Below are 57,671 nucleotides of genomic sequence, written 5' to 3'. Positions count from 1 at the left end.
TAGAGCACATCGACCATGAAATTCACGGCGACGAACAGCAGCGTGGCCAGCAGCACATAGGCAACCACCACAGGGCGGTCGAGCTGGTAGATACTGTCAATCAGCAGTTTGCCCATGCCGGGCCATGAGAACACGGTTTCGGTAATGGTGGAGAAAGCAACAAGACTGCCGAATTCAATGCCGACAACAGTCACAACCGGTATCAGAATATTGCGCAGCACATGACGATTGACGATGCGCTTGCGGCGTACACCTTTAGCGCGGGCGAATTTCACATAATCCTGCGTCATCGCTTCCGTGGTGCCGGTCGCTACAAGGCGGATCATCAGCGCCATATTCGGAATAGCAAGATTAAGTGCAGGCAGGATCAGATGGCGCAGACCATTGGTGGTGAACAGACTGGTCTGAATGCCCAGCACCGAGACTGTTTCGCCCCGCCCTGCGGTCGGCAGCCAGCCAAGTGCCACGCTGAACAGCAGCACCAGCATCATGCCTTTCCAGAAACTTGGCAGTGAAAAGCCGATGACTGTTCCCGCCATAATGAAACGCGACGGGCGGCTGTCAGGATTGAGACCAGCCAACAGTCCGAGCGGAATACCGATAACGGCGGCAACTGTCATCGACAGCAGTACCAGTTCAAATGTTGCTGGCAGGCGGGCAAGAATAAGCGAGACCACCGGCACACCGTGAACGAAAGATGTGCCGAGGTCGCCTTTCAGGGCATTGCCCAGAAATGTGAAATATTGCTGCCATACCGGCAGATCGAGCCCCAGCCGCTTAATCAGAGCCAGCCGTTCGGCGGCACTCACCTGCGGGGGTACAAGAAGTTCAATCGGATCACCAATGCCATATACGGCAAAGAAAACAGCAACCGACACGGCAAGCAGCACCAAGGCGCTCTGAATAAGTCGCTGCAAAATATAAGCTGTCATGACATGCTTCTCGGACTATCATTCTGTCAGGATGGCTGAAGCATGGCGCAGTGAAATGAACTGATTAAACTGCGCCATACGGCCACGAAAGAATCCGGAGCGGTCTCAATATTCCAGCCGGAATGTAAACCGCTCTGGCTTAGCCTTGCGTTACTTGGCCGGCTTGGCAGACATCGCCATCGTGAACTGATCTGAACGACCGGTATAAGTGACATTGGCCTTATGCGCCCAGATACCGCTTTCGAAATGCAGCGGAATGAAAGCATAGTCTTTCATCACTTCGGTCTGTGCCTGCTGGAGCAATTCCGAACGCTTATTATCGTCCATTGTTGCAACAGCTTCATAGATCAGCTTGTCGAAAGCAGGGTTGGAATAGCCGCCATAATTGGAGCCGCCCAAAGTGCCTTCTTCATTCGGTTTTGCCGGCCACTGACGCAGGAAGGATGAAGCCTCACCGCTGGTGGAACCCCAGCCGCCGATTGCCACACTCAGTTCCTTCTTGGAACGGCGCGGGAAATAGATGGCGCGGGTCATCGCATCCACATCCGACTTAATGCCGATCTGCGTCAAATATTGTGCCACGGCCTGCGTGATCTGGCTGTCATTGATATAGCGGTCATTGGTGGTGGAAAGTGTCAGCTGGAAACCGTCCGGATATCCGGCTTCAGCCAGAAGTTTCTTGGCTTCAGCAGGATCATAACGTAGTTCCGGCGGGTTTGGCAGCGTACCGAACATGCCCGTAGGCAGGAACTGATAGGCAGGTTCCGCCGCACCGTCCATCAGACGGGAAACAATAGCATTACGGTCAATCGCCAGCGACATAGCCTGACGGACACGCACATCTTTCAGCGGGTTTTTGCCGTCAGCAGCTTTAACATAAGGACTTTCATCACGCGCCACATCAAGCTGGTAATAAATCACGCGTGTTGAAGGCGTGATCGTATAGCCGAAACGCTTGTCATCCTTGATACGGGACAGATCACGCGCAGCCGGATTTTCAATAATATCATAGTCACCGGCGAGAAGACCGGCGAGACGCGGACCGGCATTCGGAACCGGCAGGAAACGTACAGCTTCCCATGGCTCGGCTTCGCCCCAATATTTATCATTACGTTCCAGCTCGATAGCAGAACCGCGCACATAGCTTTTCAGCTTGTAAGGGCCGGTGCCGATTGCAAGTTTGCCATCATTGAAATCACCAACCACCGGCCATGCACCGGTCACACCGCAATTCTGCTCCGGTGCGAAGCTGATCTTGTCATGTTTGACGATTGAGGAACTCAGAATACCAACAGTGCCGATAAAGGACGGAAGCAGCGGCTCAGGCGCTTTGGTCTTAATCACCAGTGTCTGCGCATCAGGTGCTTCAACAGACTCAAAATTCGCGGTAATGTCCGCAAAGGAACCGGCAATCGCTGTTTCGTTTTTCAGCGTGCGGCAGAAAGTAAAGATCACATCATCGGCAGTAAAAGGTGAACCATCAGAGAAAGTCACGCCTTCCCGCAATTTGAATGTCCAGGTATTCTTGCCGTCATTCTCCCATGAACTTGCAAGAGACGGATGTACATTCTGCTTTTCATCCTGACGGGTCAGTCCGTCAAATATATGGACTGCCAAAGCATTATTCGGTGTCAGATCATGATAATGCGGATCAATTGCAGTCGGTTCTGATCCGAGCGCAATGCGCAGTGTTTCAGCCGATGCCGCACCGCTCATCAAAGCAGAGCTCAGCAGAGTTGTTCCCAGCAGACTCGCCACGAGCATTTTTTTATACATAAAAGTCTCCGTTCCCCAACGAATGTCATTTTTGATATGATTGTCATTATATTTGACATGGTTATTTTCAAAAATAGAGTATATGAAAATTTTATGCCGTCAACACCGGAAACCATCATGTCGCAAACTTTGAATCCCAAGTCCGATTTTGCCAACCGCATGTCTGCGGCATATCCTTCTTTCAGCAAATCCTATCGCCGGATTGCCGATTTTGTTCTGGCAAAACCGCTGGATGTCGTTGCCATGTCGATTGAAGGTCTGGCTCATGCCAGTGGCAGTTCGACCGCCACAATCACCCGTTTTGTGCGTGCGGCTGGCTATAGCGGCTATGGTGAGTTTCGTGAAAAAATTGTCTCGGATTTTCAGTTTTCACCGTCAGCAAACAGATTAAACAGCGCTGAAAACACCCAATCGGGCCAGCAAAGTGCCTATTTGCATACTGTTCTGGCCGATTGTTCCGACAATATCAAAGACACGATGGCCAATATTGATACGCCTTCATCGGAGGCATTTATTGAAGCCATTATCAATGCCAGACGCATCATCATTCTCGGCACCGGCGCCAGCCATTATGCGGCGACACTGCTGGAGGAAGGACTGGCTCTCTATACGGAGAAAAACGTATCCAATATTCTATCGCGCGGCGCATCCCAATATTCCAACAATTTTGTGCGCTCGGTGGATGAAGGTGATGTGGTTATCGCTATTTCCATGCCGCGTTATTCCAACAATACCGTGCAGCTTTCCAAAGCTGCCAAGCAAAAAGGGGCAGTGATTCTGGCAATCACCGACAGCCCGACATCACCGCTCGTTCAGGTTGCTGATACGATCTTTTTCGCACCGGCGCGGAACCGTTTGCTGCCGAATTCTCCGGCAGCAATCTTTGCGCTGGCAGATGCCATTGTGACAGCGGTCGCGGCACGCCGCCCCGACATAGTCGCCTCCACAATCGGAAGCCCACCGGAAGATCTGTTTTTATAAATAAAACAACATCATCCGGCAGATTATTGAATCAAAATCAGATCTTTACCCGCTCGGATTTCGGGTCATAAGGGCTGCGCAAATACATCTGCGCGCGATAGCGCTGACCGGCAACATCAACCTCGAAATCCCCCTGCTCCAGCCAGTCTTTACTAGCGCCCTCCGCATGACTGAGCAACCCCAGTGCAACAGCACAGCCCAATGTATGACCATGGGCGGCAGAGCGGATTTCACCGGCAGGCACGCCATTGCGCAGGATCAGTTCCCCGCCCCACAAAACGGCATCTGCATCATCAAGCGTCAGCTGCACAATGCGCCGCTTCAGAAGATTATCAGCCTTGAACTTCACCAGCGCATCCCACCCGATAAAACCACCGGCCTTGTCCATCGCCACGGTAAATCCCAGTCCGGCCTCATAGGGATTAATATCCGGCGTCAGTTCACGGCTCCATGCACGATAACCTTTCTCAAGACGCAGCGCTTCCAGTGCATAATATCCGGCATCACGCAGGCCGAATTCCTGCCCCGCTTCCTGCAGCGCTTCATAAACACCAACGGCAAATTCCACAGGGACAATCAGCTCCCAGCCAAGCCCCCCCACATAAGTCATGCGGTTGGCAAAAGCGGTTGCATAGCCCACGCCGATTTCACGCACCTGACCAAACGGAAATGCCGCATTGCTGAAATCCGTATCACTCAGTTTTTGCAACAGGCTGCGCGACTGCGGCCCCATCAGTGCCAGCACTGCATAGGCGGAGGAAACATCGGTGACCGTTACATAATCTTCGTCGTTGATATGCCGGTTAATCCAATCCGCATCGTGAACTGCCTGCGCGGAGCCGGTAATAATCAGAAACTTCTCCGCACCAAGCCGCAATACAGTCAGATCTGTTTCATAACCGCCGCGCTCATTGAGCATGCCCGTATAAACCGACGACCCCACCGGCACATCAATATCAGCGACACAGAGATGATTGAGAACCCGACAGGCATCACGCCCCTGTATCAGCAGCTTGGCGAAGGAGCTCTGGTCAAAGAGAGCAACACGCTCGCGCACAGCCTGCATTTCACGCCCGACATTCTCATGCCAGTTCTGCCGCCCGAAACTATAGACAGTCTCCGGCTTCTGCCCCTTATCCGCAAACCAGTTCGCGCGCTCCCACCCCATTTTCGAACCGAAACAAGCTCCCTTCGCCTCCAGAAGATGATAAAGCGGCGACCGGCGGAACGGCCGTGCCGTATCCAGCTCGCGGTTCGGCCAGGGCATTGCATAATGCAGGCCAAGCGTTTCTTTAACGCGGTCATGTAGCCAGCGCTGATTATTGTTGAAACCGGCAAAACGGCGAATATCCACCGGCCATAAATCCATCGTCGGAGCACCATTGATAATCCACTCTGCAAGCGCACGTCCCGCACCGCCGGCACTGGCGATGCCCATAGAGTTAAAGCCCGCACCGACAAAGAAATTCTTCAGTTCCGGTGCCTCACCGAGAATAAAATTATTATCAGGGGTGAAGCTTTCCGGTCCGTTGTAAAACTTCTTTACCTCAGCTTCCGCCAGTTGCGGCACACGGATCAGAGCATTTTCCATCAACGGCTCAAACTGATCCCAGTCATCTTCCAGCAAAGCAAATTCAAATTTTTCGGGGATACCCTGCATACCCCATGGTTTGGCCTGCGGCTCAAAACCACCCATGACCAGACCACCAACCTCTTCTTTGAAATAAATATAACCGTCCGGATCACGCATAACCGGTAAATCCGGATGCACGCCCTCAATCTTTCCGGTGACGATATACATATGTTCTGCCGAATGCAGAGGCACCGTTACGCCGCACATCTGTCCGACTTTACGTGCCCATTGCCCCGCGCAATTGACCACAATTTCTGCAGTAATATTCCCGCGATCCGTTTCAACACCGCAAGCACGGCCATTTTTCACGGTAATACCGGTCACCTGAACCCGTTCCAATATTCTGGCACCGCGCATTCGTGCGCCGCGCGCCAAAGATTGTGTTAGGTCACTGGGATTGGCCTTGCCATCATCCGGCAGCCAGACAGCCCCCTGTAAGTCATCCGTCGCCATAACCGGCCAGAGATCGCCTGCCTCACGGGCTGAAATAACCTCGACATTGACACCCTGCGCACGGGCGGAGGCAGCAGTGCGTTGCAAAACAGTCATGCGATCTTTGCTGCGGGCAACAGACAGGGAGCCGCATTTTTTCCATCCGGTCGCTAAGCCGGTTTCTGCCTCAAGTTCGCTGTAAAGCTGAGTAGAATAGCGGATCAGGCCGGTCATATTGGCATGGCTGCGCAACTGCCCCACCAGTCCTGCCGCATGCCATGTTGTGCCGCAACTCAAGCCTCCCTGCTCCAGCAACACAACATCTGTCCATCCCGCTTTGGTCAGATGATAGGCAACGGAACAGCCGATAATGCCCCCGCCAATAATCACCACCCGCGCCTGAGACGGAAAGCTGTCTGCTTTGTCTTTATGATCTGCATTATGCTCTGTCATGACCTCACTCCCTCCGGTTGAGATCACTATAAAAACAAAGCAACAAAAAACAACATTAAATGCAACAAAAAATCACATTCATGAAATATGTAACCGGAGGCCCTTCTCAGCCAGTGCCGTCACAAACTGCGGCTCCGGTCTGTGATCTGTAATAATGCCTGCGGCTTGCTCATAATGTGCAACACGAAGCGGCGTCATGCGTCCGAATTTCTCTGCGCTGGCCAGAAACCATGCTTCACCGGCAACAACGGCAAGCCGCGAGCGCAGTTCCGCACCATTACGGGTAAAGTCCGTAATCTCACCCTCGGCAGTAATGCCGCCCGTGCCAAGAAATGCCAGATCAAACCGGAAATGCTCCAGCGCCTGCAGCACATCAATGCCGCCGCTGGCCTCTTCTTCAGGACTGATCTCACCGCCTAAAATATGCACGCGTATGGTCGGCACATGGCAAAGCTGCAATGCAATTCGCAGGCTTGTGGTGCAGATTGTCAGGTTTTCCGGTGCTTTATCCTGTTGTGTTAAAGCCTGAGCAAGAGCCAAAGTCGTTGTGCCGGAGTCCAGAAAAACTACCATGCCGGAACGGATCAAGGCACAGGCGGCCTGACCTATTGCGGCTTTACCTCCGCTATTTTCCTGACTGCGCAGTCCGAAGGCTGGTTCATGAAGCTGGATTTTTGTCGCCCCGCCATGAACCAGCGCCAGTAATCCCCGCTGCGCCAGCAGTTTCAGATCACGGCGGATTGTCTCCCGTGAGACGTCAAAAAACGCCGCAATCTCACTGATCCCCGCCACGCCATCTTCATTCAACCTGCGCAGAATTTCATCATGACGCTGCGATGCCAGAATGCGTTGCCCAGTCGGGTTTTGAGCATCAACCGGATTTTGAGGATCAGATTGCGATGAGGTTTCTGCCACAGACAACTCCAGATACAGAAATGTTGCATCTTGTGACTTTTAGCAAGAACCAGCCACGCAATGCAACATATTCTAAATCTTCAGATAGCCTTCAGCAACCTTAACCGCACTGCCGCCGATACGCGCACCGGTCAGCTTCTTCGCAGCCACATCCAGCTCCAGCCGGATGCGCGATGGTCTGCCCATCTGAATACCCTGCTCAATCCATAGCTGCGTAAGCCCGTCTACAGGCTGGTCAAATTCGTTGATTGCACCGGCAAAGGCGGCAACCGCAGAACCGGTGGCCGGATCTTCATAGACATGCTTGCCGGATGTGAACATCCGCGCATGATAATTGCTCTCAAAGAGCCGTGTCTCGCGGGTATAGATGTAGAAAGGTATCGCACGACCTTCAAAAGCCTGCATATGATCTTCCACAAAAACCGGATCAACCACAACTTTGGCTGCGGCAATCATATTCTTCACCGGCACCAGCACAAACGGCTTACCGCCGCTCCAGACCGAGGGCACGTGATTTTCAAAGCCGATTTCATGTGTATTGAGGCGCAAGGCAGCGGCGGCCTGCTCCTTCTCTACGGTGATATTCACGCGCTCAGGCAGGCGTGGCAGGTCAAATTCGGCGAAAGCTGCCGACTGTCCTTCCGTGTCACCGGAGCCTGCGCAATGAACCGCAACACGCACCGGCCCGACTTTTTCCTCAAGCGTCATGATCAGATCAGTCTGAGGTTTTTGTCCGTTACAATTCTTATAGGCCAGCGCAACCGCCGTACCCACAGTCGGATGACCGGCAAAATTCAGCTCATAATCCGGCGTAAAAATCCGTATCGAAGCTGTGTGTAGCGGATTGGCTGCAGGAGCAACAAACACAGTCTCCGAGAGATTGAACTCGCGGGCAATGGCCAGCATTGTGGCATCATCCAGCCCTTCAGAATCATGAACAATAGCAAGCGGATTACCGCTTAGAGCTTTCTCGGTGAAAACATCATAGATCTCGTAGAAACGCCCCTGTACAGCCATGCCGTTCATATTCCCTGCCCTTTAAGATGATCCATGTCCGCCCCGCTCCGGAACTTTCAAAAGTACCGTATCTGATTCAACACATTTGCATTGCCGGTTAAAACATTCAAATGATTCATGAAGTGCATAATATGCAATTCAAATCTCAGCCGCCCGCATCATATGCCGTTACTATTGCGCAAAATACCAGTCGGTGAAAGTGCGAATATAATCGGGACTGCGTTCATCCAATATGCCGCCCTGCCCGATCATCAGCACCCGCGATAATTCCGGCTGCTTTTGCGCTACGATAAATTCCTCCGCCTGCCTCTGCAATTCATCCGCCGTGCGGTCGAAATAATAACAACGGAACAGCGCCAGACTGCGATCACACATAACCAGACTGTAGCCGCCGGTGCGCACTGCATGATTCAGATCAATTCCTGTTTCCTCCAGCACTTCACGTCTGGCATTTCCGTCAAGATCAACCGCACCGTCAACAATATCCTGATCATCATTGGAGCCCGCCGGAAAATAAATCCGGCCGCCGACAACGTTGTGTGAGGCCATTTGTCCGAGCAGCAGCTGATTATCGGAGGAGACGATGACGCCACTGCCGAAAATATGAAACGGCTTATCCGCAGTTTTGTCTTTGCGCCAGTAAAGCAGACTGCGAAAACTGGTACGCTGATAGGGCGCACGCAAAATACCGTCCGCTAAAACGGCCTCTGCTGCCAGATAAATTTCGCCGTCATAGAGTGTCGGATTGCTTGCTACTTCCTGCTGCCAGTTTTCATCAATAGCCTTCTGATTCCGGACAACATAATCAGGAACACCGCCAACAACCTGTATCCTGACGTCACGGACAGGATAAACCCTGTTCTGGTCTCTGCTTTGCATTCGTCTGCTCCGTTAGACTGAGCCTGTCATTAAAGCTCAAGTGTGACGGCAACAGGACAATGGTCGCTCGCTTTTGGTCTGTCCCAGCCGATACGCGGGAAACGCGCCACATCCTGCCCTTCAGGAAATAAGGTGCGGTAAGGTTGCCCATTGCGGATAATTTCCGGCACAGCCTGTGCATTGCGCTGCGCCAGAGCCGGTGATGCCCAGATATAATCCAGCTGGCACAGGTGGCGCTCCTGCGGGCCACGTGTGTGATACAATGTCCAGCGATCGAGCTCCGGCCGCCGCTCTACCAGATTGACCGCAAAACCGTCATTCAGAAACACATTCAGGCAATTATCCGGCTCCTGAACCGGCGTAAAATCATAGCCGCCCCACTGGTCGCCGCTTATCGCAAGCTTCTCGTAATAATCATTGAAATCACCGCAGATCACCCATGAAGCATCCGCAGCACCGTCACGGCCGAATTTTTTCTCGATAATCATACGAACCGCCTGCGCCTCGGCCAGTCGTACCGGCAGTGTTGTCAGCTTGGGATCCTGACCATAGCGTACACCGCCCATGGATTTGAAATGCGTAACAAAGACCGTCAGCGGCTTGCCGCCGATGCGCAGATCCAGCATCAGACAATCGCGTTTAAACACCCGCTCATGGGCTTCAATTCCCACGGAGGACAGTACAGGATCATAAATACCCAGATCCTGATAGGTCAGATGTGCATTGCTCTCCAGCTTCACCAGCTCAATCGTGTGGCCGCTGCGCGTTACGTCACGCATCATCACACTGACATCAATACCGCGACTGTCATTGCCGTCGATCAGATATTTATGTTTGTAGCCCTGCCCCACCATCTTGAACAAATAGCCATATTCAAAAGCGTTCAGCGCAGCGAGATCATCAACTTCCTGCAGGCAGAGAATATCCGCCCGTGTCTGCGCAATCGACAGAGCAGATAATTGCCGTGTATCATCCGTATGCGCCACCATCCGCGCCTGTTCGAGCTGTCGGTATTGTGTTTCATTATCAATCGCAAAGAGCTGCAATGAGCGATCCTGACGCAACTCATTGCGATAACCGGTAAAATCAAACCGGCGCATCAGGTTTTCAATATTGAATGTCGCTAAGGTGAATAATACCGGCCCTTCTGGCTGAACATTATCCATAACCGGTGTTGACTGCGCAGAAACCGTCTCAGACATTAAGCTACTCATCATTGCGTTCACATCAGGCTTACAGGATAAACCGGCACCCACTTTTCCGCAGCATGCGATAACTCAACCTAAACACCATATGTTGAATTGCAATCAGTGATATTGCCTGCAACTGATTTTCTTCGGAAAGCCTGCCTCTTAAATTGGCAGCATTTTTATACTATATTAGCCCTAAGCTATATAAATTCACGAACGGATATCCCTATGTCCAGATTCATTCTGAAAACCGCATTCACAATGGGCATTGCCCTGCTCTCCGGCGCATCAGCCTATGCAGGCGGCAACCAGATCAGCGGCGGCATTCCATCTCTGAACCCAACCGGCCTTCTGATTGTCGGCGGCATTACCGGCAGCAATCGCGCAGACCCTGCCAGCCGGAACTGTTACGGCTCCACACTCTGCAAAGAAAGCGGTGCCTATTATACGGAAGACGGCGTGCTGCATTATAAAAACGGCGATCCGCTGGTGCAGCGCGGCGCTACAAAACGCATCGGCTCGGCAAAATCAGCCAATGCAGGTGATAATGTCAACCATATGCAGTGGTGCAGCAATCAGTACCGCTCATATCGTGCGTCCGATAATACATACCAGCCTTTTGCCGGCAGCCGCACCACCTGCAATTCGCCGTTCTGAAATTTGCGTCTCAAATAATTATGCCCCTTCAGCCATTGATCGCGGAAGGGGCATAAAATGTTTACAGCAGGGGCTGAAATTTAGTCTTTGCTGACTTCGGTAATATAGTTGGCATCAGCCACCATATTGAAGTTCTTGACATTCTTGGCAGCAACAGCCGTTTCGATCTGCTGATAGAGCATCACGAACGGGCTTGTCTCCTGAAAATCCTTCTGGATTTTGTGGTACATCTGCTCGCGTTTTGCAGTGTCTGTTTCTTTTGCCGCATCCATGGTTTCCTTGGACATTTCTGGAATGTCCCATGAACTGCGCCATGCTGTCGTTTTCATTGACACTTCATCGCCATTATCCGGATTATAGGAGAAGGTCGATGCATTGGTATGCGGATCCCAGTAATCAGGGCCCCAGATACCCAGCGAAAGCTGATGCTTGCGCGCACGTACTTTTGTCGTCGTCAGCTTGCCGTCACCCTGCAACAGCTCAACCTTGATACCGGCTTTGGCAAAAGTCTGCTGAATGCTTTCTGCAATACCAACGCCTGGCTGTGTATTACGCACATCGAGCGTCACACTGAAACCGTCTTGCAAACCGGCATCGGCCAGAAGCTGCTTCGCCTTATCAACATCCAGTTTGAACGGCTTGTCATCAATCGCTCCGAACATACCAAGTGGCAGGAAGGACTGATGTGTGCGGCCGATACCCTTAATCAGCGTATTTTCAATCGCATCATAATCAACGAGATATTTCATCGCCTGACGCACTTCCAGCTTGGCAAGATTTGGCACATTCTGGTTGGCTGTCAGATAATAGGTACGCCCCTTCGGAGCACTGAGAATATTGAAATCGCTGTTCTTGGCAAATTCTGCAATATCACCCGGCTCAAGGTTACGGGCGACATCAATATCACCGGCCTGCAACAGCAGACGCTGCGACACACTTTCCTTCACATGACGGTAAATAGCGCGTTTTACAGCCGGTTTTGGGCCGCTGTAATTCTCATTGCGCTCCAGCAGGATCACTTCATTCGAGCGCCACTCTTTCAGGCTGTAAACGCCGGAACCTGCATAATTACGCTTGAGCCAGTCATAGCCGAAATCTGTATCAAACGGCTTGGCTTCTGTTTTCTCGGTTTTAACCGCATGTTCTTCAACCAGCTTGCTGTCAACAACAGAAGCCACACTGGAAGACAGCCCATTGAGCACGAAGCTCGGCGCGAAAGTTTCTTCCGTGGAGAACACGACCGTATAATCATCCGGCGCAGTCACCAGCTTTTCCACATTGTCTTTGTTCAGACCAAACTGGCTGATGATGAATGCAGGGCTGAGATCAAGCTTGATCGCGCGGTGCAGGGAATAAACAACATCCTGCGCCGTCAGCGGATTGCCCGAAGCAAATTTCTGCCCCTGCTTAACCTTGAAAGTAATGGTCTTGCCATCTTCCGAGACCACCCAGCTTTCCGCAATCTGCGGAATGATCTTGGTCGGATCTTTCGGATCTGTGGTCACCAGACGCTCATAGGTATTGGTCAGAATTTCCGACGTGGTGATCTCGAAAATTTCTGCCGGATCGAGAGAAATCACATCATCAATGGCCATTGCCACAACCAGCGTATCCGCCGGCGTTGCCGCCTGTGCAGCAACCGCTGACAGACCAAGCACCGACGCACAGGCCAGAGCCAGCGTGTATTTTTTAATTATAGTCATGAGTTTCCCCTCAATCTCTCCGCCTGAATCCTGTCGCTGTATAAGGACTCAGATTTATAAAATTATAACAAGGTCAGGCTACAGGATTGCCGGACAAAGCCAAGCATCTTTTTGCAAAGAAAGCCGTAAATTCAGCAGGTTAAGCACCAAAGCATATCGCAATTAAATACATCCATTTAACGGTGATATACTTCAGCTGAAACTCCGGCCGTGAAGATATAAAAAAGCCGGAGCAGCGGGCTCCGGCTTTTTTTCATTCAGTGAGATTGCTTATTCTCAATTTTTCTCATGGGCACGGATCAGATTGCCAAGGCGCTTGATGCCCTCATCAATCATCTCGTCATTGGCACAGGAATAAGCGAGACGCAGCGTATTGGCACCGGTGCCATCCGCATGGAATGCTTTACCCGGAACAAAAGCCACTTTCTCTGTTTCAATCGCAGCGGCCAGAAGATCAGCACCATTCATATAATCCGGAAGATTGACCCAGACGAACATACCGCCCTCAGGCTTTGTCCATGTAGCCGATTTCGGCATATATTTATCCAGCGCTTCCAGCATTTTATTGCGGCGATGTGAATAGACAGAGCGGATTTTAGCAATCTGTGCATCAAAACCATTGGCAGCAACATGATGCACAGCCAGCTGATTGATGGTTGAGGAATGCAGATCAGCAGCCTGTTTCATCAGCACCAGTTTGCGGATCACGGTAGCATTGGCAACGACATAACCAACACGCAAGCCCGGTGCCAGCGTCTTGGAGAAGCTGCCGGAATAGATGGTGCGGGTATTTTCAATCGAGCCTTTGCGCTCAATTTCCAGCGCCAGAACCGGCGGGATCGGCGTGCCGTCAAAACGCAGATACTGATAGGCAGCATCTTCGATCAGCGCGATATCCATTTCATCGCCCAGATCGATCAGCTTTTCACGGCCTTCACGATCAATGGTTTCACCGGTCGGATTGCTGAAATCTGCTGAGAAATAGGCAAATTTCACCTTGCCGCCAGCCTTCTCAGCAGCTTCTTCATAGGAAGCCGGAGTGCGGTTGCCGTTTGGCTGCAATGTATCATAGGTCGGCTCATAGGCATTGAAAGCCTGCAGCGCACCGAGATAGGTCGGGCGCACAACCAGCGCCGTATCATTCGGCGACAGGAACAGCTTGCCGAGATAATCCAGCGCCTGCTGCGAACCGGAAGTGATGAAGATATTTTCGGCAGTGCAAGGCACGCCGATTTTTGCCATTTCACCCTGCAGCCATTCGCGCAGCGGCTTATAGCCTTCACTTACCGAATATTGCAGCGCGGCATCGGATTTGCCCGTGGCGAAAATATCGGCATAGGCTTCTTTGAATTCTTCTGCCGGAAACAGTTTCGGATCAGGAATACCACCCGCGAAAGAAATAATATCCGGACGCTCAAGCAGTTTCAACAATTCACGAATTTCCGACGCTTTCATACGCGATGAACGTGTTGCGAATATTTTTTCCCAATCCAGCATGGGGGTTCCTCATAAAGTCAAAAGAGATGCCGTGAAATAGACCATAAAACTTAACTAAAAGCTGTGTGCCTTTGGTTATCACCTTATGCGTATTTCACAACAAAACAAGCAAAATATGTCAGCAATACTGACCTTTATTCATTTTATTGCGATTTGACGGATAATTTCGTTACATTCGAACAAAATCAGCTGCACAAAACTAACAATCATGCATTTTCAGCAACTGACCGCAGCATCATCACCTCATCAAACATTTCTCCGTTGAGAGAAATCCAGTTCGGTCTGCGGCCGAATTCTGTATATCCTTCGCGCAGGTAAAGCTGCCATGCCGTTTTATTCTCAGCCAGCACACTCAGCTCAAGCTGGGTAAAGCCATTGTCGCGCGCATAGGCTTCAACAACCTGCATTAATTTCTGCGCAATGCCCTGCCCGCGCATCTCGCTTTTCACATAGACCATCACAACAATGGCGCGGTGAGCAGTTCGCGCACCAGCCTGCGGCCACAAACCAATGAGCCCGACAGCTTTATCGCCGTCGAAAGCAGCAAAAACCGGTGCATTTAACTTTGCACGCCAGTCAGCTTCAGAGAATTTCACCCAGTCCTCATAGGCCGAACTATAGGCTTCCGGATGCAGTTGCAGAGCTTCCAGCCTGATCTCGCGCATGATTGCAAAATCATCAGGCACCAGCTGCCGGATTGTTATTCCTGTCATTTTTCCGTCCTCCCGCTAAAGCGGTTCCTGTTAATATTGAATCAGCAGAACCGCTCTATCTTTTTATTTTTACACGTATCTTATCCGATCGTAGCGGGATTCAAAAATCAGTCCAGTGGACTGATTTTCCCGCGAAGGCGGTTCCCGCTTTTCAGGATACGCTCTAGCAGTACTGCCAGAAACAATCAGGCCCGCACAAACAAATCTTTGTGCGGGCCTGATATTCAGCGATTAGGCAATGCCAAATTAGTTACGAGCCTTATCAACCAGCTTGTTTTTCGAAATCCAAGGCATCATGCCGCGCAGCTTGGCACCAACTTCTTCGATCTGGTGATCGTCGTTCATACGACGGATACCCTTGAAGCGTGCAGCACCGGCACGGTATTCCTGCATCCAGTCGGATGTGAATTTACCGGTCTGAATGTCGTGCAGAACGCGCTTCATTTCAGCTTTGGTTTCTGCAGTGATGATGCGCGGACCGGTTACATATTCGCCCCATTCAGCAGTGTTGGAGATCGAGTAGTTCATGTTGGCGATACCGCCTTCATAGATCAGGTCAACGATCAGCTTCACTTCGTGCAAGCACTCGAAATATGCCATTTCAGGTGCGTAACCGCCTTCAACCAGCGTTTCAAAGCCGGCGCGGATCAGTTCAACCAGACCGCCGCAGAGAACTGCCTGCTCACCGAACAGATCGGTTTCGCACTCTTCCTTGAATGTGGTTTCGATAACGCCGGAACGACCGCCGCCAACGCCCGAAGCGTAAGACAGAGCCAGATCATGGGCATTGCCGGAAGCATCCTGATGGATAGCGATCAGGCAAGGTACGCCGCCGCCCTTCTGGTATTCGCCGCGCACGGTATGACCTGGGCCTTTTGGCGCGATCATTACAACGTCAACAGTCTTTTTGGTTTCGATCAGACCGAAATGAACGTTCAGACCATGAGCAAAAGCAATGGCAGCACCGTCGCGCAGATTGTCATGGATGTGTTCTTTATAGATGTCAGCCTGCAATTCGTCAGGGGTTGCCATCATCATCAGGTCTGCCCATTTGGCAGCATCTGCAACGCTGAGAACTTCAAAACCGTCAGCTTCAGCTTTTTTAACAGTGGCAGAATCCATGCGCAGCGCGATGCGGACATGCTTGGCACCGGAATCTTTCAGGTTCAGCGCATGGGCGCGACCCTGGCTACCGTAACCAACGATAACAACATTTTTGCCTTTAATCAGATTTACGTCTGCATCACTGTCATAATAAACGCGCATAGGATATTCCCTTCCTTCTATGCTATTAGTCTGTGCCGTTTTTCCTCAAAACCGGCACTATTCCACACCGGCAAAATCAGGCGCCGGCTTTATTTCCGTAAAGTGCAAAAAACTGTCGTGTTGCCGTTCTGGCATCGCGGATAATTTCTGCATCACTGACCTCATGACGGTCGCCGAGCAGCAGACGAATCTGCATATCGCGCACCACAAGGCCGAAGAACGAGGCAAAAGCCTCATTAATATCATCAAAGTCCAGCAGGCCTGCATCGCGTCCGGTTTCAAGCACCGGCTTGAGACGACGCGCCATAGCGATCGGACCATTATTCAGCACGATCTCACCGAGATCCGACTTACCGGAACCCGCATGGCTGACCGCTAAACGGTTCAGTGCGATGGATGTGCTTCCGGACAGAACCAGCAACCAGTCGCGGGCAAAATGCTCCAGACTGGTAAAGAGCGATTCTTCATCCAGTCCTTCCCGCGCCACCGGCACAACACGCACTTTAGACGCCTGCCATTGCACGGTTGCAGTCAGCAAACCGTCACGGTCGGTGAACCATTTATACAGCGTTTCCTTGGAGCAGCTTGCACGTCGTGCAACACCCGCCATCGTAAGACTGTCACCACCCTCAACGAGGAGTTCCAGCGCGGCATTCAGCACATCCTTCTGACGATCTGTCAGCTCTGTGCCGGTTCCGACATTGCTCACGACATTCTCAGGTTGCTGCAACTGCACGCTTCCACGCTCCTTGATTCTTGTCTGAACAGCAGCCTGACGAGATTCTCATCATGCGTACCGTACGTTACGGTTCGGACTATGCCGCCAGTTTACCAACAATGCAAGAGGGATTTTATGCCGAAACAAATTTTATAGGCTATTTCCCCTGCCCGCTACAGACAGAGGAAATAATACAGCATTCTCAACACCGCAAAGGCCGGTTCATGCCCGAGGCCAATATCGCTGTTTGCAACCATGTCCGGTGTCTTTTTGGCCAGACACTCAGAGATTAACCTGTGTGCCAATCTCCACCACACGACCGGTCGGAATCTGGAAATATTCCGTGGCATCAGATGCACTGCGGGCAAGCGTAATAAACAATTTCGCCTGCCAAAGCGGCATTGGTGAACGCGGAGAAATACGCAAGACGCGTCGCGACAGGAAGAATGACGTGGTCATAATGTCATATTTCCAGCCAAGCTTGCGACAAATCCCCAGCGCACGCGGAATATTAGGCGACTGCATATAACCGAAAGTCAGCGTCACCTGCATAAACCGGTCGCTATATTGCGAGACGCGAGCACGGTCATCCTCATCCACCCAAGGGCGTGGTGCTGTCACCACGGTCAGGATCACATTGTTCTCGTGCAGAACCTTATAATGTTTGAGACTATGCATCAGAGCCGTCGGCACACTGGACGGATCACCGGTCAGGAACACCGCCGTGCCGGGCACAATAACCGGCTCCTTACGCGCCATCTGGCTGACAATAATATCCAGCGGCACTTCTGTTTTGCGGGTTTTCTGGAACAGATGACGGCTGCCGCGCACCCATGTCCACATCACCAGCAGCACCAACGCGGCCACCACAATTGACGCCCAGCCGCCCTGATGCACTTTGACCAGATTAGCACTGAAGAACATCAGATCAACAATAGCGAAACCGGCAATTGTCAGCACCACAACCGGCAGGCTCCATTTCCAGAGACGGCGCATGACAAAAAACAGCAGAGTTGTTGTCACCAGCATATTGCCGGTCACCGCAATACCATAGGCAGCCGCCAGATTTGTCGATTTCTGGAAGGTTACCACCAGCAGAACAACGGCAATACCAAGCAGCATATTAATGCGAGGCATATAAATCTGGCCGTGCAATGTTTCCGATGTATGCAGCACTTCAAGCCTTGGCAGAATATTCAGCTGCACCGCCTGCCGCGCCAGCGAATAAGTACCGGTCAGAACCGCCTGACTGGCAATAACCGTGGCAACAGTTGCCAGCAGCACCATCGGCAGCAGCGCCCAATGCGGCATCATCTGGAAAAACGGATTGCGCACTTCCTCGCCGCCCGCAGCGCTATGGGTCAGGATGAAAGCGCCCTGCCCGAAATAATTCAGGATCAGGCTCGGAAACACAACCCACAGCCATGCCCGCACAATCGGCTTGCGGCCGAAATGACCGAGATCGGCATAAAGCGCCTCGGCACCGGTAACCGCCAGAAAGATTGCACCGATCGTGGCAAAGGACGTGGCCGGATTACCGCCAAGAAATGCAAAGGCGTAATAAGGATTAAGCCCCGCCAGAATACCCGGATCATCAAAAATATGGATAAAGCCTGTGAGACCAAGTGCCAGAAACCAGATCAGCATCACCGGCCCGAAAATACTCGCCATACGTCCTGTGCCGTGCTTCTGGACAAAAAACAGCACAACCAGAATAGTGATCGTAATCGGCACCACATAGGGCGTCATATCCGGCGCAACAATTTCCAGCCCCTCCACTGCGGAAAGTACAGAAATTGCCGGTGTAATCACCGCATCACCGAAGAACAGCGACGCACCGACAATACCGATGCCGAGAATAATATCCGGACGATTGGCAAAACTGGAGCGCACCAGCGCCATCAGCGAGAGAATACCACCCTCGCCGTTATTGTCCGCACGCAGCACAAACAACACATATTTCACGGTCACAATCAGCGCCAGCGACCAGACGATCAGAGAGATCACGCCAAGAATTTCAGTGCGCAGCAAATTGCCGTCGGTGATAGAAGCGTGCAGTGCTTCACGAAATGCATAAATCGGGCTGGTGCCGATATCGCCATAGACGACGCCAAGCGCGCCCATCATTAAAAGCTTCAGATTTCCCTTATGATTATGAGGATCAAGAGTTTCCTCATCTGCGCTGACCGGCGCATCCTGATTGGCAATATCTTCACGCTGCGCCTGATTCATAAAATACCTTTTAAATACCTTTTGATGCAGAATGAGCACAGATAGCCGGATATGAAGACAAGAAAACAGGCTGATCCGGTGCTCAGTATAACCATGTTCCGGACATAAAGAAAACTGCCGGAAAGGCCGTATATAAATGCTCAATTTTACACAAAAACAATGTGCATCAATGCATAACTGCCCTGATGAGGCATCACAAATACGGATAGCTCATCAGGGCAGAAATCAAACAAAATCAAAATATTACAAGAGAAAACTGAATCAAAACACAAAAAGCACTTTAGCCGAGTGCTTTGATAAAACGCTGTACTGACTGGCGCATACCATATTCCAGTGCATCTGCTGTCAGGCCATGACCGATAGAAACTTCGCTCAGTGTCGGCATGACTTTTACCAGTGCAGGCAGATTGGCAACGGTCAGATCATGCCCCGCATTAATGCCTAACCCGAGTTCCGCAGCTTTCAACGCGGCCTTTTCCAGCAATGCCAGTTCATGCGCCTGCGCTTTAGGATCCGCATAAGCACCGCCATAAGGGCCGGTGAAAAATTCCACGCGGTCGGCACCGGTCTCTTTCGCAATCTCAAGACCATCCGGTGTCGGATCAGCAAACATTGAAACACGCATACCGCGTGCTTTCAGCCGCTTGGTCACTTCGCTCAGCATCACCTTATGTTTGGCAAAATCCCAGCCGTGATCCGAAGTATTCTGCGCCGGATCATCCGGCACCAGTGTTACCTGTTCCGGCTCGTGTTGTTCCACCAGAGCCAGAAACTCTTCAGACGGATAGCCTTCAATATTGAATTCAGCCTGAGGGAACTCATCATCAATCAATGCACGAATATCGGCCAGATCAGAAAAACGGATATGACGCTGATCGGGGCGCGGATGCACGGTCAGGCCGGAAGCACCGGCATCAAGCGCAACACGTCCCAAGCCTGTCACACTCGGCCAAGGCAGATCACGGCGGTTACGCAACATTGCCACCGCATTAAGATTAACCGACAGAGTTGCAACCATGATCCGAGCTCCCTGCTATATTTATTAGCGAACGATTGTTAGTTTTTCCGCCGCACGGGTAATTGCCGTATAGAGCCAGCGCTCACGCGTATCGCGGAAAGCATAGCTCTCATCAAACAACACCACATTATTCCACTGCGAACCCTGCGCTTTATGGGTGGTCAGCGCATAGCCATAGTCAAAATCATCAAAACGCTTTTTAGTTTGCCAAGGAATTTCCGCATCAGGATCTTCAAACTGCGCCTTCAGAAGCTTGATCTTGGCAACGCCGCGACCCGGTTCTTCATCTTCCGGCGCAATCAGCAAATTAATGCCGGGCTTCACGGTTTCCTTGGAAGATGTCATCACCTTCCAGAGCGAACCATTAAGCAGCCCCTTGGCCGGATCATTGCGCAGACAAACCAGCTTGTCACCGGATTGCGGATATTCTGCCGTAAAACCTTTGAGCTCACGCAGCCGCTGATTATAACGCTTGCGGGTGCGATTGGTGCCGACAAGCACCTGATCGGCATCCAGCACCAGTTCCTGATTAACTTCCGCCTTGCTGATGACCCGTGCGGCACCGTAATCGCCATAAGGGATTTCGCGGCCTTCACGCACGTCCAGTGCCAAACGGATAATCGGATTATCCTGAGCTTGACGGTGAATTTCTGTCAGCAGATAATCCGGCTCATGTTCGGTAAAGAAGCCACCACCGCTGATCGGCGGCAACTGACCGGGATCACCGAGCACCAAAATAGGTGTGCCGAATGTCATCAGATCGCGGCCAAGTTGCTCATCGACCATCGAACATTCATCGACAACGATCAGCGCAGCTTTGGCAACAGGGCTTTGACGATTGAGCGAAAAGGTCGGCGAGATTGAGGTCTTTCCGGTTGTTTCGTCTTCAATCGCTTCCTCACCTTTCGGACGATAGATCAGCGAATGCAGCGTGCGGGCATTGCTTGCGCCTTTAGAGCGCAAGACCTGTGCAGCCTTACCGGTAAAGGCCGCAAACTGCACCTCACCATCCACATGCTCGGCGAAATAGCGCGCAAGCGTCGTCTTACCCGTTCCCGCATAGCCAAAAAGGCGAAAAATCGGTGAACGGCCTTTAGCCAACCATTGCGCCACAGCCTGCAGCGCGTTGTCCTGTTCCGGTGAAAATTCCATTATGCCTCTGCCATCATGCCTTCCATTGACCGGATTCGTCCCGAAAGAGCAAGGTTTATCACTTCAGCATCGGCCACAGGCTGACCACCAGCAGAGCAGCCATCGTCAGATTGAACCATTTAAGCCGCACCGGATCTTCCAGCCATTGGCGTAACAAACTGCCAAAGGCTGCCCATGACGACACGCTCGGCACATTAATCACAGCAAACACAACACCGATCAGCAGCACGGAAAGCGAATAAGCATCATGCACTGTATAGCTCGCCATTGCTGTCACGGCCATCACCCATGCTTTTGGATTCACCCACTGAAACAGCCATGCCTGCATGAAACTCATCGGCTGAGCACTCTCATCATCGACACGACCGACAGACGTCGATGTGGCGATTTTATAGGCCAGATAGAGCATATAGGCACCGCCGGCGAATTTCAGTCCCACATACAGCGCCGGTGCGGTTTCGAGCACAGCGCCCAGACCATAGCCGACGCCAAGCAGAAGCGACAGAAAGCCGATGCCAATTCCCAGCATATGCGGAATGGTACGGCGGAAACCGAAATTCACGCCGGAAGCCAGCAACATCAGATTATTCGGCCCCGGTGTGATGGATGTCACAAAGGCAAACACCACCAAGGCCATAAAAACATCATAAGAAAGCAACATCTTGAAAACGCTCTCGTTGCAAAAAACAACACCGCTGCCTCAGACAGAGAACAGCGGTGCTGCTTTCAATCACTTATCAGAAAGAACTACATTCCTTCTGCACCACGGATCATAGCAGCTACGCCGGTGCGGCAAACCTCAATCAGACCGAGCGGCTTCATAATCGCGATAAATTGATCGATCTTCGCGCCCTTACCGGTAATTTCAAAAATGAAATGCTCGACCGTTGCATCCACAACCTTGGCTTTGAAAGCATCAGCCAGACGCAGCATTTCTGCACGGTCATCACCTTTGCCAACCACTTTGATCAGCGCCAGTTCACGCTCGACCGGACGCTCATGACCAAGCTGCTGGGCATGATAGGTCAGATCAACCACGCGGTGCACCGGAACAATGCGTTCCAGCGAGTGACGGATCTGATCCAGAACATTGGCAGTGCCGCGTGTCACAATCGTAATACGCGACAGGTGCTTTTCGTGCTCGGTTTCAGAAACCGTCAGGCTTTCAATATTGTAACCGCGGCCGGAAAACAGGCCGATAACACGGGCTAGAACACCCGGCTCGTTATCAACCAGTACCGATAGTGTATGTGTTTCAACTAGCTGGGTTTCTTCGGTCAGAAAGTAAGCTGAACCGGAAGCTGCATTTTGTGCGTTCATAATGAATATCCTTGTTCCGGTATTAGACGAGGTGACGGTCTTTGGCGTCGATAGCATTGGCAACAGCTTCATCCGTCGCTTCGTCCGGCAACAGCATTTCATTATGCGCCTTGCCTGAAGGGATCATCGGGAAGCAGTTCGCCAGATTGGCAACGTGACAGTCAAAAATCACCGGACCGTCTGTTTCAATCATTTTCATGATTGCATCATCCAGCTCATCCGGCTTGGAGCAACGGATACCTGTGCCGCCATAGGCTTCAGCCAGTTTAACAAAGTCCGGCATCGCTTCTGTATAAGAATGCGACAGACGGTTACCATGCAACAGCTGCTGCCACTGGCGCACCATGCCCATATACTGGTTATTCAGAATGAAAATCTTGATCGGCGCATTATGCTGAATGGCCGCTGACATTTCCTGAATACACATCTGTACCGAAGCATCACCGGCAATATCAATAACCAGCGCATCCGGATGAGCAATCTGCACACCCAGAGCCGCAGGCAGACCATAGCCCATGGTGCCCAGACCACCGGAAGTCATCCAGTGATGCGGCTCCTCGAATTTCATGAACTGAGCAGCCCACATCTGGTGCTGGCCAACTTCTGTCGTGATGTAGGTCTTGCGATCTTTAGTCAGTTCCTGCAGACGCTCCAGAGCATATTGCGGCATAATCACATCGCGGCTGTGCTTATAGGCCAGCGAATTGCGCGCACGCCATTTATTGATCTGCTGCCACCATGCGCTCATGTCCTTCTTATCAGGACGCTGGGCAGAGGCACGGTACTGGCGCACCATATCTTCCAGAACATGGGCAACATCACCGATAATCGGCACATCAACGCGAACGGTCTTGTTGATCGACGACGGGTCGATATCAATGTGAATCTTCTTGGAATTCGGCGAGAAAGCATCAAGACGACCGGTGATACGGTCATCAAAACGCGCACCGATACACAGCATAACATCACATTCATGCATGGTCATATTGGCTTCGAATGTACCATGCATGCCGAGCATACCCAGCCAGTTCTTGCCCGATGCCGGATAAGCACCCAGCCCCATCAGGGTCGATGTGATCGGGAAATCGGTAATTTCGACCAGTTCACGCAGCAGTTTCGAGGCTTCAAGACCGGAATTGATAACACCGCCGCCGGAATAGATAACCGGCTTCTTCGCATTGGCCAGCAGTTCAACCGCAGTGCGGATAGCACTCTGATCACCGTTCAGAACCGGATTATAGCTGGTGCGCGGGCTGGTTGCCGGTGGCGTATACATGCCGGTGGCAAACTGGATGTTCTTCGGAATATCAATAACAACAGGACCCGGACGACCGGTACGCGCAACATGGAATGCCTCGTGCAGAACGCGTGCCAGATCATTCACATCCTTAACCAGCCAGTTATGTTTGGTGCAAGGACGGGTAATGCCGACCGTATCAGCTTCCTGAAACGCATCTGTACCAATGAGACTGGTCGGAACCTGACCGGTGATGCAAACCAGCGGAATGGAATCCATCAGCGCATCCTGCAAAGGTGTTACCGCATTGGTGGCACCCGGACCGGAGGTTACCAGCATAACACCGACTCTGCCGGTTGAGCGGGCATAGCCTTCAGCCGCATGGCCGGCGCCCTGCTCGTGACGCACAAGAATATGCTCAACTTTTTCCTGCTGAAACAACTCGTCATAGATCGGAAGTACCGCACCGCCCGGATAGCCGAAAATATGCTCAACGCCCTGATCGATCAGTGCCTGCACAACCATTTCCGCACCGGTCATTTCCCGTTTGCCGGTTTCGTTCTGCGCTGCGGCTGTGGTGCCACTTGTATCTGTACTCATTGTCTTTCGATGTCCCGTCTGCTGTTCCGGTGATTACTCCCTGATATCCACCGGAAGTCCCGTACTGTTTAGCTATATTCGTTGTGTGAAGATAATAAAAAAGGCCCCCTGAGGGAGCCTGTGTTTCGCGCATGGGAGCTTTCGCCGGATGGTTACACCATCCTGCCCATACGCTTACCCACCACGAGAATAATTTTCTTAGCCATAAGGGGAGATTAAACAGCTGTTTTTTTCACGTCAATGGCAAAAAACGTAATCTTGTTATTTTCTTTGCCGGTTCGGGCAGAAAAGCACCGCTTGATACCAAGCCTGCGTCCCTCATGAATCTAACAGACAAACAAGACCCGCAAGCCATTGAAAAATATTAGAGCATAATTCCTTAAACTTGGATCAGTTTAAGGTAAAATTATGCTCAAATTTTAAAATGTTAGAGCGACCTTTGTGTGCCAAGTCTGGTACACGGCGCTCTAAAGAAAAATCAGCGGCCGGTCATCTTCTGCAAAGCAACACGCGCCTTTTTATAAAGAGCCGGTGCTTTATCCTTACCATTCCATTCGGCAACCGCAGACACCGCATGAATAATATGGCTGTCATGCCCCATCCGCAATTCGCAGGCTTCCAGCTCCTTGCAGATTCTCGCAGCCATCCTCGAAGCATCCCCTTCCTGCAGATCCGGCACGATCAATGCAAACTCTCCATCGCCCATATGCGCCAGAACATCATGATAGCGGGTGCAGTTGCGGATACATAAAGCCGCTTCCATCAGCAAGCGGTCAGCAGTATCACGGCCACGCTGCTCGCACAGCAATTGCAGTTTCTCAATACCAATCAGCAAAACGGTAACAGGATGATTGATCTTGCCGAATTGCAGCAAATATTCGTGCAGAGCGGCATCGAAATAAGGACGGCTTTGCAGCCCCGTCAAAGGATCATTGAAGCTGATCTGATCCAAATCTTTGGAGTTGCGCGCAATCATCCATGTGATGATTTTCAGCTGGCCTTTGTTTTTGACCTGCATACGGATTTGCGGCAACAGCATCAGGCCACCGGCTGCCCCCGCAGCCACCAGCAACAGCAAGGCAATGCCCAAAGGCGTATCGGACAGGGAACCGGATTTATACGGCTCACCAAGATCATGCATCAGCCGATACTGCATAAACAGCATCAGGCCTGCGCCGCAGAGCAGCACAATCATGATGATGAAAAACAGTTCAGCCCGCAGATAACGCATGATCCCCCCGTTGACCCGTTGTATCACAACAACAGATTTAGGTGGGAGATTAAATCTTAAGTGTTTCACCTGCGTTAACAACAAAGCCTGCTCAGGCGAAGTAATCTTCTGCCCGTACCAGCCGCCGCCAGTCATCACCAAACTGGTTACGGAACCATGTCATCTGCCGCTTGGCATATTGGCGCGTGGCAATTACTGACAGCTCAACAGCCTGTTCACGCGATATCTCACCCTTGAGCCAGCTTTCGATCTCGCGCACACCAATGGCTTTCATCACCGGCAGAGCCGCATCCGGCTGCAAAGCCAGCAGCGACTGCACTTCCTGAACAGCATTACCCTGCATCATCAGATCAAAGCGCTGCGCAATACGCTGACGCAACCATGCTCTGTCCGGCATCAGCACCAGTTTCTCTGCGCTGTCGGGATCAATCAGCGCCCTGCCTGTACTGTTTTGCCATTCAATGAGAGAGCGTCCGGTGCTGTCGACAACCTCCAGCGCACGGACAATGCGCTGACTGTCTCCCGCCTTCAGCCGTTCCGCCATTGCCGGATCGCGCTTTTGCAATTCCTCATGCAGAAGCGGCGCACCATCTTGCGCCATGCGATTGCGCCAGTAATCGCGCACTTCGTCTTTCACCTGCGGCATATCCGAGAGGCCGCCGAGCAGCGCTTTAAAATACAATCCGGTACCGCCGGTAAAAACTGCGACGCGCCCCTGCAATTCAGGCTTTGCCAGCAGGGCTTCCACTTCCTGAAGCCAGCGGCCGGTGGAATAAAGTTGCAATGGCGAGACATGGCCGTAAAGATAATGAGGAACAGTTTGCAGATCATCAGCTTGCGGGCGCGCTGTCAGCTGATCCAGCACATCATAAACCTGCATGGAATCACTATTTATGATATAGCCGCCGCAATCCCGTGCGAGACGCAGTGCCAATGCTGATTTACCGCTGGCAGTCGGCCCCGCGATCAGAATTGTCTTTTGCCTGTCTCTCTGCTCTACCACTCATCATTCTCCAAACGCACAAAGCGGAACCGGTATTATGTCCCAGCCAGCCTCACTTGTTGCCACACTGATCTGCAATCCTGCCAATCCGGTTCTGACACCTGAATTGGGGCATAAAGCCTGCGAGGCGGCTGATACGCAAGCCCTTTACTGGCTGGCAGATGGTATTGCCTGTGATCTGCCGCTGAAAACCGGCACAGATAGCGCAGAAACAACGGCAAAAATCAGAGCCGCTCTGGGTGATGCCCCTGTGGATATTGTCATTCAGGAACAGGATACCCGCCGCAAAAAACTGCTGATCGCGGATATGGATTCCACGATGATCCAGCAGGAGTGCATTGACGAACTGGCAGAAGAAGTCGGCCTGCGCGAACATATTGCCGGCATCACCGCCCGCGCAATGAATGGTGAAATCGCGTTTGAGCCAGCCTTGCGTGAGCGCGTTGCTCTGCTCAAAGGCCTACCGGTCAGTATTATCGATCAGGTGATTGCCAATCGCATCACCCTGACACCGGGCGGTAAAGAGCTGATCGCCACCATGAAGAAACACGGTGCCTATACAGCACTGGTTTCCGGCGGTTTTACCAGCTTCACTTCCAAAATCGCTGCACAGCTCGGCTTTGATGAAAACCGCGCCAATATCCTGCTCGATGACGGCACGCATCTGACAGGCCTTGTTGAAGAACCGATCCTCGGCGCCGATGCCAAGAAGATCAGCCTTGATGATATCTGCGCTAAACTTGGTATTACCGAGCAGGAAGCGATGGCCGTGGGCGATGGTGCCAATGATCTGCCGATGATTAAACATGCTGGCAGCGGCGTAGCACTCCATGCCAAGCCTGCGGTCGCCGCGCAGGCGCGCATCCGCATTGATCATGGCGACCTTACAGCACTGCTCTATATTCAGGGCTATCGAAAAACGGATTTTGTAATATGACCGCAATTATTGAAACGCCCCGCCTGCTCCTGCGCAACTGGCAGGAAGATGACCGTGCATTTTTTCACGAGATCAATTCCGATCCGGTGGTGATGGAATTCTTCCCTGCCCTGCGCAGCCGTGAGGAATCCGATGCACTGATGGATCGCATTGTGGCCATGGCCAGGGAAGACAATTTTGGCTTTTACGCCGTGCAGGAAAAAGCAAGCGGTGATGTCGTCGGTTTCACCGGATTGATGAAAACTGATATCCCTCCATTTGTACCAAAGGGTGTGCTGGAAATCGGCTGGCGCTTAGCACAACGCTATTGGGGCAAAGGTTATGTCACCGAGGCAGCGCTTGCTTCTCTTGCCTATGCTTTTGATGAGCGCGGGCAAGATGAGGTTGTGTCTTTCGCTGTCCATAATAATCATCGTTCCACAGCTGTGATGAAGCGCATTGGCATGGTCAACAAGCCGGAACGCGATTTCGACCATCCGAAAGTGCCGGATACACATCCGCAACTGAAACGTCATGTGCTCTACACAATCAACAAAGAGCAATGGTTGAATCAACATGACAAGACGACTGCTTAAACCATTCAACTGATTCAATATTTCAAAATAAAAAGGCCGGAGGATGCGCACATCCTCCGGCCTTTTTGCTACGATTCAAGTCCTGCGATCAATCAATACGCAGGGTTACAAAGCGCAGCTCACCGCTTGGCGCAGCCAGCATCAGCAATGCATTTTTACGTCCCTGCTGACGCAGTTTTTCGATTTTCTTTTGAATATCTGCAGGCGCTTTCACAGCTTCCTGCGCGAATTCAACAATTACATCACCTGCATTAACCCGCTTTTCTTCAGCGGCGGATTTGCCTTCAACAGCACTAATCACCACACCTTCCACATCGGCGGAGATTTCATACTGCTTGCGCTGCGCGTCATCCAGCTTGCCAAGTGTCATGCCGAGAACTTTTACTGTCTCAGCTTCTTTGGCCTTAGTACTGTCCTTGGCAGCCGCAGCTTTATCCTTATTCTCATAATCCTCGAGACGGCCGAGTTTGATCTTCACAGTCTGCTCTTTGCCTTTACGCAGCACCAGAACACTGACCTCTTTGCCCACAGGACTTTCTGCCACCACGCGCGGCAGGTCGCGGGCACTTTCCACATCCTTACCGTCAAATTTCAGAATGATGTCGCCCGGCATCAGTTCTTTATTCTCAACACCGCTATTGGCAATCAGTCCGGCAACCAGCGCACCCTTAGGCTCACTCATGCCAAAGCTCTCAGCCACATCGTCTGTTACCGGCTGAATGCGCACACCCAGCCAGCCTCGGCGGGTTTCACCAAATTCTTCCAGCTGCTGAATAACGGAAACAGCCAGCTCAGACGGAATAGCAAAACCGATACCGATAGAGCCGCCGGTCGGTGAAATAATCGCGGTGTTAATGCCGATGACCTTGCCGTTCATATCAAACAGCGGGCCGCCGGAATTACCACGATTAATCGCCGCATCGGTCTGAATGAAATTATCATAAGGCCCCGCCTGAATATCGCGGTTGCGGGCAGAAATAATACCGAGGGTCACAGTACCGCCAAGGCCAAACGGATTGCCGATAGCCATCACCCAGTCACCGATCCGCGATTTCTCTGAATCGCCAAAGCCAACCGCAGTGAGCTTATGCTTCGTCGGATCAACCTTCAGCAGCGCAATATCGGTTTTAGTATCCGTGCCGAGCAGTTCTGCTTTCAGTTTTTTACCATCGGTGAAATTCACCTCGATTTCATCAGCATCGGCAATGACGTGATTGTTGGTGACAACCAGCCCCTTCTCCGCATCGATCACAAAACCGGAGCCGAGCGACTGCATCTTGCGGGCAGCACTGCCACCGTCTTTCTGATTTTCTTCAGAGAAGAAATCGTCAAAAAACTCCTGAAACGGTGATCCTTCCGGCAATTGCGGCGCAGGCTCGGCCTTTTCCTCTCCGTTTTCATCTTTCACGGTCTGGGATGTGGAAATATTGACAACAGAATCCAGCAAGCCCTGCGCCAGATCGGCAATGGAAGCAGGTCCCGCAGTGGCAGTTCCGGCAGCCAGTCCGAGCGGCGCCAGCTTGCCGGCAATGGCCGGCTGTGGTGCCTGCGGCGGGTTTGCAGCGGTTTGCTGCTGTGCCTGAGCTGTCATGGCGCCCAGCAGCACCGTGCTTACAGACAAGGCGGCAAGTGCGGTACGCAGGGGAAATGAAACCGTGCTTTTAGTCTGAGTGCGAACCATCTGAAACTCCGCCTGTTTTGTTATTTAGATCGCCGTGCGCCCGATCAGGCGCACAAAGGTCGTTCCAACTCTGATACTTACAACGGATTGCAAGCAAAATACGGCCAGAGCATGTCGCAGTTAAATGTCTTCATTTAATATCCGCAACATACACTCACCTGCAATCCGAAGCGCCTCTATGAGCTGCCTGAATACAATACGCTCAGGTTTAAGCCCATTATGCTCTGCTTTTAAAGTGTTAGAGCGACCTTTGTGCGCCCGATCGGGCACGCGGTGCTCTGAAGCACATTATCAGAAGTTTGAAGCCCAAGCAGTCGCTATGATTTAATGCTGCAAATTCTGAAAAAAAGAGGCGTATGAAATATCATACGCCTCTTTGTAATTTTATCCGGCAGATCCGCCTCTGACCAGCCATATCACCCCGACGCCAAGCGCCAGTGCAACAATACCTGCTATTCGCAGATAATTTTCCGGAGCTTCTGACACGTCTTTAGCCATACGTCTGGCAAAGTGCGGGAAGCCGCCATAGAGAAGCCCTTCTAAAACGAGGAGCAATCCTATGGCTGTAATCAGGTCACTCACAGCGGCATCCGGTCCTTACTGTACGCTCTGACCGGCATTCGCAGGCTGCTGCGGCAGTTTACCAGCGGCATCCTTAAAGAAGCGGAAGAACTGAGAATCCGGCGACAGAACCATGGTTGTGCCTTCAGCCTGCAAGGACTGACGATAAGCATTCATCGAACGGTAAAATGCATAGAAGTCAGGATCCTGTTTTGCAGCTTCCGCGAAGATACGACCACGTTCACCTTCACCCTCACCGCGCAGCACTTCAGAATCGCGGTTGGCTTCGGAAACGATTTCCACAACCTGACGGTCAGCAACAGCCTTGATACGCTGGGCTGCTTCACGACCACGGGCACGCAGACGCTCAGCTTCAGCAAGACGCTCGGCCTTCATACGGTCGAAGGTCTGCTGGGAAACTTCAGCAGTCAGGTCCGTACGGCGGATACGCACATCCTCAATGGTCAGACCAAGGGATTCCGCATCCGGACGCAGCTGGTCGCGTACTTCACGCATCATGCTACCACGTTCTTCCGACAGAGCCGATTCAAAGCCGCGCAGACCATAGACCTGACGCAGAGCCGCATCGAGACGGGTACGCAGACGCTGTTCAGCAAGCATTGTATTTGCCGAAACAGTCTCACGGAATTTACGGGCATTGGTAATGCGGTAAACGAGGAACGCATCCACATCATAGAATTTACCGCCGGAAACCTGAACGCGGATATCGTCCAGATCAAAACGCAGCATACGGTCATCAATGATCTGCACATTGTCTGCTTCAGCGAAAGCAAATGGCAGTTTGAAGTAGAGACCAGGCTCTGTTTTCACGTCAACGATCTGACCGAAACGTAAGACAATAGCCTGCTGGCGTTCATTCACAACGAAAACCGAGGAATAAACCAGAAATGCGACAACAGCGATCGCACCAACAATAAAAGGCAAACGATTCTGATTCATTACTGGTTGCCTCCTGCTTTGCCCTGCTGACGCATCAGTTCAGTCAAAGGCAAATATGGCATGACATTATTGCCGCCTTCGATAATCACTTTATTGCTGTCTTTCAGCACCTGCTCCATGGTCTCAATGAAGAGACGGTCGCGGGTAACATCAGGAGATTCTTTGTAAATATTCAGGACAGAGTTAAAGCGCTGGCTTTCACCTTCGGCTTCCTGAACCATACGGGTTTTATAACCGGCAGCATCTTCACGAACCTGCGCAGCCTCACCGCGTGCCTGACCCAGCTTCTGGTTGGAATACTGGTTAGCTTCTTCTACAAAGCGGTCTTCATCCTGCTCAGCACGCTGCACTTCGTCAAAGGCATCAGCCACTTCACGCGGCGGTGCAGCATCTTCGATGGAAAGAGCAGTTACCTGAATACCGGCGCCATAGCCGTTCAGCGTATCCTGAACAATATCACGCACCGACTGGGCAATTGCCGCACGGTTGTCACGGAATACATCCTGTGCAGGACGACGGCCGACGATTTCACGGATCGCGCTTTCAGAAACCTGACGAACCATATTGTCAGGATCCTGTACCTTGAACAGGTAAGAACGCGGATCGGAAACACGGTAAAGTACGGAGAACTGAACATTAACAATGTTCTGGTCACCGGTCAGCATCAGACCCTGTGTGGCACCACGAGTGCCCTGACCGCCAATATTGATCTGGCGTTCGCCGGTCGAAACTTTTTCATAAGTTTCAATCGGCCAGAGATGGAAATGCAGACCCGGTTCGGAAATGGTTTCTTTCGGCACACCGAAGCGCATTTCAACCGCAAGCTCATCCGGCTGCACTGTATACATGGACTGGAACAGCCAGAAACCGGCAAGCGCAAGCGCACCAACAATATACAAAGCAGGGCCGCCACCACCGCCGCCACCCGGCATCACCTTTTTAAGGCGATCCTGACCTTTGCGCAAAATATCTTCGAGATCCGGAGGCGTTCCGCCCGAGCCGCCAGGCCCGCCGCGCGGTCCTTTAGGGCCTTGTCCCCATGGTCCGCCCTGATTAGAGCCGCCATTATTGGAACCGCCGTTGCCGGATCCGCCATTCTTATCGCCGCCGCCCCATGGGCCGCCGCCATTTTGATTACTCCAGGGCATCCTCACCTCTCGTGCCAGATGTCAGAGGCGGAACACCTCTATTCATCAATCAGTATGTTCCGTTTATAGGTACGCAAAAGCAGTCTTTCAACGCAGGACACGCAGATTCATCACGCTTTTGTAATTTTCTGGCAAAATAGTTGATCGACATGGTAAAAAACAGCTTTTTATGCAGCTGTCTTTTCGTTTAAAGCCGGTCGTAAACCACATAGCGGGTCGGGTAATTATCTTTCTCGCCCGCCGGTACGTCTTCTTCGCTGGTGATCTGCCAGACCTGCGGATCAACAGGACCGAAAAAAGCATCACCATCTATGCTGGCTTTAATATGCGTCACGTGCAGGCGCGTGGCCTTGTCCATTGCCTGCGCATAAATCTGCGCACCGCCGATAATGCAGATCTCATCGGCACCGGCTTCACGTGCTGCTTTTTCACCGGCAATCAGCGCTTCATCAATTGAGGGCACAACCAGCGCACCTTCCGCGCTGTAACCGGCATCACGGGTAATCACAATATTGGTGCGGTTCGGCAACGGGCGACCAAGGGATTCCCATGTTTTGCGCCCCATCACCACCGGCTTGCCCAGTGTGAGTTTTTTAAAGCGCTGCAAATCCGTGGAAAGACGCCATGGCATGCCATTGTCACGCCCGATCACACCATTCTCAGAAACGGCAACTACAAAAGAAATAATCATAGTCTTCACACCGCAATCGGCGCTTTGATAGATGGTTCGGCTTCATAGCCAACCAGCTTGAAATCCTCAAAGCGGAAGGCAAACAGGTCTTTTATTTGCGGATTGATTTCCATCACCGGCAGCGCTTTCGGCTCGCGGGTCAGCTGCAACTTCGCCTGATCGAAATGATTGTGATAGAGATGCGCATCACCAAGCGTATGCACAAAATCCCCCAGTTTCAGACCGGCAACCTGCGCAATCATCATGGTGAGCAGCGCATAAGATGCAATATTAAACGGCACGCCGAGGAAAATATCAGCTGAACGCTGATAGAGCTGGCACGATATTTTACCGTCCGCCACATAGAACTGGAACAGGCAATGGCATGGCGGCAGCGCCATTTCATCAACCAGCGCCGGATTCCACGCAGATACAATCAAACGTCTTGAATTAGGATTTTTCTGCAAATCCCTCATAAGATTCGCAATCTGGTCGATATGCGTACCATCCGGTTTAGGCCATGAACGCCATTGCGCACCATAGACAGGACCGAGATCACCATTCTCGTCTGCCCACTCATCCCAGATGCTCACACCATTCTCTTTGAGATAGGAGATATTGGTGTCGCCACGCAAAAACCACAGCAATTCATGGATGATAGAGCGCAGATGCAGCTTTTTGGTTGTCAGAACAGGAAAGCCCTGAGCGAGATCAAAACGCATCTGATAACCGAAAACCGAACGTGTGCCGGTACCGGTGCGATCACCGCGGTCAGTGCCATTGTCGAGAACGTGCTGAAGAAGATCAAGATATGTACGCATAGATGGTCTTTAGCCTTTTTCAGCGAAAATATCACGCGCAATCTGCGGCAATGCACAGCGTGGGCACGCACAGTTATTTGATCGCAGCAACCATAAAAAAAGCCCCGCTGAATGCGGGGCTTTTTTAAACTTATCAGAGGCTTTCCAGCTTACCGAGTGCTTTTGCAGTCAGGTAATAGAAGGTCACACGCTGCTTGCTGTGATCACCCTTCATGGTTTCAGCCACACTGGCGATAACCGCATTTGCCTTTTCAGCATCTTCAATACCGAGCTTCTTGCCGATCCAGCTGGTGCGCACACGCGCCAGTTCTTCAGGGTCGGATGCAGCAACCAGCGATGCATCGCGGCTGCGCAGAGCAATGCCAAGATGTTTGACAATTTTAGCAACAACAGCCTCATCGGCAGCAGCATCGTAACGGCGTACGTCGGCTAGATAATCAGTCATGAAACCAGTCTCCTTCAATCTGACCGCTTTTACGGCCGTTAAACCAGAAAAAGTAAATAAGACAATTGCTCAATATCATAGCTGAATCGACATTCAGCCTATTTACCTCTGTATTATGGAAAGATTGACCAGCAGACAAAACCTGTCAATGCCGTAAAACCTCTATTCTTTCAGAAAACACACCAAACTGTTATTTCAGTCTTTTTCAATAAATGATTGCCCGGCAAAATCGCCGGAGTTTTATATTTTTCACAGCTGAAAGATAAGGAAAGCCCTTTCCCCTCTTTTCAAGCGCACGGAAGCCACCTATATAAACCTTGTCGGCTTGACCGGCTATGGTGATAAATGGACTGCGTAATAAACCTATTGGACCCGGGGGCGGTACCCGGCGCCTCCACCAGAATACAGCTTAAACTGAAACGGCTGTATTGTGGCGGGGGCGAAACAGGATCGACAAGGGCGTAAAGGTTGATCTTTCACTCGGCATTGTACCACCGTTATCGGGCTAATTGAGTAGTTGCAAATGACAACAAAGCTCAGGGTTATGCTCTCGCTGCCTAATGGCGGTGCGAGAAACCCAACCTAAGTCCTTAGGGTTAGCCCCTTAAGGCGGGGTTCGGAGGCACCTGGCAACAGAAGCCTCCACTTCTCCCCTTTACAAGATGATATGAAAAAGGCACCGGAATTTCCGATGCCCTATTTTAGTCACTCAGTGAATTTCAGTCACATGCGATGACGGCTTTTTAAGCCCGTGCCGCATGATGGTCAGATAGGTCAGTACCCAGCCGGAAAAACCGCAAAGCGCAATGGCGACCAGCATCGGCAAAACATTCCCTGTCATAATGAATGAGCTGAGCCCCATAGCAGCCGCTGCGACCAGCAATTGCAATGTACCGAGCAAAGCTGCTGCCGTTCCGGCAATCTCGCCATGATCATCCAGTGCCAGCACACTGGTGCCCGGCAATACCAGTCCGAGAAAACCATTGCCGATAAACAGGAAAGTCATAATCATCCACAGGCTCTGTGTGAGGAATATGGCTGCAAGAACCATGATAACCATCGTCACCAGATAGCCGGTTACCGCATAGGAAACGACCTTACCCAGCCCGTAACGGCTCGCCAACATGCCATTGAGCTGCGACACACCGAAAAACGAGATAGCATTGAGTGAGAACACCAGCGAATATTCGCGCGGGGTCAGACCGTATTTCTCAATGAAGATGAAGGATGAATTGGCGATATAGACAAAGAATGCGGCCATGCAGAAGCCGCCGATACAGGTCAGGCCGATAAATTTGCTGTCGCGTATCAGAAAAGCATAGCCGCGCAATGCGCGCCCTACCCCGCCGGAAATACGCTGTTCAACGGGACGCGTCTCTTCCTGTGCGAAAAAGACCAGCGCAAGACCGAGAATGGCCGCCAGCAGAACAGCCCAGAACACACCGCGCCAGCTAAAATCTTCAATGATGAAACTGCCGGTCAAAGGTGCCAGAATTGGTGAAATCGAAAAAACCAGCATCAGCATCGACATCAGCCGTGCCGCATCCACACCGGTATAGAGATCGCGGACAATCGCGCGCGGCACAACCATACCCGCACTCGCCCCCACACCCTGAATAAAGCGGAAGAAAATCAGCATCTCGATATTGGTCGCCATTGCCGAACCGACACTGCCCGCAGCAAAGAGTGCAAGCCCCAGATAAAGCGGCAGTTTACGACCGTAAATATCCGAAAACGGCCCGCAAAACATTTGCATCAAAGCCGTCGCCAGAAAGAACACCATCAGGCTCATCTGCACGGCGGCATCATTGGCGTGTAAATCTTTGGCAATTGTCGGCAGTGCCGGCAAATACATATCAATAGCGAACGGCCCGATAGCCGAAATAAAACCGAGCACAAGAGCTGTGCGGTACAAACGAGCGGACATGCGTTTAACTTTCAGAAGCGCAATAAAAATGAAGACAGATTATTTCTCCGCCTCTGCGCAGAGATCATTATCCACGAGATAAATCAGCCGCTTGTCATCGCATTCGGATTTGTCACATCATCCGGACTGACGGGAGCGCAAAAATAGAAGTGAAGCGGAAAATGGTCAACCGTCAATTTCAGCCGATTTATCCTGTAACACACGGATCTGAACGGCAATTATTTGAGAAAGTTCTTTCACCTTTCATTACAGCGGTATATTGATAAATGAGACAGGGTTGCAGCATTTTTCTCGCACAAGTGATAAAAGCTGCTGTATCAATCCATCAGATTATATTGTCTCGGCCAGAATGACCGGCGCATTTCATTTCAACGGAAATGCCCTGATCCTTGATTATCAATTGATCATACGGCAATGCTGACTTAGACAACATATATGACAACACTCCTCGAATCCGCGGGATAAGGATTTAATGGTTCAGGATCTTATCCGTTACGATATTCTTGCTCAGGATGCGCTGCGCGGCGTTATCCGCAAAGTGCTCATGGAAGTGAACAAGGCCGGTCTGCCCGGCAATCACCACTTCTTCATCACCTTTCTGACAGAGGCACCGGGCGTTCGCATTTCATCTCGTTTGAAGGAAAAATATCCTGAACAGATGACAATTGTTATGCAGCACCAGTATTGGGACCTGGTGGTTACCGAGCAGTTTTTTGAAGTCGGTCTTTCCTTTGGTGAAATCGCCGAAAAGCTGGTCATTCCGTTCTCCGCAATCCGCGGCTTCTACGATCCGTCAGTGAATTTCGAACTGGAATTTGATGTGTCTGTTGCGCTGCCGACCGGTGACAATGACACGGATGATCTGGAAATCGTATCGGAACTGCGCCTGCAGGATGATGCGGAAGAAGATGAAACAGAAGCACCGGCCAAGCCTGCTAAAAAGCCAGCCAAAAAGGCTGACCGCAGCAAGACAACGGCCAAGGAAGACAGCAGCGAAACTACAGATAAGGAAGAGGCTCCGAAGCCTTCTGCCGATGTTGTATCGCTGGATGCTTTCCGCAAAAAATAAACAGATGCAATATTCCGGCCGGCAGCGGCCGGAATATATTCATGAGAATATTCTATTTTGAGAGGGCATAGTCATGAGTGACATTATCAATCTCAAACAATTCAAAAAACGCAAAGCCCGTGCGACGAAAGAAGTTGAAGCGGATGCCAATCGCATCCTGTTCGGTCGTACCAAAGCGGAAAAATCTTTCGATAAAAATCAGAACGATAAGCAAGTCCGGTTCCTTGACCAGAACAGGCTGGAACCACGCAGCTCCGTCTCATCTGCTGATGAAAAAGAATGAGCAATAAAACTGCCCGTCAGCCATTGAGCACAGCAGCACGCAGCAAAGCACGGTTGCGCAAACATTCGATCACATTGCACGGCCATGCCACCAGCTTCTCGCTCGAAGATGCATTTTATGACATCATCGTGCAGATTGCAGCGCAGAACGGTCAGTCGCTGGCTTCACTCATTGCCATGATTGATGATGAACGCGACCGCAACAGCAATCTGTCTTCCAGCCTGCGCCTCTATGCGCTGGATTGGGTGCTAAGCATCAAAGCACCTTAATAGCTGCGACATGCTCTAAACCCCAAACCGGCGGTAGTTTTACTGTAACTGCGTTTCAGGCAGAGTTTGCAGAAACTCATCAAGGCTTGGTTTGAAATCAGGCGCGGTATTTGGCTGCTGCGGTGTTTCCTGCGGAAGTGTTGTTCCTGCACCCGCAGCTTCTTCCGCACGTCTGCGCAAAGCTTCTTCAGCTTCAATACGCTCGCGTTTGCGGGCTTCTGCTTTCGCAGTATAATAATCAGCCTCGCGCTTCAGGCGCTGCTTTTCAATAATCAAAGCCTGTGCCGCCTCTACCCGCTGTTGTTCGCGCAACAAGCCGCGCTGGGTCAAGAACTGCACCATCGGCTGATAATCGAACTGCAATTGTGGCTGCTGCCATCCGCCGGAAACCGTGAACTGCAATTGCGGGGTTACATCATTCCGCTCATGCTGCGGCAACACCAGATCCAGCCGCCCGCTGCCGCCCCAGAGAAAGCGGTTCAGGTCAAACTGCAAATCCGCCTGCACTATGGCTCTTTCATTCTCTGCCTTAACAGACGGCGCACGGATAATCCCTCCGGCAAGCGATAACGGAGCCTGAATCCGGGCAGTGCTTATTTGTCCGTCCTGCGTCAGGCTTTTCGACAATTTACCGCGCTCGGCTTCGGCCTGTTTCGGCTCAACCTGAGAGAGAGCCGTATCCGACAATTCATCGGAACGTCGCAACAAATCCGGTAAAGCTGTGAGGTTAAATCCTGCAATAACAGGCTGCTCAACAGTCACGGCCCCCTCACCGGCCAGAGAATGCACCAGATCAGCCATCGACTTGCCGCTGCCCGTAAAGCCCAGCTTGATATCGCTAGCACCGCTCACTGGCGGCTGCATATTTTCCGGCTGATAGAGCACCTGCATATCCCCGCCGGAAAGACGCAAATCCCCGTTGGTGAGCAAGGTTCCATTGGCGTTGTTCAGCTCCAGTTTGCCGGATAATTTGCCCTTAGCCCACTCTCCGCCAATATCACTAAGCTGTAATTGCTGGTCGTTTTTGATGATACGAGCAGAGAAATCACTGAATGTCGCTGCATCCGTCAGCGCAGCCTGTGCGGCACTCACTTTCAAATCCATACCCAGCGGAAGATTGGTTCTGTTACCAAAGCCGGTTTCAGACCAGCTTCGGCCGTCAGCGCCGGTGATATCTGCAACCGACAGACCGCTCATCGCCGCAAATAATGCAGCCAGATCAAAACGCTCCAGCTTTATTTCGCCGCGTAATTGTGCAACCGACTGATCGCTGAGCGATCCGTCCAGTCTGGCGCTGACAGTCTCATTATCCAGTTTGCCCTGCAAATTCGGCAGCCGGACGATATTTTTCCCGAACTGAAAATCGCTGACGATATCCACCGGCAGACCTGAGCCAAAGCCACGACCAAATGGCAGGGCATAACCGGCGGTGGCCAGAAACGGCTCGAGATCATCGCTTTTCAGCACGGCTTTACCGCTGGCCGTCAGCTCATCACCGGTCAGCGTAATCACACCATCAAGACGGGCATTGCCATCATCGCCGCTGATTTCCAGCGCGGTTTTCATACCGGCAACCGGCGCACCCTGCGCCTGCAGATTAATCTCCGCCTCTCCCATCAGTCCCAGCGGCACAACAGGCAGACCGAGCAGTGCCAAGGCGGCTTCACCTGAAGCGGCTTTGGCATTGGCCGTCAGCGATAATTGCATCGGCTCGGAACCGGCCAGTGTCCCTTTTGAGGATCCGGCAACAGACAGGATCAGCGCGCCGCTCTGACCATTCAGGCTGAAAGAAAACTCGGCAATATCGGATTTTGCACCATCGGCCGGATTGCTCCCCGCTTTGACACGACTGCCCCGCGCTTTGGTATCTTTTGTTTCCGTTTTCTCGGTTCCGGCATCGTCAGTTTTCTGCGCATGCGCTCCGTCCCCGAACAGGTTAACCGCATTCACAAGCAGATCGAGCTTGGTGCCGGAGAACAAATCCGGATAGGCATTGGCTCTGGCGGAAAGCGCAGAAATAAGAGGCTCACGCGGGAAAGCTGCATCGAGCTGACGCAAGACAGGGCTGAGATCATCGGCCAGAATTGTCGCATCAAGTGACGCATTGACCGAATTATCAAACGGCCGCAATGATCCGGTTGCAGAAACGGTTGCGCCTTCCAAACCACTGACCAGCAGCTTGTCAAAATCCAGCTTGCCATTGCTCAGACGAAATGCAGTATCCAGCTGTTCCGCTTCCAGCCCTGCAAATTTAACGGGGCCTGCCTTTAGATTGACCGTCAAGTTTTCACCGGCAAGTGCCGAAAGATCACCTTCACGCAGGAACATGCCGCTCAGCAACTGCATTGTACCTGCATCCAGAGCTTTACCCTGAATATTCAGGACCGAAGATGCCGCGCGGCTTTCCCCGCCGCTGCGTTCAAAACTACCCTGCAGAACGGTTTCGCCCAGCACAATTTCCAGATCATCGACACGCTGGGCATCTTTATTCAGATTAATCTTGCCGGAAAATCCGGCGGCAGGAACCTGCCCCGCCAGCGCTTTGCCGCTATCACCGGACAACCATGAAGCAAATCCGGCAGGCTGGCGCGAAGCCAGCAGGAAACTGCCGTCAAAACCGAAATTTGCCCCGAGCTGCAATTTGCCCTTGGCCTCAATCTGGGTACGCCCCGGAAGATCAGCCTGTAACTGACTGATATTCCATGAATCCTTGTCCGGTTCAGCACGGATAATCACAGAGCGAATGGTTGTGCCGCTTGCCACAATAGCTGGCAGTCGCAGATCAATATTGCCCGGAATATCCGGCACCGGTACACGCTCCAGCAATGTCTGCAAGAAATCAATTTTCTGCCGGAAAGACATAACCGGCTGCGTCGGTGCAACAGTCTCATCTTTGAGGCTGACATCCGGCTTCATCCCGTCAAGATAGACCTGCTGGCCATCTGCACTAATCATGAAATGCGGGTTCTCAGCCAGATCAAGCTGTGCCTTACCATTAATCACATAAGGAGCATCGGCATCGCCCTGCTCCATCCGGAATTCTTCAATATTGAAGCCGCTGTTCTGTGCTTCGAATTTTCCGGTCAGCCGCAACTTATCAAGGGTAACGGCAGAGGTAATACCCTGTTTTTTCCGCTCTTCATCGCTTAAGGTAAGAAAGGAAAACTGCCCTTTATAAACAGGCTTGCCGTCAGCAACCGTTACATCACCTTCTGTATCCAGCGTCAGCGGCAGATCAGAAGGACGCAGGCCGATGCGCAAACGCAGCGGATTGTCCCGCTTTTTCTCGGCAGTATTGATATCAACATTGAAAACCTGCCCGTCGGCCTGCAATGTGCCGTTGATACGCCACGGCCCCATCAAACTGTCCGCAGACAGGGTGGCGTTGATGGACTGCAATTCCTGGCGACGCCCGCGCACTTCATCCTGCAGCGTTATTTGCCCGTCGCGTAAAGTCAGCTTTTCCAGCTTTATTCTGGAGCCGGCCAGATCACTGTTTTCCGGTAAAACCCAGTTGAGCTGTCCCTGCTTGTCCAGCCCTGCAAAAAGATGCGGTTTTTCCATCCGCATATCAAAGATCAGAATTTCACCGCGCAAGAAGGGCATTAATTCCGCATCCATGGAAAACTGATCCATGGTCAGGGCACTCTGACCGTTTTTCCCTTCAACGCGCACATCGGAAAAAGTAACGGACGGAAACGGAAAAAGCCGTGCTTTTGCTGTCCCGTTCACATGCACCGGCCTGCCTAAAATCCGGCTGGCCTCCAGTTCAAAACGGTCGCGATAGCCTGTCCAGTCGATAAAAGGCGGTACGACCAGCGCCAAAGTCAGCACCAGTACCAGCAAACCACCAATAGCAACGAACAAACGCCCCAAAGTCTCACTCCGGCTGAGTACAGCCATCTGCTAACAAAACTGCTTTGCAGTCATTGTCATTTATGAATCACATTTCAGCGCGCACCATAGCGGCTCGCAGCCTGCGACAACAAGGTAATTTCACCATGACAAAGGCTGTATGCACCTGAATAGAGCCGTAAACTCGTGCCCAAAGATACGGACACGGCTTGATCCTCTGGTATCTAACCGCTACAGCTGTCACATGACAGCCAATATCATTTTGTTTTCATATCTTCGGCCGCTTACGCTTCACACCCGAATTGACTTTATATCTGTGACATTATCATGAATTATTCAACGTCCGAGACCAATTCCCAACTTATGGAAACCATTCCTGATTTCTATGAGACTGCCGTTTTCAAGCGGGATATTTTCTCGGAAACCCGTGCAGGCTATTTTGTCGGCGAGCCGGAAACCCGTATCATCCGCCGCGTTGTCAGCGCAGCTCCGTGGTGGTCAAGCCCGCTGGCATGGTGGCTGGCCCGCCGTGAAATCCGCGGCCTCAAAAAAGTGCGCGGCATCAAAGGCACACCGCAGCTTCTGGCAACAGACAAACACGGCTTGTTCCGCACATGGACAGACGGCACGCCGCTGCATCTGGCACGCCCGTCCCATCGTGAATGGTATTTGTCTGCCCATCGTATTCTGCGCGACATGCGCCGCATGGGCGTTACCCATAATGATCTGCAAAAGCCGCAAAACTGGCTGATGACGCCGGAAGGCGAAGCCGCTGTGATCGACTTCCAGCTGGCTTCCGTGCATCGCCGCCGTGGCGCCTATTACCGTCTGATGGCCTATGAGGATTTCCGCCACCTCATCAAACAGAAGCGCAATTTCGCACCTGATCTGATGACACCAACGGAAAAGCGCATTCTGGCACGCCGCTCGCTACCGTCACGTATCTGGCTGGCAACGGGCAAAAAAGTCTATAATTTTGTTACGCGCGGCATTTTCAACTGGTCTGACGGTGAAGGTACGGGTGACCGTATTGATAATGAAGGTCCGGCAATTATTGCGGCACTGAAATCCGACCCACGCGTGAAAGATGTATCTCTGAGCCTCTATTCCCTGCCTGCAAAAGGTGTGGGGATTTATGCTTTTGTTGAAACACTGAATGCGGACGAAAAGTCACTGCGTGCACGCCTTAAAGGTTATAAAGTCGAACTGATCCAGCCGGTTGCCCATTTACCGCGCCGTGAGGACGGCACTGTGCGGGAAGATATCCTGCGCCTTGTTGCTATGAACCAAATGACAGAACTGGACGATCTTCTGCTGCGCGAGCCGGATATGCGCCCGCTGGTGGAAGCGCTCGCCGCGCATCGTCTCAATTTCACGGATCGCCGTATCACGCAGATGGAATAGGATTTTCCAGCCTGTAAATTTTAAAAAAACGCAACGAATGAAGTGCCTGTAAGCTCTGCAGGTACTTTATTTGTTCTGGTCTATGGCGTTTCGCTTAAGAATCATTACATTCGGAACTATGTCAGACTTTCCAGACGATATTCCCTTCTTCGGGGAGCCGGATGTACCGGCTACACCTAAACCGCAATCTGGTCCAAAAGCCGGGATTGCCGCGCGGGCTATGCAGGCGCGCAACCAGCAACGCGGTGAACCAGATTATCTGCAAGGGCTAAACCCTGAGCAGCGGCAGGCGGTCGAAACGACTGAAGGGCCGGTTCTGGTTCTGGCCGGTGCGGGCACCGGCAAAACCCGTGTTCTGACCACGCGTATTGCGCATATTATTCAGCAGGGGCTGGCATTCCCAAGCCAGATCCTTGCAGTGACTTTTACCAATAAAGCCGCACGCGAGATGAAAGAGCGTATCGGCCATCTTCTTGGCGGTGCGGTTGAAGGTATGCCATGGCTCGGTACTTTCCACTCTATCGGGGTGAAGATGCTGCGCCGTCACGCGGAACTGGCCGGACTGCGCTCTGACTTTACCATTCTTGATACGGACGATGTGATCCGCCTGCTCAAGCAGCTTATTCAGGCTGAAGGGCTGGATGACAAACGCTGGACGCCGCGTTCTTTCTCGATGATGATCGATGGCTGGAAGAATAAAGGCTATGGCCCGTCTGAAATTTCGGAGGGTGATGCCCGTGCTTTTGCCAATGGCAAAGGACGTGAACTTTATTATGCCTATCAGGAACGGCTGAAAACGCTGAATGCCTGTGATTTCGGTGATCTTCTGCTGCATCCGATCCGGATTTTCCGCAAACATCCGGACATCCTGCGCGAATATCACACGAAATTCCGTTATATTCTGGTGGATGAGTATCAGGATACCAACACCGCACAATATATGTGGCTGAGACTGCTGGCGCAAAGACCTAGCTCTAACGCAAACACCCAATCAGCATCAACACAACCACATAGCACTCCCAACGCGACCGACTGGTCGTCCGAGCCTATGCGAGGCCCTCACGGAGCCGGTGAGCATAGCGAACTCGGCGTGAGTGCAAAAAAATCAACACAACAGATTAACATCTGTTGTGTTGGCGATGATGATCAGTCGATCTATGGCTGGCGCGGGGCTGAAGTCGACAATATTCTGCGCTTTGACAAGGATTTTCCGGGCGCGACGATTATCCGTCTTGAGCGCAATTACCGCTCCACGCCGCATATTCTGGGCGCGGCTTCCTATCTGATCGCCCATAATGAAGGGCGCTTTGGCAAAACACTGCTGCCGCAGGCTGCGAGTGAAGATGACCAAAAGGTGCATGTACATGCGGCTTGGGACTCAGAGGAAGAAGCCCGTGCTGTCGGTGAAGAGATAGAACAGGCGCAGCGTCGCGGTCATCTGCTCAATGATATGGCTATTCTGGTGCGTGCCTCGTTCCAGATGCGTGAGTTTGAAGACCGTTTCGTAACACTCGGCCTGAATTACCGCGTTATCGGCGGCCCGCGCTTCTATGAGCGTCAGGAAATCCGTGATGCAATGGCTTATTTCCGCGTTGTTGCCCAGCCTGCCGATGATCTGGCCTTTGAGCGTATCGTCAACACGCCGAAACGCGGCCTTGGTGAAGCCAGCCTGCGTTTGGTGCATGATTATGCACGCGCAAAAAATATGCCGATGCTGCAGGCCGCGGAAGATCTGATTGCCACGGAAGAACTGAAACCAAAAGCCCGCTCGGCACTGCGTGAAGTGGTCGAGAACTTCCGTCGCTGGCAGGGACTGCTGGATAACAAGTCCCATACAGAACTGGCCGAGATCATTCTCGATGAATCCGGCTATACGGCGATGTGGCAGAATGACCGCTCTGCTGAGGCTCCGGGTCGTCTGGAAAACCTCAAAGAACTCATCCGCTCCATGGAAGAATATGAAAGCCTGCGCGGCTTTCTCGAACATGTGGCGCTGGTGATGGATACGGAACAGAATGAAGGCATGGATGCTGTCAGCATCATGACCCTTCACTCGGCCAAAGGGCTTGAATTTCAAACTGTGTTCTTACCGGGCTGGGAAGAAGGCCTGTTCCCGCATCAGCGTGCGCTGGATGAAGGCGGTCGCTCAGGGCTGGAAGAAGAACGTCGTCTGGCCTATGTCGGCCTGACCCGCGCCAAGAAAAATCTGCATATCTGGTTTGTGTCCAACCGCCGTATTCATGGCATGTGGCAAACTACTATTCCGTCCCGCTTTCTGGAAGAATTGCCGGAAGAGCATGTGGATATTGCGGAATCTGACAGTTCCTATGGCGGTGGTTATGGCCAGTCACGCTTTGATGCCGTGGGACGCGGTGATCCATTTGCCAATTCCTATTCCACACCGGGTTGGCAGCGGGCGCAGCAAAACCGCTCTGATGCCACGCGCAACAATTGGGGCTCCCGCTCCGGTGCCAATGTCGAGCGCATCGGTTATGGCGAAACAGATTCCGGCTTCGGTGCCGGTCGCGGTTCAGTCAAAGGCAAAGTGATTGACGGCGAGCTGGTGGCAAAATCCGTTTCCTCAACGCCGTCAGACTTTAAGGTCGGCGACCGTGTTTTCCATATGAAATTCGGCAACGGCAATGTCGCCTCAATTGACGGCAACAAACTGACCATCGACTTTGACCATGCCGGACAAAAACGCGTCATCGACAGCTTTGTGAAACGGGTATAAAAATCTGCTGACGCTTGAGTTTAGAAATAATATTCTAACATTGATATGTATGATAGTATAACTTCATCAAGGTGCTACGCAACGCAGCATAACATTGCTTAACCGAGCCATGAATCTCCGTTAAATTTCGAACCAACGAGCGAAGGAGCAAATTTGCCCCTTCGCTTCACTTGTTTTGAAAGAAAAATTCATGTCCGTCGCTCATGTGAAAAAATCTTCTGCGCAGGCCAAGCCACTCTATCTGAATTTCGGTTTTCAGGTATTGACGGCGATGGTTATCGGCCTGCTGCTCGGTCTCGTTGCCCGTAATATGGGGCCAGATATCAACGGCAATGCCAACTGGCTGTCTGTCACCCTGCAGACAATCGGCTCGATCTTTGTGCAAATGCTGCGTGCGCTTGTGCCGCCACTGGTTTTCACCGCGATTGTGGCCTCTATCGCCAATCTGGCTGCGCTTAACAATGCCGCCAAACTGGTCTGGCAGACCCTGCTGTGGTTCGCCATCACATCCTTTATCGCTGTGCTGATCGGTATTGCGCTGGGTCTGATTATTCAGCCGGGCATCGGCTCCGATGTTGCCGCAGAAGCCGCCAAAGCGCCAGCCTCTTCCGGCTCATGGCTCGACTTCCTTAAAGGTCTGGTGCCTGCCAATATGCTCGGCCTTGAAGCCAGCACCAAACTTGGCAAAGATGCTGCCGCCACTTCGCTCAATTTCAACGTGCTGCAAATCCTCGTTATCGCCATTACTTTCGGCGTTGCAGCTCTGAAAGCCGGTGATGCTGCCAAGCCTTTCCTCGCCTTCAACCAGTCTTTGCTCGTTGTGGTGCGTAAAATTCTGTGGTGGGTTATCCGCCTCACCCCGCTCGGCACCATAGGTCTGCTTGGCCGTGCTGTTGCGCAATATGGCTGGGAAACACTGGTTCAGCTCAGCTGGTATGCCGCAGCCGTCTATATCGGTCTGGCAATCGTGCTGTTCGTGGTCTATCCGGCAATCCTGATCTTCCACGGCCTGAAACCATCCCGTTTCTTTGCCGGTGCATGGCCTGCAATCCAGCTGGCTTTCGTGTCCCGCTCTTCTGTTGGCACGCTGCCGGTAACTGAAGCCGTGACCGAGCGTAATCTGGGTGTGCCGCGTGAATATGCAGCTTTTGCTGTGCCTCTTGGCGCCACCACTAAAATGGACGGTTGTGCTGCAATCTATCCGGCGATCTCGGCGATCTTTATCGCTCAATATTTCGGCCTGCCGCTCGGCCTTCAGGAATATGTGCTGATCGCATTTGTCTCGGTACTGGGTTCGGCTGCAACTGCCGGCCTCACCGGTGCGGTGGTGATGCTCACCCTCACACTCTCCACCCTCGGCCTGCCGCTGGAAGGTGTCGGCCTGTTGCTGGCGATTGACCCTATCCTCGATATGGGACGTACCGCTGTTAACGTTGCCGGTCAGGCACTGGTACCGGCCGTTGTTGCCAAGCGCGAAGGTATTCTTGATGAAGCTGTCTATAACAGCGAAAAGAATATCGACGATATCGATCCGTCACATCTGACAGCGCAAGGCGTTGCTGCTTAAAACAAAAAAGCCGGAGAAAACTCCGGCTTTTTTATTATCCGCCTGTCACCACATCATAGATCAGTTTCAGGTTCAGCACGATCACGATCAGCGCCACAATCCATGCCGCCCCTGTCAGCCATAAAGGCGCACGCAGAGCACCCATCTTTTGGCGGTCTGATGTAAACAAGATCAGCGGCACAATGGCGAATGGCAGCTGCAAACTCAGCACCACCTGACTGAGGATCAGCAGATTGGCAGTACCTTTATTGCCGTAGAGCATCGTCACAATAATCGCCGGTATAATAGCAATACCGCGTGTTATCAGCCGTCGCAGCCATGGCCGGATGCGGAAATTGATAAAACCTTCCATCACGATCTGCCCCGCCAGTGTCGCCGTTACTGTCGAGTTCAATCCCGCACAGAGCAGCGCAACACCAAACAGGATTGGTGCCAGCGTGCTGCCGAGCAGAGGCGCGATCAGGGCTTCCGCCTGCTCAATCTCCACCACATCAGTACGTCCAACCTTGTGAAAAGTTGCAGCTGCCAGAATAAGAATAGACGCATTGACGGCCAGAGCCAGCATCAGCGCAATTGTGGAATCCCATGTCGAATAGGTAATAGCCTCGCGTTTTTCCTCTAAGTTACCGCCATATTTACGCGTTTGCACAATGCCTGAATGCAAATACAGATTATGCGGCATCACCGTTGCGCCAATAATCCCCAGCGACAGATACAGCATTTCCGGATTGGTCACGATTTCAGTGGTTGGTGCAAAGCCACGGATTACAGCGCCCCAATCGGGATCAGCCAGCGCAATCTGCACCAGAAAACACAAAGCAATAATGCAAAGCAAAACCAGCACATAGGCTTCAATCCAGCGGAAACCCTTGCTCTGCATATATAGCACGACAAAAACATCGAGCGCGGTCAGCAACACACCGAGTTCCAGCGGCATACCAAACAGCAGATTAAGGGCAATCGCCGTGCCGATCACTTCGGCAAGGTCGGTGGCACAGATCGCAATCTCCGCGCCGATCCATAAGAACCATGCCATCGCCGGAGAATAAGCATCGCGGCAGGCCTGCGCCAGATCGCGCCCCGTCGCCACAGCCAGACGCGTGCAAAGCGATTGCAACAGAATAGCCATGATGTTGGAAACCAGCGCCACAACCAGCAGCGTATAGCCAAAGCGCGAACCACCGGCGATAGACGTCGCCCAGTTGCCGGGATCCATATAGCCGACTGCCACCAGATAGCCCGGCCCTGCAAAGGCGGCAAATTTTCTCCACCGCGTGCCATGACGCGGAACTGCAATGGAACCATTGACCTCAGCCAGCGATTTCGCTGCCGGTTCCTGACGCCATACGCCGGAATTGTCAGCACTTTCTGCCAGTGGAAATTCATTTTTCTTCATGAAAAATCTTCGCGCACAAATGATAATGAAACTCATTTGCAACTAAATGCCTGATTTTTCCTGTCGTCAAGAAAAAACAATTCCCCGTATCGTAACAGGGAAATACAGGCATAAAAAATGCAGCTTAGAGCGCCGTGCGCCCCATTGGGCGCACAAAGGTCGCTCTAACACTTAAAAATTACGCTTCAGAACCGGCATTTAAAAAAGCGCTTATTGCGGCTTACCTTTTTCCCACATCACATCCCCGCGATAAAGCGGCACGGTTGAGAGCGATGTTTTGGCAGAACCATCCTGCACCTGTGAGGCATGTGCCAGATAAATCAGCGTATTATTGGTCTGGTCATAAATGCGGGTAATCACCAGCTTCTTCCAGATCAGGCTGGTGCGCTCGGAAAATACCCGCTCACCGCCTTTGCCCAACTTGATATCTCCGATGGTAATCGGCCCTGTCTGCTCACAGGAAATCGACGCATTGGACGGATCTTCAAACCAGTTCCCCTTCTGCAGCCGGTCGATCATACCACGCGAGAATGATGCCAGATGGCAGGTCACACCCTGTACTTTCGGATCGCTGACCGCATCAATCACAATATCATTGCCGAGCCAGTCCACACCAACTTTGCCGATTTCCTCCGCCTGCACCATGCTCAAGCTTGTCAAAGGAGACAAGGCCAGCATTGCACCCAGAGCTGTAACGGTCAGAAATTGCTTCATAAACATCTCCTGCATTCAGATTTGAATCAAATATGGAGTGACTTACGCATCCCCCGCCAAAGGCAGCCACTTATCGAGAAAAGCATTAATCTCCATGGTCTGAATATCCGGTAAGGCTTTGTAGATCAGCTCCACCGGCCAGTCCCACCATGCACTCTGCAACAGGCGCTCAACCGTCTTTTCATCAAAACGCGGTCGCAGAATTTTTGCAGGCACACCGGCAACAATCATATAGGGTGGCACATCTTTAGAAACCACTGCATTTGCGCCGATCACCGCACCGGTGCCGATGCTCACACCTGGCAAAATCACCGCACCATGACCAATCCAGACATCATTACCGATCGTCACCCGTCTTGAGGAACGGTGTGCACGGTAATCCATATCCACGCCGATATTGCGGAAATATTCATTCGGCCGGTAGGTCATTTTATGCATGGTCAGGCGCTGCATCGGATGTTCCAGCGCATTGATCCGCACATTGGAAGCAATGGAGCAGAAATGGCCTATTTCGGCATAAATCCCCTCGCCGTTGCGCTCCAGATAGGTGAAATTACCGATCTGCACATCACGCAGGATCACCCGCTCGGCGATTTCGGTATATTGTCCGAGTTTAACGGATTTCAGCTGTGCGCTCGGATGAATTTTCGGCTGCACATCACGCGAAAACTGCAAAACATCCTCACTCATCACGTTTTATTCCTGCATAAGTTTAATTTCAAAAATTTCTGAAATTTCATAAAAAATGGGAAAATCACACAGACAGCCTTTGCCAAACTGCCACAAGCCAGCTATAACATTATTATGACGACAGCTGATAGACAGGCCAACGGACACGAGAGCAGAAAATTGCTTTGGATTAGCGGCGTGGTATTAATCACCGCTCTGGCCGCTGGTGCTTTGTTTGCAGGCTGGATGAATTACAGCGACACCATATTCATGACCATGCTCATGGATGGTATTTCATGGTGCTTCTGAGGATCTGATTTATGCGTAAATATCTTCCCGTTCTGGTGCTGTTTGTTGCTGCCTTCACAATCGGCATTGTCGGCTTTCAGGCCTATCGTGACAAACAAATGGCCTCCGGCGAAGAGAGCCCTTATGGCGGCGCGTTCAAACTTGTCTCTATGAATGGCAGTGAGATCACCGATCAGTCTCTGCGCGGCAATCCTTCAGTCGTGTTTTTCGGCTATACCCATTGTCCGGTTGTCTGCCCGACCACCCTCTTCGATCTCGACAGCTGGCTGAAAGAGCTCGGCCCTGAAGGCGCGGCTATTCGCGGCTATATGGTCACTGTTGATCCTGAGCGTGACACACCGGAATATATTCAGAAATACATTACCAATGTCTCCGACCGTATCACCGGTATTACCGGTGATCCGAAGGACATTGCTGCGATGCTGAAATCCTATAATATCTACGCCAAGAAAGTTGATGAAGACGGCGAGAATTACACGATGGATCACACCGCATCTATCCTGCTTCTCGACAAGAACGGCCGTCTGCGCTCAACCATCGCCTATGGCGAACCGTCAGAAACAGCAATTTCCAAGCTGAAACGTCTGGCAGCAGGCTGATTATAGCGGATAGCATTCGCATCTGACTAAGCTTCGTGATAGAGCAGTTTTCCTGAGTAAGGAAACTGCTCTATTCTTTTTTATAACTCCAATTCAGAGACCCCACATGGCACAGTACCGCTTATATCTCACACGGGACAAAGATCAGGCTGAGCAGATTTTCGATCTGCTGGAACCGGTATTTGAAGAAGACGGTCTGCCGCTGGCCAATACTGAAATTGATGAAGACAAGCAGATTTATGAAATCTCGCTTTATACCGAAGACAAAGCCGGAGCCGATGAAGCCCTGCCGCGCATGGCCGCTTGTCTGGGTCTAAAGCCGGAAGAAATCGGCGTGGAAGAACTGCCGGATATTGACTGGGTTCTGCATTCTCTCGAAGGTCTGAAGCCTGTTCGCGCCGGTCGCTTCTTTGTTCACGGCTCCCATGACCGCGACAAGCTGCAGGACGGCGATATCGGCATTGAGATTGACGCGGGTCTTGCTTTCGGTACCGGTCATCACGGCACTACCGCCAGCTGCCTTGAGATGATCGAAGAAATTGTTGCGCTTGAAGAGCCTAAGAATGTGCTTGATCTCGGCACCGGCAGTGCGGTTCTGGCCATTGCAGTTGCCAAGCTGCGCGATATTCCGGTTCTGGCTACCGACATAGATCCTGTTGCCGTTGATGTGGCGCAGGAAAATGTGGAGAAGAACGGCGCGGATAAATGGGTTTCCACCCTCACCGCCACCGGCTTTGACAATCCGGAAATGCAGACACGTGCGCCATTTGATCTGATCGTTGCCAATATTCTTGCCAATCCGCTGATTGAACTGGCAAGCGAGATGCGCGCCCATGTGAAAGATAATGGCTCGCTGATCCTCTCCGGCATTCTGGAAACCCAGCGCGACAGCGTGATTGCAGCTTATGAAGCAGCAGGCATCGAGCATCACAAAACTATTTACAAAGAAAGCTGGGTTGCTCTTCACCTCAAGCCAAAGCTCTGATTATAATGAGGGTCTAACCTTTTTCAGGATCAGAATCTCATGTTTCAGAACTTTGAAGTCAGCAGCAATCCGGCAACCGGTGCGCCGCGTGTAGCCAAATTGCGCGAGGAACTAAACCGTCTGCAACTGGACGGTTTTCTTGTGCCACGCGCCGATGAGCATCAGGGCGAATATGTGCCGTTGCGTGCTCAGCGCCTTGGCTGGCTGACAGGCTTCACCGGTTCTGCCGGTGCAGCGCTGATCCTGAAGAATAAAGCCTATGTCTTTGTTGACGGACGCTACACATTGCAGGTGCGCACTCAAACCGATCCGGCCGTGTTTGACATTGAAAGTCTGGTCGACAATCCGCCTGCCTCATGGCTGGAGAAAAACGGCAAAGGTCTGGTCATCGGCTTTGATCCGTGGCTGCATACAATTGCAGAAACTCGCGCGCTGAAAGCTGCCCTTGAAGCACAGGGCGGCCAGCTCGTGCCAGTGCAGGACAATCTGGTTGATCTGGTCTGGACTGACCAGCCTGCCGCCCCACTGGAACCAGTGACTATTCAGCCGCTGCAATATGCCGGTCAGGAGCCACGTGCCAAACTGAATTGTTTGAGTGAAGCAGTTGAGAAAAGCGGTGCTTCAGCCACTATTCTGACAGACCCCGCCTCCATCGCATGGGCGTTCAATATTCGCGGCCGCGATGTCAGCAATACACCACTGCCTTTGAGCTTTGCACTGATTGCGGCTGACGGCCAGCACATTCTGTTCATTGATAAGCGTAAGCTGCCGATTGAAACCGAAGCCTATCTGACGCAGCTGACCAAAATCACTGCGCCAAATCTGATGGAAAACACGCTGGCTCAACTGGCAGGTGAAGGTGCAAGCTTCATGCTTGATCCTGCACTGGCTGCGGAAAAGCTGCGCATGATCATCACGCAGGCCAATGGCACTGTGATTGAAGGCACCGACCCTGCCCGCCTGCCACGTGCAATGAAGAACAAAGCCGAACTGGATGGCTCCCGTGCTGCGCATGAGCGTGACGGCGTGGCAATGGTCAAGTTTTTCTCATGGCTCGATAGCCAGCCTGCCGGCAGCGTGGACGAAATCAGCGCCGCTCAGCAGCTGGAAGAAAGCCGTCGCACAGTCGGCGAAATGTTCCAGAAGCCTCTGGAAGACCTGTCTTTTGACAGTATCTCCGGCGCAGGGTCTGATGGCGCAATCATCCATTACCGCGTCAATACCGATACCAATCGCAAGCTCAAAGATGGCGAGCTTTATCTGATTGATTCCGGTGCGCAATATCGTGACGGCACTACGGATATCACCCGTACCGTGGCGATTGGTGAAGTCTCTGCTTTTGAGAAGAAGACTTTCACGCTGGTGCTGAAAGGCGTAATCGCACTGTCACGCCTGCGTTTTCCTGTCGGCACACGCGGTCAGGATATTGATGCCTTTGCGCGTGCCGCTCTCTGGCAGCATGGCTATGACTATGCACATGGCACCGGCCACGGCGTTGGTTCCTATCTCGCCGTGCATGAAGGGCCGCAGAGCATTTCCAAACGCGGTGCACAGGAACTCAAAACCGGTATGATCCTGTCCAATGAGCCGGGCTATTATCGTCCGGGCGAATTCGGCATCCGTATTGAAAACCTGATTATCGTCAAAGAGCCGCAAGCAATTGATGGCGGCGATATCGCAATGCATGAGTTTGAAACACTGACTTTCTGCCCGATTGACCGTCGCCTCATCGATGTTTCATTGCTCAATGCGGATGAACTGGCATGGCTCAATGATTATCATGCACAGACACGCGACAAGCTTCTGCCGCATTGCTCGGAAGATGAAAAGAGCTGGCTGATTGCAGCGACCGAAGCCCTGTAAAGCTTTGCCATACAGAAATAAAAAAACCGGCGATTTTGCCGGTTTTTTATTATCAATATCATACCGATCTCAGAACGGCATATATTGGCGCAGCAGCACAATCAGCACACCACCAAAAATACAGAGCGGAATAATACCGATGCGGAATGCCGCCAATGTGCAGAGCACCATGGTCAGAAACTCTTTCCAGCCAGCATTGAAAGCAGCCGGAGCAACAAGCGTTGTCAGCACTGCCGCAGGCACGGCATTGAGGCCGGCCTCAACGCGATAATGCACACGCTCAAACTGCGAAAGAATGAGATGCCCGCCGATACGGGTGATATAGGTCAGCACAGCCGCGCCAAAAATAATCCAAACAGTTGAAGACATTACTGCACGTCCTTCACAGTTTTCACCGGTTCATCATCCAGCGTAATCACGGTTTCACGACCAGACAGCGGCTTGGCAATCACAACAGCCATGACAATACCGCCGATTGCACCAACGGTGACATGCCACGGCGAGCCGATCCAGAAATAAGCAGCAACGGAAGTCACGGAACTCGCCGCAACAATCGGGAACCAGTTTGTACGGGAGCGAAAGCCCATCACCAGACCGAGGAAGTAAATTGGCAGCAGCATATCAAGACCGATGGCTTTCGGATCACCGATCATCCCGCCGAAAGTCGCACCAATATAAGCTTCAATTACCCATGACAGATAAAGCGGAATGGCCAGCCCCATATACCAGACAAAGGTAATCGGCTTTTTCTGCTCCGCCTGCTTTTCGCTTTCCGCATATTGAACATCGGTCAGGAAAAAGAAGGCCACAATCTGCTGCAACGGCGTGAAATGCTTAATCAACCGTCCTGTGCCTGCAGAATAGAGCACATGGCGGAAATTCACCGCGAAAATCGACAGCAGGATCATCCATGGTGCAACATGTTTGCCAAACAGCTCCATACCCACCAGCTGGCTGGCACCGGCAAACAGTGCCGCGCTCATCCATACCGATTCACTGACATTCAGGCCGTTATCAACGGCAACAACACCAAACAAAATGCCAAAAGGCGCGACCGCCGCCATAACCGGCCCGCCGCGTCTTGCACCATCCCAGAATTGTGCAAGTTTACCTGTCTGGGTACCAGACAGGATTTTTGGATTACATCCATCCATCATCATTACCAGTATTTTTCAAACGCGCCTTAAAGCCCGCGTTTACATTTGAGGAATGGACTAAAGCAGAAAACTGCTCTCCGTTCCCACACTGGTTATGAATAGGCTGATGCATAAAACCAATCAAGTGCAGGGCAGACACACCTGCCCTGTCATAAAAGGTAATATTTAATCCGCACCAACAAGCGTAAACCACGCATCTTCGTCGATCACCTCAATGCCCAGCTCCGCAGCTTTGGTGAGTTTTGAGCCTGCCCCCGGCCCTGCAACCACCAGATCTGTCTTTTTTGAAACCGAACCCGCTGCTTTTGCGCCATAGCGCTCCGCCATGGTCTTGGCTTCATCACGCGACATGCGCACCAGCGATCCAGTGAAAACGATGGTTTTACCGGCAACCGGTGAGCCACTCACGATTTCGTGAACTTCATCCAGCGGTATTACCTCTGCCAGCAAGACGCTAAGCACTTCTGTGTTATGCGGCTCCTGATAAAAGTCCACAATCGCTTCAGCAACAATTGTGCCGATGCCTTCCACATCCGTCAGCTCGCGCCATGCATCATTGCCCTTGTCGCCCTTATCCTGCGGCACCAGAGCGGCCTGTGCCACTTCTGCCAGCTTAGCATAAGAACCAAAGGCGCGTGCCAGTTTCTTGGCATTGACCTCACCGACATGGCGGATACCAAGCCCGAACAGAAAACGGCTGAGCGCAATCTCACGCCGCTCATTAATCGCGGCATAGAGTTTCTTCACCGATGTCGCACCGAAACCTTCAATATTTTCCAGCTTCTTCAGCGGTGATGCAGCTTGCCGCTTTTCCAGCGTGAAAATATCTGCCGGTGTGCGAATTTTTAAACTTTCATCTTCGGCATTGAAGAAGAATTCAACCTGCTTTTCGCCCAAGCCTTCAATGTCGAAAGCATTACGCGAAACGAAATGGCGGATACGCTCAACTGCCTGCGCCTCGCAGATCAGACCACCGGTGCAACGGCGCACCGCCTCACCTTCTTCACGCACCGTATGGCTGCCGCAGATAGGGCAAAGACGCGGGAATTCATAAGCCACGCTCTCCGCAGGACGTTTATCCGCAACAATATCCACGATCTGCGGGATCACATCACCGGCACGCTGAATTATGACGGTATCGCCGACGCGGATATCACGCCCTTCACGCAACGCATTGCCCTTCTGGTCAAATCCGCGAATATAATCCTCATTATGCAGCGTGGCATTGGTCACCACCACGCCCCCGACAGTGATCGGCTCCAGACGCGCAACAGGCGTCAGCGCACCGGTACGGCCGACCTGAATATCAATGCCTTTGAGAATGGTAAAAGCACGCTCTGCCGGAAATTTATGGGCAATTGCCCAGCGCGGGCTGCGCGAGATAAAACCAAGGCGCTGCTGCAAGGCCAGATCGTCAATTTTATAAACCACGCCATCAATGTCATAACCGAGGGTGGCACGCTGTTCTTCAATCGCATGATAGTGAGCAACAAGTTCCGGCACACTCTCAAAACGGCGCATCAGCGGATTGATGGTGAAACCATAGGATTTGAACTTTTCCACCATGCCCATTTGCGTAGTGGCAGGCATTTCGCTCACCTCCCCCCATGCATAGGCGAAAAAACGCAACACACGGCTGGCGGTGATTTTACTATCCAACTGGCGCAGCGATCCTGCTGCCGCATTGCGCGGATTGGCAAAAACCGGTTTACCGTCTTTTTCCTGTTTTTCATTGAGCGCCGCAAAATCGGCATGGCTCATATAGACTTCGCCGCGCACTTCCAGCACGTCCGGCGCATCGACTTTCAGCACCTGCGGAATATCGGCAATCGTGCGCGCATTATTGGTAACATTCTCGCCTACAGAGCCATCGCCGCGTGTCGCAGCACTGACCAGCCGCCCCTGCTCATAACGCAGTGAGAGCGACAAGCCATCAATCTTCGGCTCTGCGGTTATACCGAGCGGGCTGCCCGGAAAGAGCTTGAGAAAACGGTAAATACGCCCGACAAATTCACCCACATCCTCATCACTGAACGCATTATCCAGCGACAGCATCGGCACATTATGGGTGATTTTGGAGAATTTCTCCGAAACCGCCGCGCCGACTTTCAGCGACGGCGAATCTTCGCGGATCAAATGCGGAAAACGTTGCTCAATTGCCTGATTGCGGCGACGCAGAGCATCATATTCCGCATCAGAGATTGTCGGCGCATCCTGCGTATTATAGAGAAAATCATGCTCAGCGATGGTTTTAGCCAGCAATTCAAGCTCAGCTGCGGCCTGTTCTTCGCTCAAATTTTCAACGCTGATTTCACTCATATTCAACCCGTCTCCGTTTACGGATTCAATATAACACAGGTGATGAAAATCAAACGCTCAAGACTGATTTTTATGCAGTCAGAGCACCGTTTTCCCGCAGCAAGCGCTCGGCAGCAGCACGGGCTTCATCAGTCACACTGGCACCGGCGAGCATACGCGCTATTTCTTCCTGACGCTCGGCCACTTCCATCGTGCGGAT

49 protein-coding genes, 1 other RNA gene and 3 pseudogenes (2 of these 53 running past the window's edge) are annotated in these 57,671 nt (G+C 52.0%); 17 read left to right on the top strand and 36 right to left on the bottom strand.

The annotated features are described in order from the left end of the window. Together F7P81_RS13590 and F7P81_RS13585 are read right to left on the bottom strand one after the other, a co-directional pair. On the bottom strand, nt 1-932 hold the 5' portion of the coding sequence (locus F7P81_RS13590; protein ID WP_151159915.1) for an ABC transporter permease. It extends 46 nt beyond the left edge of the window; 932 of the gene's 978 nt are visible here — the first part of the coding sequence; it begins with the start codon at nt 930-932; its stop codon lies off the left edge, out of view. Between the two features lie 150 nt (nt 933-1,082). Then, entirely contained in the window at nt 1,083-2,708 is a 1,626-nt protein-coding gene (locus F7P81_RS13585) for an ABC transporter substrate-binding protein (protein ID WP_022711421.1), read from the bottom strand. 117 nt (nt 2,709-2,825) lie between these two features. On the opposite strand from F7P81_RS13585, the gene F7P81_RS13580 reads away from it, so the two are divergent. After that, on the top strand, nt 2,826-3,689 hold the full coding sequence (locus tag F7P81_RS13580; protein ID WP_122092271.1) for a MurR/RpiR family transcriptional regulator: 864 nt from the start codon (nt 2,826-2,828) through the stop codon (nt 3,687-3,689). A gap of 37 nt (nt 3,690-3,726) precedes the next feature. Here F7P81_RS13580 and F7P81_RS13575 read toward each other — a convergent pair whose 3' ends face one another. The 5 genes from F7P81_RS13575 to F7P81_RS13555 all read right to left on the bottom strand — a co-directional run bounded on the left by F7P81_RS13575 (nt 3,727) and on the right by F7P81_RS13555 (nt 10,184). Further along, complete coding sequence (locus F7P81_RS13575; protein ID WP_151159913.1) at nt 3,727-6,207, bottom strand: GcvT family protein; 2,481 nt, start codon at nt 6,205-6,207, stop codon at nt 3,727-3,729. 78 nt (nt 6,208-6,285) lie between these two features. Then, entirely contained in the window at nt 6,286-7,128 is an 843-nt protein-coding gene (locus tag F7P81_RS13570) for a DeoR/GlpR family DNA-binding transcription regulator (protein WP_210307648.1), read from the bottom strand. Nucleotides 7,129-7,194: 66 nt separating this feature from the next. Further along, complete coding sequence (locus tag F7P81_RS13565) at nt 7,195-8,148, bottom strand: PhzF family phenazine biosynthesis protein (protein WP_151159909.1); 954 nt, start codon at nt 8,146-8,148, stop codon at nt 7,195-7,197. 162 nt (nt 8,149-8,310) lie between these two features. Next, on the bottom strand, nt 8,311-9,018 hold the full coding sequence (locus F7P81_RS13560; RefSeq protein ID WP_151159907.1) for an NUDIX hydrolase: 708 nt from the start codon (nt 9,016-9,018) through the stop codon (nt 8,311-8,313). Between the two features lie 29 nt (nt 9,019-9,047). Then, entirely contained in the window at nt 9,048-10,184 is a 1,137-nt protein-coding gene (locus F7P81_RS13555) for an endonuclease/exonuclease/phosphatase family protein (RefSeq protein WP_445482790.1), read from the bottom strand. Nucleotides 10,185-10,436: 252 nt separating this feature from the next. On the opposite strand from F7P81_RS13555, the gene F7P81_RS13550 reads away from it, so the two are divergent. Further along, a complete protein-coding gene (locus F7P81_RS13550) occupies nt 10,437-10,865 on the top strand; it encodes a BA14K family protein (protein WP_151159905.1) in 429 nt (142 codons plus the stop codon). Nucleotides 10,866-10,945: 80 nt separating this feature from the next. Here F7P81_RS13550 and F7P81_RS13545 read toward each other — a convergent pair whose 3' ends face one another. From F7P81_RS13545 to F7P81_RS13490, 11 genes are all read right to left on the bottom strand, one after another. Next, complete coding sequence (locus F7P81_RS13545) at nt 10,946-12,568, bottom strand: ABC transporter substrate-binding protein (RefSeq protein WP_083647063.1); 1,623 nt, start codon at nt 12,566-12,568, stop codon at nt 10,946-10,948. 276 nt (nt 12,569-12,844) lie between these two features. Then, the gene (locus F7P81_RS13540) at nt 12,845-14,065 is read right to left on the bottom strand and encodes an aminotransferase-like domain-containing protein (protein WP_121991425.1); all 1,221 of its coding nucleotides are present in this window, start codon (nt 14,063-14,065) and stop codon (nt 12,845-12,847) included. A 206-nt stretch (nt 14,066-14,271) separates the two neighbouring features. Then, the gene (locus F7P81_RS13535) at nt 14,272-14,778 is read right to left on the bottom strand and encodes a GNAT family N-acetyltransferase (protein ID WP_151159903.1); all 507 of its coding nucleotides are present in this window, start codon (nt 14,776-14,778) and stop codon (nt 14,272-14,274) included. A 246-nt stretch (nt 14,779-15,024) separates the two neighbouring features. Beyond that, nucleotides 15,025-16,044, bottom strand: coding sequence for a ketol-acid reductoisomerase (gene ilvC / locus F7P81_RS13525; RefSeq protein ID WP_022711410.1), 1,020 nt, complete (start codon nt 16,042-16,044; stop codon nt 15,025-15,027). A 76-nt stretch (nt 16,045-16,120) separates the two neighbouring features. Continuing rightward, nucleotides 16,121-16,753 carry a TetR/AcrR family transcriptional regulator gene (locus tag F7P81_RS13520; protein WP_028233755.1) on the bottom strand — a complete coding sequence of 211 codons (633 nt, stop codon included), beginning with the start codon at nt 16,751-16,753 and terminating at the stop codon, nt 16,121-16,123. Between the two features lie 291 nt (nt 16,754-17,044). Continuing rightward, nucleotides 17,045-18,889 (bottom strand): potassium transporter Kup, encoded by a 1,845-nt coding sequence (locus F7P81_RS13515; RefSeq protein WP_238481729.1) that lies wholly within the window; start codon nt 18,887-18,889, stop codon nt 17,045-17,047. Nucleotides 18,890-19,274: 385 nt separating this feature from the next. Next, complete coding sequence (locus tag F7P81_RS13510; RefSeq protein WP_151159897.1) at nt 19,275-20,012, bottom strand: pyridoxine 5'-phosphate synthase; 738 nt, start codon at nt 20,010-20,012, stop codon at nt 19,275-19,277. A gap of 24 nt (nt 20,013-20,036) precedes the next feature. Further along, on the bottom strand, nt 20,037-21,164 hold the full coding sequence (locus F7P81_RS13505) for an ATP-dependent DNA helicase (RefSeq protein ID WP_022711406.1): 1,128 nt from the start codon (nt 21,162-21,164) through the stop codon (nt 20,037-20,039). A gap of 58 nt (nt 21,165-21,222) precedes the next feature. Next, entirely contained in the window at nt 21,223-21,825 is a 603-nt protein-coding gene (locus F7P81_RS13500; protein WP_075656185.1) for a LysE family translocator, read from the bottom strand. Nucleotides 21,826-21,911: 86 nt separating this feature from the next. After that, nucleotides 21,912-22,484 (bottom strand): acetolactate synthase small subunit, encoded by a 573-nt coding sequence (gene ilvN / locus F7P81_RS13495; protein WP_022711404.1) that lies wholly within the window; start codon nt 22,482-22,484, stop codon nt 21,912-21,914. Between the two features lie 22 nt (nt 22,485-22,506). Next, nucleotides 22,507-24,321 (bottom strand): acetolactate synthase 3 large subunit, encoded by a 1,815-nt coding sequence (locus F7P81_RS13490; RefSeq protein WP_022711403.1) that lies wholly within the window; start codon nt 24,319-24,321, stop codon nt 22,507-22,509. A 131-nt stretch (nt 24,322-24,452) separates the two neighbouring features. Between F7P81_RS13490 and F7P81_RS13485 the strand changes: the two genes are divergently transcribed. After that, the gene (locus F7P81_RS13485; RefSeq protein WP_151159895.1) at nt 24,453-24,689 is read left to right on the top strand and encodes a hypothetical protein; all 237 of its coding nucleotides are present in this window, start codon (nt 24,453-24,455) and stop codon (nt 24,687-24,689) included. A 110-nt stretch (nt 24,690-24,799) separates the two neighbouring features. Here the strand turns inward: F7P81_RS13485 and F7P81_RS13480 are convergent, their stop codons facing one another. Together F7P81_RS13480 and miaA are read right to left on the bottom strand one after the other, a co-directional pair. Then, nucleotides 24,800-25,552, bottom strand: coding sequence for a GGDEF domain-containing protein (locus F7P81_RS13480; protein ID WP_075656181.1), 753 nt, complete (start codon nt 25,550-25,552; stop codon nt 24,800-24,802). Between the two features lie 91 nt (nt 25,553-25,643). Further along, nucleotides 25,644-26,555 carry a tRNA (adenosine(37)-N6)-dimethylallyltransferase MiaA gene (miaA, locus tag F7P81_RS13475; protein WP_151159890.1) on the bottom strand — a complete coding sequence of 304 codons (912 nt, stop codon included), beginning with the start codon at nt 26,553-26,555 and terminating at the stop codon, nt 25,644-25,646. Nucleotides 26,556-26,592: 37 nt separating this feature from the next. On the opposite strand from miaA, the gene serB reads away from it, so the two are divergent. Both serB and F7P81_RS13465 read left to right on the top strand, forming a co-directional pair. Continuing rightward, nucleotides 26,593-27,492, top strand: a complete 900-nt coding sequence (serB, locus tag F7P81_RS13470) for a phosphoserine phosphatase SerB (protein ID WP_151159889.1) — start codon at nt 26,593-26,595, stop codon at nt 27,490-27,492. After that, nucleotides 27,489-28,067, top strand: coding sequence for a GNAT family N-acetyltransferase (locus F7P81_RS13465; protein ID WP_151159887.1), 579 nt, complete (start codon nt 27,489-27,491; stop codon nt 28,065-28,067). Before serB ends, F7P81_RS13465 begins: the two co-directional genes overlap by 4 nt. 88 nt (nt 28,068-28,155) lie before the next feature. Here F7P81_RS13465 and F7P81_RS13460 read toward each other — a convergent pair whose 3' ends face one another. The 7 genes from F7P81_RS13460 to F7P81_RS13430 form a co-directional block, all read right to left on the bottom strand. Next, nucleotides 28,156-29,658 (bottom strand): DegQ family serine endoprotease, encoded by a 1,503-nt coding sequence (locus F7P81_RS13460; protein WP_151160018.1) that lies wholly within the window; start codon nt 29,656-29,658, stop codon nt 28,156-28,158. A gap of 474 nt (nt 29,659-30,132) precedes the next feature. Then, a complete protein-coding gene (locus tag F7P81_RS13455) occupies nt 30,133-30,330 on the bottom strand; it encodes a DUF2065 domain-containing protein (RefSeq protein ID WP_022711399.1) in 198 nt (65 codons plus the stop codon). Nucleotides 30,331-30,345: 15 nt separating this feature from the next. Then, nucleotides 30,346-31,269: a protease modulator HflC gene (hflC, locus tag F7P81_RS13450; RefSeq protein WP_022711398.1), complete on the bottom strand. Its 924-nt coding sequence runs from the start codon at nt 31,267-31,269 to the stop codon at nt 30,346-30,348. Continuing rightward, nucleotides 31,269-32,417, bottom strand: a complete 1,149-nt coding sequence (gene hflK / locus F7P81_RS13445) for an FtsH protease activity modulator HflK (RefSeq protein ID WP_151159885.1) — start codon at nt 32,415-32,417, stop codon at nt 31,269-31,271. Before hflK ends, hflC begins: the two co-directional genes overlap by 1 nt. 187 nt (nt 32,418-32,604) lie before the next feature. Beyond that, nucleotides 32,605-33,117, bottom strand: a complete 513-nt coding sequence (locus F7P81_RS13440) for a dihydrofolate reductase (protein ID WP_183956651.1) — start codon at nt 33,115-33,117, stop codon at nt 32,605-32,607. Next, nucleotides 33,114-33,908, bottom strand: a complete 795-nt coding sequence (locus F7P81_RS13435) for a thymidylate synthase (RefSeq protein WP_151159882.1) — start codon at nt 33,906-33,908, stop codon at nt 33,114-33,116. Before F7P81_RS13435 ends, F7P81_RS13440 begins: the two co-directional genes overlap by 4 nt. Nucleotides 33,909-34,041: 133 nt before the next feature. Further along, nucleotides 34,042-34,353: a DUF2853 family protein gene (locus F7P81_RS13430; RefSeq protein ID WP_022711394.1), complete on the bottom strand. Its 312-nt coding sequence runs from the start codon at nt 34,351-34,353 to the stop codon at nt 34,042-34,044. Between the two features lie 280 nt (nt 34,354-34,633). Between F7P81_RS13430 and ssrA the strand changes: the two genes are divergently transcribed. Continuing rightward, nucleotides 34,634-35,000: a transfer-messenger RNA gene (ssrA, locus tag F7P81_RS13425) on the top strand. Between the two features lie 62 nt (nt 35,001-35,062). Here the strand turns inward: ssrA and F7P81_RS13420 are convergent. Then, nucleotides 35,063-36,280 (bottom strand): multidrug effflux MFS transporter, encoded by a 1,218-nt coding sequence (locus F7P81_RS13420; RefSeq protein ID WP_151159880.1) that lies wholly within the window; start codon nt 36,278-36,280, stop codon nt 35,063-35,065. A 472-nt stretch (nt 36,281-36,752) separates the two neighbouring features. Between F7P81_RS13420 and F7P81_RS13415 the strand changes: the two genes are divergently transcribed. From F7P81_RS13415 to F7P81_RS13405, 3 genes are all read left to right on the top strand, one after another. After that, nucleotides 36,753-37,349 (top strand): SspB family protein, encoded by a 597-nt coding sequence (locus F7P81_RS13415; RefSeq protein WP_022711392.1) that lies wholly within the window; start codon nt 36,753-36,755, stop codon nt 37,347-37,349. Nucleotides 37,350-37,422: 73 nt separating this feature from the next. Continuing rightward, nucleotides 37,423-37,632 (top strand): DUF4169 family protein, encoded by a 210-nt coding sequence (locus F7P81_RS13410; RefSeq protein WP_151159879.1) that lies wholly within the window; start codon nt 37,423-37,425, stop codon nt 37,630-37,632. Then, a complete protein-coding gene (locus F7P81_RS13405) occupies nt 37,629-37,901 on the top strand; it encodes a ribbon-helix-helix domain-containing protein (RefSeq protein ID WP_151159877.1) in 273 nt (90 codons plus the stop codon). Before F7P81_RS13410 ends, F7P81_RS13405 begins: the two co-directional genes overlap by 4 nt. Before the next feature lie 39 nt (nt 37,902-37,940). Here the strand turns inward: F7P81_RS13405 and F7P81_RS13400 are convergent, their stop codons facing one another. Next, nucleotides 37,941-41,804 carry an AsmA family protein gene (locus F7P81_RS13400; protein ID WP_151159875.1) on the bottom strand — a complete coding sequence of 1,288 codons (3,864 nt, stop codon included), beginning with the start codon at nt 41,802-41,804 and terminating at the stop codon, nt 37,941-37,943. Nucleotides 41,805-42,083: 279 nt separating this feature from the next. On the opposite strand from F7P81_RS13400, the gene F7P81_RS13395 reads away from it, so the two are divergent. The 4 genes and pseudogenes from F7P81_RS13395 to F7P81_RS13385 all read left to right on the top strand — a co-directional run bounded on the left by F7P81_RS13395 (nt 42,084) and on the right by F7P81_RS13385 (nt 47,461). Continuing rightward, the gene (locus F7P81_RS13395) at nt 42,084-43,160 is read left to right on the top strand and encodes a serine/threonine protein kinase (protein ID WP_028233748.1); all 1,077 of its coding nucleotides are present in this window, start codon (nt 42,084-42,086) and stop codon (nt 43,158-43,160) included. A 118-nt stretch (nt 43,161-43,278) separates the two neighbouring features. Continuing rightward, nucleotides 43,279-44,137 (top strand): annotated as a pseudogene (locus F7P81_RS17295) (ATP-dependent helicase); the annotation flags it as partial. Nucleotides 44,138-44,214: 77 nt separating this feature from the next. After that, a pseudogene (locus F7P81_RS17290) lies at nt 44,215-45,894 on the top strand (3'-5' exonuclease); the annotation flags it as partial. A 190-nt stretch (nt 45,895-46,084) separates the two neighbouring features. Further along, nucleotides 46,085-47,461 (top strand): dicarboxylate/amino acid:cation symporter, encoded by a 1,377-nt coding sequence (locus tag F7P81_RS13385; RefSeq protein WP_151159871.1) that lies wholly within the window; start codon nt 46,085-46,087, stop codon nt 47,459-47,461. A 34-nt stretch (nt 47,462-47,495) separates the two neighbouring features. On the opposite strand, the gene F7P81_RS13380 is transcribed toward F7P81_RS13385, so the two are convergent. From F7P81_RS13380 to F7P81_RS13370, 3 genes and pseudogenes are all read right to left on the bottom strand, one after another. After that, nucleotides 47,496-48,857: an Nramp family divalent metal transporter gene (locus F7P81_RS13380; protein ID WP_151159869.1), complete on the bottom strand. Its 1,362-nt coding sequence runs from the start codon at nt 48,855-48,857 to the stop codon at nt 47,496-47,498. Between the two features lie 210 nt (nt 48,858-49,067). After that, nucleotides 49,068-49,499, bottom strand: a pseudogene (locus tag F7P81_RS13375) (CreA family protein); the annotation flags it as partial. Between the two features lie 114 nt (nt 49,500-49,613). Then, nucleotides 49,614-50,261 (bottom strand): DapH/DapD/GlmU-related protein, encoded by a 648-nt coding sequence (locus tag F7P81_RS13370; RefSeq protein ID WP_151159867.1) that lies wholly within the window; start codon nt 50,259-50,261, stop codon nt 49,614-49,616. A 159-nt stretch (nt 50,262-50,420) separates the two neighbouring features. On the opposite strand from F7P81_RS13370, the gene F7P81_RS17240 reads away from it, so the two are divergent. The 4 genes from F7P81_RS17240 (at nt 50,421) to F7P81_RS13355 (ending at nt 53,996) form a co-directional block, all read left to right on the top strand. Then, nucleotides 50,421-50,549 carry a hypothetical protein gene (locus tag F7P81_RS17240; RefSeq protein WP_255560626.1) on the top strand — a complete coding sequence of 43 codons (129 nt, stop codon included), beginning with the start codon at nt 50,421-50,423 and terminating at the stop codon, nt 50,547-50,549. Nucleotides 50,550-50,560: 11 nt separating this feature from the next. Continuing rightward, on the top strand, nt 50,561-51,148 hold the full coding sequence (locus F7P81_RS13365; RefSeq protein ID WP_022711382.1) for an SCO family protein: 588 nt from the start codon (nt 50,561-50,563) through the stop codon (nt 51,146-51,148). Between the two features lie 106 nt (nt 51,149-51,254). After that, nucleotides 51,255-52,133, top strand: coding sequence for a 50S ribosomal protein L11 methyltransferase (locus F7P81_RS13360; protein ID WP_151159858.1), 879 nt, complete (start codon nt 51,255-51,257; stop codon nt 52,131-52,133). Nucleotides 52,134-52,172: 39 nt separating this feature from the next. Further along, a complete protein-coding gene (locus F7P81_RS13355; protein WP_151159856.1) occupies nt 52,173-53,996 on the top strand; it encodes an aminopeptidase P family protein in 1,824 nt (607 codons plus the stop codon). Between the two features lie 69 nt (nt 53,997-54,065). On the opposite strand, the gene F7P81_RS13350 is transcribed toward F7P81_RS13355, so the two are convergent. From F7P81_RS13350 to recN, 4 genes are all read right to left on the bottom strand, one after another. Further along, a complete protein-coding gene (locus F7P81_RS13350) occupies nt 54,066-54,365 on the bottom strand; it encodes an AzlD family protein (RefSeq protein ID WP_022711379.1) in 300 nt (99 codons plus the stop codon). Continuing rightward, entirely contained in the window at nt 54,365-55,153 is a 789-nt protein-coding gene (locus F7P81_RS13345) for an AzlC family ABC transporter permease (RefSeq protein ID WP_225688488.1), read from the bottom strand. The genes F7P81_RS13350 and F7P81_RS13345 overlap by 1 nt, the downstream gene beginning before the upstream one ends. 165 nt (nt 55,154-55,318) lie before the next feature. Then, nucleotides 55,319-57,472 (bottom strand): NAD-dependent DNA ligase LigA, encoded by a 2,154-nt coding sequence (ligA, locus tag F7P81_RS13340; RefSeq protein WP_151159854.1) that lies wholly within the window; start codon nt 57,470-57,472, stop codon nt 55,319-55,321. Between the two features lie 70 nt (nt 57,473-57,542). Beyond that, nucleotides 57,543-57,671, bottom strand: partial view of a DNA repair protein RecN gene (gene recN, locus F7P81_RS13335; RefSeq protein WP_151159853.1) — the 3' portion only. The gene runs 1,551 nt beyond the window's last position; only the last 129 of its 1,680 coding nucleotides appear in the window; the start codon falls outside the window, past its right edge; its stop codon occupies nt 57,543-57,545.

Origin of the sequence: Pseudochrobactrum saccharolyticum (assembly GCF_008801715.1) — a bacterium.
Taxonomy (GTDB): domain Bacteria; phylum Pseudomonadota; class Alphaproteobacteria; order Rhizobiales; family Rhizobiaceae; genus Pseudochrobactrum; species Pseudochrobactrum saccharolyticum.
The sequence above is the reverse complement of the archived record's forward strand: the minus strand, read 5'-3'. Positions and strand labels throughout refer to the sequence as shown.

Coding starts and splice junctions, on each gene's coding strand:
- F7P81_RS13350 (WP_022711379.1), bottom strand. CDS start 54,365: ATGTCTTCAACTGTTTGGATTATTTTTGGCGCGGCTGTGCTGACCTAT.
- F7P81_RS13395 (WP_028233748.1), top strand. CDS start 42,084: ATGAATTATTCAACGTCCGAGACCAATTCCCAACTTATGGAAACCATT.
- ilvN (WP_022711404.1), bottom strand. CDS start 22,484: ATGAACGCACAAAATGCAGCTTCCGGTTCAGCTTACTTTCTGACCGAA.
- F7P81_RS13560 (WP_151159907.1), bottom strand. CDS start 9,018: ATGCAAAGCAGAGACCAGAACAGGGTTTATCCTGTCCGTGACGTCAGG.
- F7P81_RS13465 (WP_151159887.1), top strand. CDS start 27,489: ATGACCGCAATTATTGAAACGCCCCGCCTGCTCCTGCGCAACTGGCAG.
- serB (WP_151159889.1), top strand. CDS start 26,593: ATGTCCCAGCCAGCCTCACTTGTTGCCACACTGATCTGCAATCCTGCC.
- F7P81_RS13575 (WP_151159913.1), bottom strand. CDS start 6,207: ATGACAGAGCATAATGCAGATCATAAAGACAAAGCAGACAGCTTTCCG.
- F7P81_RS13355 (WP_151159856.1), top strand. CDS start 52,173: ATGTTTCAGAACTTTGAAGTCAGCAGCAATCCGGCAACCGGTGCGCCG.
- F7P81_RS13345 (WP_225688488.1), bottom strand. CDS start 55,153: ATGATGGATGGATGTAATCCAAAAATCCTGTCTGGTACCCAGACAGGT.
- hflK (WP_151159885.1), bottom strand. CDS start 32,417: ATGCCCTGGAGTAATCAAAATGGCGGCGGCCCATGGGGCGGCGGCGAT.
- F7P81_RS13500 (WP_075656185.1), bottom strand. CDS start 21,825: ATGTTGCTTTCTTATGATGTTTTTATGGCCTTGGTGGTGTTTGCCTTT.
- F7P81_RS13565 (WP_151159909.1), bottom strand. CDS start 8,148: ATGAACGGCATGGCTGTACAGGGGCGTTTCTACGAGATCTATGATGTT.
- F7P81_RS13430 (WP_022711394.1), bottom strand. CDS start 34,353: ATGACTGATTATCTAGCCGACGTACGCCGTTACGATGCTGCTGCCGAT.
- F7P81_RS13415 (WP_022711392.1), top strand. CDS start 36,753: ATGGTTCAGGATCTTATCCGTTACGATATTCTTGCTCAGGATGCGCTG.
- F7P81_RS13360 (WP_151159858.1), top strand. CDS start 51,255: ATGGCACAGTACCGCTTATATCTCACACGGGACAAAGATCAGGCTGAG.
- ilvC (WP_022711410.1), bottom strand. CDS start 16,044: ATGCGCGTTTATTATGACAGTGATGCAGACGTAAATCTGATTAAAGGC.
- F7P81_RS13545 (WP_083647063.1), bottom strand. CDS start 12,568: ATGACTATAATTAAAAAATACACGCTGGCTCTGGCCTGTGCGTCGGTG.
- F7P81_RS13460 (WP_151160018.1), bottom strand. CDS start 29,658: ATGACAGCTCAGGCACAGCAGCAAACCGCTGCAAACCCGCCGCAGGCA.
- F7P81_RS13485 (WP_151159895.1), top strand. CDS start 24,453: ATGGGAGCTTTCGCCGGATGGTTACACCATCCTGCCCATACGCTTACC.
- F7P81_RS13480 (WP_075656181.1), bottom strand. CDS start 25,552: ATGCGTTATCTGCGGGCTGAACTGTTTTTCATCATCATGATTGTGCTG.
- F7P81_RS13540 (WP_121991425.1), bottom strand. CDS start 14,065: ATGCTGGATTGGGAAAAAATATTCGCAACACGTTCATCGCGTATGAAA.
- F7P81_RS13435 (WP_151159882.1), bottom strand. CDS start 33,908: ATGCGTACATATCTTGATCTTCTTCAGCACGTTCTCGACAATGGCACT.
- F7P81_RS13550 (WP_151159905.1), top strand. CDS start 10,437: ATGTCCAGATTCATTCTGAAAACCGCATTCACAATGGGCATTGCCCTG.
- F7P81_RS13535 (WP_151159903.1), bottom strand. CDS start 14,778: ATGACAGGAATAACAATCCGGCAGCTGGTGCCTGATGATTTTGCAATC.
- F7P81_RS13380 (WP_151159869.1), bottom strand. CDS start 48,857: ATGAAGAAAAATGAATTTCCACTGGCAGAAAGTGCTGACAATTCCGGC.
- F7P81_RS13420 (WP_151159880.1), bottom strand. CDS start 36,280: ATGTCCGCTCGTTTGTACCGCACAGCTCTTGTGCTCGGTTTTATTTCG.
- F7P81_RS13385 (WP_151159871.1), top strand. CDS start 46,085: ATGTCCGTCGCTCATGTGAAAAAATCTTCTGCGCAGGCCAAGCCACTC.
- F7P81_RS13365 (WP_022711382.1), top strand. CDS start 50,561: ATGCGTAAATATCTTCCCGTTCTGGTGCTGTTTGTTGCTGCCTTCACA.
- F7P81_RS13555 (WP_445482790.1), bottom strand. CDS start 10,184: ATGGATAATGTTCAGCCAGAAGGGCCGGTATTATTCACCTTAGCGACA.
- hflC (WP_022711398.1), bottom strand. CDS start 31,269: ATGAATCAGAATCGTTTGCCTTTTATTGTTGGTGCGATCGCTGTTGTC.
- F7P81_RS13370 (WP_151159867.1), bottom strand. CDS start 50,261: ATGAGTGAGGATGTTTTGCAGTTTTCGCGTGATGTGCAGCCGAAAATT.
- F7P81_RS13515 (WP_238481729.1), bottom strand. CDS start 18,889: ATGATGGGCGCGCTTGGCGTCGTCTATGGCGATATCGGCACCAGCCCG.
- F7P81_RS13505 (WP_022711406.1), bottom strand. CDS start 21,164: ATGGAATTTTCACCGGAACAGGACAACGCGCTGCAGGCTGTGGCGCAA.
- F7P81_RS13410 (WP_151159879.1), top strand. CDS start 37,423: ATGAGTGACATTATCAATCTCAAACAATTCAAAAAACGCAAAGCCCGT.
- F7P81_RS13510 (WP_151159897.1), bottom strand. CDS start 20,012: ATGGTTGCAACTCTGTCGGTTAATCTTAATGCGGTGGCAATGTTGCGT.
- F7P81_RS13585 (WP_022711421.1), bottom strand. CDS start 2,708: ATGTATAAAAAAATGCTCGTGGCGAGTCTGCTGGGAACAACTCTGCTG.
- F7P81_RS13405 (WP_151159877.1), top strand. CDS start 37,629: ATGAGCAATAAAACTGCCCGTCAGCCATTGAGCACAGCAGCACGCAGC.
- ligA (WP_151159854.1), bottom strand. CDS start 57,472: ATGAGTGAAATCAGCGTTGAAAATTTGAGCGAAGAACAGGCCGCAGCT.
- F7P81_RS13400 (WP_151159875.1), bottom strand. CDS start 41,804: ATGGCTGTACTCAGCCGGAGTGAGACTTTGGGGCGTTTGTTCGTTGCT.
- F7P81_RS13580 (WP_122092271.1), top strand. CDS start 2,826: ATGTCGCAAACTTTGAATCCCAAGTCCGATTTTGCCAACCGCATGTCT.
- F7P81_RS13490 (WP_022711403.1), bottom strand. CDS start 24,321: ATGAGTACAGATACAAGTGGCACCACAGCCGCAGCGCAGAACGAAACC.